A 40,576-nucleotide genomic window follows, 5' to 3' on the forward strand; every position below is an offset into this window, starting at 1 on the left:
TCTCATCTTTGCTAAAGCTGATACCTTAACAAAAATGGGAAACTGAATTTAGATTAATATTTTATATTAATTATTATACTATTTTTCTAAAGGATATGGAAGCGCAATCATTTTTAAAGGTTCGTAAAGATAAAAGCTTGTTCTTCATTGTCATGTACATTATCGTATACCTGAGAAAGATTACCAATGTATCAATTCTTACCTGCTATTGAGTAATTTTTCCCAAATTCTAATTCACGATACTCTACCAAAGCTGCTTCAACATTCTGCTTATCATTGTACTCTGCATTATTAGCCATGTTAATCCTCTCTTAATAGCTCACTCAATTCTTGTGGAATACCATATGATACAACTTCATATTCTCCAGTATCTTCTTCTTGAACAGTCATATCAATATTCAAAACTTCATTCCCATTAATAATTATATAAACATTTAGTCCACCCATTGGGTTATAATCTAACTTATCCTTTTGAATTTCATAGGATTTAATCTTTCCTTCTGGTGTCAAAGCTTTAGAATCTAAACCTTTGAGAAAATTTCCCAAGGCTTTCTTCATCTTTTTACTCTCCGCAATCTGAATCATTTCTTCTTTTTCTGACCTACTGTTTAGCATACTGCAACCTCCTAAAAACATAGCTGAACTGAGCGTGATGATACTCAAAAAGATTACAAAAATTTTCTTCATGGTGGCTCCTTTCGCTTCTCATCTTTGGTAAAGTTGGTTGGACTAGTCAAAATTAGAATTTTGAAATATCTAACTTATTACTTTATTATACAGGATTTTCAAATATTCTTAAATTCAAAGTATAGGTAAAAACTCTCTTCTTCATCAATAGGAAGTGGAATAACATTTAAGAATCTGCTCTCCTCCTCGCATAAAATACCGGTGGATAGATAATTTGAAGCTGCCTATTGTTTTCAGCCTGATAATAGCGATTAAAGTGCTGGTAATAGGGCGTCAAATCTCTTGTTATTTGGCAAAAGGAGCTGGCTTGAACAGGCCGAACCTGCGGATAAAAATCCTCTACTGACTTGGTCAGAAGATTGTCTCCTTTTTGATAAAGCTGGGCTTGGAGCTTCATCCATCGAGGCTGCTGGTAATAAAGCTGCTGACGAACATAGCGACAAATCTCTGGATCCTGCCGAGCCAGATAACTCTCTAACTCCTGCTTCTGAAAGGGTCTGCGGAGGACAGATAAAAGGCAGTCTTGACCAAAAGGAAAGGATTTGACCTTGTACTGAGCTCGCCCATGCAAGTCTTCGTGAATGAGATATTTAAGCCGAAGCTCCTGCTTTTTCTCATCCAATTCCCAAAGATGAAAGCCCATATTTTGACTAAAATAAAGAAAGTCCTTTTGCAGTTTCGTCAGCGACTGTTTTAACCATAATTTCTTGCCCAAAAGCCAGAGGACCGGATAGCCATGCTGGCGATAGGACAGCGTCCTTTCTTCTAGTCGTTCCTGACTGAGAGGACTACATTGGATTTCCAACGCTATGCGGTCGTCTATCAAAAGGTCAGCAATCTGCCTTATCTCAGGCAAAAAGGCCTCCACCTGAACCTCTTGGCTTTGCTTCCCCCAGCTATAAAGTCCAGCTTTCAAGTTCAAATGCTCCGCACTTTCATTTTCCGCATAAAACAAACAATTTTCAAGAGAAATATGCGCAAAATGTGGCCGCATGACCCTTCCATTTTTAAAACGGACCGCCCCGGAACAGGCCGGACAAAAGGTTTGTTCGCCTAGGGACGGCTGGTTTTCCATCGCATTCAGCAAAATCCCCTCTTCATTTTTCGCAAGCAACATGAGCATTTCCCTTTCAAAACAATGTCTTATATATCTTTATTCGTAATTGAAACGCCAAAGTGAGAACTTGTGAAATAGAACAAAGAAACCACTTCCTACTTTCTTGCTAATTTCCCCAAAGAAAAACGAGCTGAAAAATTTCCAGACTCGTTTTTTCTTATCCAAATAAATTCTGATTCTTCTTTTCAGGAACTTTCAAGAAGAGGGAAAACAAGAGCACTAGGCCGATAATGGCTGTCAGCATAAGATTCATACTGTTATAACCAAAGTAATCCAAGATGGAGCCTGACATATTCTGGATGAAAATCGTGCCTAAATTTCGCCCTGTCTGGAGCAGCGCAAAGGCTGTCACCAAATATTTTTCATCCACCAAATTTGCAACAATGCGCAAACTAAGCATAGTCAGTAGCATGCCAGAAGCATGCTTGGAAATCAGAGTGACTACAATTTTCGAGCCTAAGCCAAAGTTCAAAGCATAAACTGCGTACTGAAGGAGCATCATACCCAAACAAATATAGAGCAACTTTTTGACAGATATCTTATCCATGAAAAGGTAGGAATAAAAGATTAAAGGCGCCTCGCATAGTACAGAGACAGCTACGACCGTAGTTGCCCAGTCAACACTCAAACCACTAGATTCTAGCATGGACGGAATATAAGTGTGACCTGTATTGCCCACACCTGAGTAAAGGGCGACAAGAATGAGATAAAAAAGATAGGTTCTGTTTTTAAGAATGGCTGAAAAGAGCGAATTTCCTCTTTTTTCAGTCTTTTTAGTCAACCTATCCCGCTTAGGATTCATACCAAGAACCCCTATAATACTCAGCAACATAGTTCCAATAAAAACCAGATAAATGGCTTGGGGAGAAATATTTTTATAAATCAAACCTGCCAGCTGCGAACCAAAGGCATATCCGATTGTCCCCCAAATCCGAATTTTCCCGTATTTATAAGGGCTCTGGGTCGCCAATACATCCATCACTGTGCTGACTCCGTTAATGAGCATCAAGACAAAACTGTACCAGATGGTCAAAAGCCAGAGATTATCAGCCTGCATGAAAAAGATGGCTCCTAAAATAATCAACCCAAAGCTGACAAGCGAAACCCTCTTGATTCCAAGTGTATCATTCAACATTCCCATGATTGGCTGAGCCAGCATGGAAGAAAAGAAGGAAGCTGATACGACAATGGATACTTGACCAGCTGTATAACCCTTATCCAGCATATAAACCGATAGCAAGGTCGAAAACAACGAAAATGAAAGAAAATAAAAATTGTACATTAAAAAATAGACAAAATAGCTATTCTGAAATTTTTTTAAAGTGGTCAAGGGAGACTCCTAAAATATATAAAGAAAACTCAGTGATTTGATATACTCTCCATTTAGTTTCTAGTAAATTTTTAGTTTTTTACTATCCACTATAAAGGGAGTCTACCAATTTATTTCAACTGAGTTTTATTTGATTTCTTTATAGATGAAAATTATTTATCTGTATCTATCTCGCCTAGTTTTAGCCTGCGCTCTTCTTTTTTTGCGTTTAGAGTTTTCGGCAAACAAGATAAGGACGAGTATCCCGACAGGCAACAGGATAAGCAAGCGATTATTAATCAGAAGATTATACCATGCTTTTTTGGTATTTTTCCCTGTAGCCACTTCTTTCACAGATTGTGCGATAGATCGTTCTACTCGCTCCACTTTCATACCATCTGAGATTAGCGTAGAGAGCGTTGTCAAGTCATTTTCAGCTTTTAAGACACCATTTTCAACTTTTACTTTTGGTTCAGTGCCTTTTTTGACCGTCACATAAAAATCTTCTGGTAGATTGTATGTCTCCCCATCAATTTCCTGCTCTCCTTTAGAAAATACCTTCTTGTATTCATAGTCAGCGTAGGCTTTTTCGATTAAGGCATTGCCAAATGGATGACGATAATATTCGCCGTCTTGGTCAGACCAGTCGCCAACCCCCATAATGACACCAATCACCCGCTGGTCTCCACGTTTGACCGTCGCAATATAATTGAAGGCACCATTCGGACTTGAGCCTGTCTTTAAGCCATCTACTCCCTCTAGAGCGTAGCGAGCACCCGGTAAAGAGTAATTATAGGTATCGAACGTTTCTTCATATGGCGTGCCAGCTTTTACCGTCACTTTAGCCTGATTGGTATAGTTTAAAATATCAGGATAATTTTTTACAAAATTGTAAACCAGAATCCCCAAATCACGCGCAGTCGTCTGATTGCTAGCATAATTGTCATAATTCTGAGGAGTATAGTAGCCCTTGAAAGAAATCGCCGCTGCTCCGCTGGCATTGAACCATTTGGTGTTGGTCATGCCCAATTCCTGAGCCTTGGCATTCATTTTGTCCAGAAAAACATCTGGATCGTTATTTGATAAATAATTCGCCAACATGACAGTCGTTGCATTAGATGATGGCACAACCGTCATGGTAATCAGCTCCGAAACAGTGTAGTCCACACCTGCAACAATTTTATTATTGGAAATTTCATAAATACCGGCGATGGCTTGGTCTTGCGGTGTCGCTTTGATTACCGTGTCCAAACTGAGTTTTCCTTCTTTTATCGCCTCAAAGACCAAGTACAAGGTCATGATCTTACTCATGCTGGCTGGATCGCGAACCTCATCAATGTTATCCTGCCACAGTATATCGCCCGTATTTCCGTCAATCATCAAAGATGATTTAGGACGATTGATAGCTTGCACATGATCATTAGGATACATTTTTTGTGCCATATCCACCAATTCATCTGCTACAGCAGAAAACGGTGACAGAAAGGCAGATAAAATCAGTCCAAACACCAAAAACTTCTTCTTCACATTTATCCTCCAAAAAAATCATTCCTTATTAGTATAACATATTTTCTACAAAGTTTTTAGCAAATATAAAAAATCCTATCTAAAAATTAGATAGGAAATAGAAAATCAGGCATCTAACAAACTCAGAGCTTCTTTATCTGCGATAATGACCACATCTTCATGTCGTTGAAGGGCACTAGCTGGCAAAGATTCCGTCACCTCACCTTGTACCGTTCCCGCAATTGCTTGAGCCTTAGAAGCACCGTAAGCAAAAAGGATGATGGATTTAGCATCCAGAATATTACGAATCCCCATTGAGAAAGCCTGAGTAGGTACATCCTCGATCTTATCAAAGAAGCGAGCATTAGCTTCGATGGTTGACTGCTCCAAATCAACGATATGGACGGTGCTGTCAAAACTCGTTCCAGGCTCATTAAATCCAATATGACCGTTGATTCCAATTCCTAAAATCTGCAGATCTACTGGATGATTAGCTAAAACTTGGTTGTAGCGCTCTACTTCTACTTCCGCATCTTCTGCCACACCATTCGGCAGAAAGCTTTCTTTGAAAGGTTTTTTATGAAACAGCTGCTCATTCATAAAGTAACGGTAAGACTGAGGATTATCTTCTGAAAGTCCCACGTACTCATCCAAGTTTACACTGGTCAGCTCTGAAAAATCCAAGTCGCTGGCAACGATTTGCTTGTAAAACTCGATTGGACTGCTTCCTGTTGCCAATCCCAGAGTTTTGGCTCCCTGAGCTAACTTCTCTTTCAAAAGTGCCAAAGCTACTTTTGCGCCTTCCACTTGATTTTCAACACGAATAACTTTCATCCTATCTCTCCTGTTTATTTTATTTTATTTGATTTCTTTTCTTTATTATATGGTATAGACCAATTTTTGTCAAGTATAATCTGCTTAATTTTTCAAATTTTCCTTGAAGGATTTATTAACAAATCGTGGTATAATAAAAGAATGCTGTTACCAATGATTATTATATTTTTGCTAGGAATTATACTTTTTATCATCGGTCTTTTCTTAAAAAAACATCGAAGCTGGCAGATAGTGTTTTTATGCTTGGGAAGTTTCTTAATTAGTATTCCCTTTTTACTAGCCGCTTACTACATTTGGATGATGATAACTGTTTAAGGAGATAGAATGAATACTGCTGATTTTGATTTTCACTTGCCGGAAGAATTAATTGCTCAAACCCCTTTGGAGAAGCGAGACTCCTCTCGCTTGCTCATCGTAGATCGGAAAACTGGCCAGTTTAGTGACCAACATTTTGACAACATTATTGACCAACTTGAGCCAGGCGATGCCTTGGTTATGAATAACACCCGTGTCCTGCCAGCCCGCCTTTATGGAACCAAGCCTGAAACTGGTGGTCATGTCGAGCTCCTGCTCTTGAAAAATACCCAAGGAGACTTCTGGGAAGTCCTAGCCAAGCCAGCCAAACGTCTAAGAATCGGAGCGCGTGTTTCTTTCGGTGATGGTCGTTTGACTGCCACCGTTACAGAAGAGCTGGAACACGGTGGACGGATTGTTCGCTTTGACTATCAGGGAATTTTCCTAGAAGTACTAGAAAGTTTAGGTGAAATGCCCCTGCCGCCTTATATCCATGAGAAGCTAGAGGACCGTGAACGCTACCAGACAGTCTATGCCAAAGAAAACGGCTCCGCTGCCGCTCCAACCGCTGGCCTCCATTTCACAGAGGAATTGCTGGATAAAATTGGTGCAAAAGGCATTAAACTCGTCTACTTGACCCTGCATGTCGGACTTGGAACCTTTCGTCCCGTATCAGTTGATAACTTGGACGAGCATGAAATGCATTCCGAATTTTATACCCTATCTGAAGAAGCAGCCGAGACCCTGCGTCAAGTCAAGGCAAGCGGCCACCGTGTCGTTGCCGTAGGTACCACTTCTATCCGCACTTTAGAAACAATTGGCAGTAAATTCGATGGCCAAATCCAAGCTGACTCCGGCTGGACCAATATCTTTATCAAACCAGGCTATCAGTGGAAGATTGTCGATGCTTTTTCGACTAACTTTCACTTGCCAAAATCAACTCTCGTCATGCTGGTATCGGCTTTTGCTGGACGCCAACTGACACTGCAAGCCTATGAGCATGCTATCGCTGAGTACTACCGCTTCTTCAGCTTTGGCGACGCTATGTTTATCAAATAAATACAGGTGAATCTATGAATAAAATCGAAAGTAGACATCGTCTCATCCGCTCCCTCATCATGGAAAAAAGAGTCCATACCCAGCAGGAACTCCAAGAACTACTAGAAGCAAATGGAGTGTTTGTCACCCAGTCTACCCTTTCTCGTGACATGAAAACTCTCAATCTAGTCAAGGTGACTGAAAACGACAGATCTTACTATGTCATTAACAGCATCGCCCCTTCTCGTTGGGAGAAAAGGCTGCGCTTCTATATGGAAGATGCCCTAGTTATGTTGCGCCCCGTTCAGCATCAAGTCGTCATGAAAACCTTGCCCGGACTAGCCCAATCTTTTGGTGCCATTTTAGATGCTCTGGAGTTACCCCAGATTGTTGCTACAGTCTGTGGAGACGATGTGTGCTTGATTATCTGTGAAGATAACCAATCCGCTATCGAATGCTTTGATAAACTCAAAGAATTTGCGCCCCCATTTTTCTTTAGTAAATGATATATTGTAAAACATAGTGCAACAAAAAAGAGTTGGAAAATCCAACTCTCTTTTGTTTCTATCAATATCTTTTAAGGATTATTTTAAAAACTTCAATAGCTTCACCTTAGAAAAAATAGCAACAACGAATATATCCCAGCAATTTTACTCTCCGGCCAAGCGGTAAATGGTCTCAGCATAGATATCCATTGCACGATAGAGATCATCCAAAGAAGCTCGTTCATTGGCTTGATGCTCCGTCTGCTCAGCCCCTGGGAATAGAGCGCCGAAGGCCACACAGTTTGGCATGGTCCGAGCAAAGGTAGCCCCACCAGAGGACATAGCTGGACTGGTATCGCCAGTCTTTTCTTGATAGATGGCCATCAAGGTACTGACCAGTTCGCTGTCTTTAGGTACGTAAAGCGGAGCCAAATAGTCAAATTCTTCATAGTCAAGCTGGTAGCGCCCAGCAATCTCAGCTAGTTTTGCCACTAACTGATCTTTATCCGCCAAAACAGGAATCCGAATATCGATACGGATTTCAGATTTTTCTGAGTTCAGAGTCAGACCTGCAATATTAAAGGAGAGTCTGCCAGACGGTTCATCCGAAACGTCGCCAAATAAACGGCTGCCAGTTGCATCTTCTCCCACCGCTTCTGCAATAAAGGCCAGGGCAGGATGAGCTTGTAAGGGCTGCAAAACTGTCGCCAGCCGAACAATAGCATTGACACCTTCAGCTGCATCCTTGGCATGCTTAGGCAGGCCAAGGACAGTGACTTGATGATCTGTTTGCTCATAGTCAAAAGAAGCTACTTGCAAACCTGCCACGACCTGTTCCAAAAGCTCTCCTTGGTAGCTAGCCTTGCCAGGCACAACATTAAAGGCTGCTCCTGCTTCTAGGTCTAGCTTATCTGAGCCAGGACCATGCAGCTTGACTTGCAAGAGGCCTTTTTCAGCATAGGTCAAAGGGAAAGAAGAATCCGGTGCAAAACCCATGGCAGCTTGCTCCTCTAACTCATTGTACCGACCCATACAGCGCCAAAGTGTCTCCTCATCTGTACCAAAGATAAAACGAACCCGCTTTTTAAATTCAACTCCGCTATCTAGCAGAGCCTTGACTGCATAAAGAGCAGCCATTGATGGTCCCTTATCATCTTGGACACCACGTCCGAAGATCCAGCCGTCTTTGATAGTTGCCTCAAATGGCGGTGTCTGCCAATCTGCCTCATCACCTGATGGAACAACATCCAAATGACAGAGAACGGCCAGAAGCTCTGCTCCCTGACCGATTTCTGCATATCCGTAATAACCTTTAGGGTCAAGATAGGTAGTGAAACCTAAGCCTCGACAAATCTCTAAAGTTTTTTCTAGGACATCTTGGATAGCTTGTCCAAAAGGTGTTCCATTTTCTCCTTCATTGAGTACTGAAGGATAGGAAATCAAGGTTTTTATTGATGTAAGAAATTCATCTTTCACTTGATTTGTTATATATGTTTTCATGGAATCACCTCACTCACTATTTTATAGGAATGGAAGGAAAGTTCCAAGGAGAAGAAGGGCGATGGTCACTACAATGATAGCGACAACGAGTTTGCCCATGAATTTCCACCAAGTACCAATGTTGATACGTCCAAGTGCAAGAGCTCCCATAACAATACCAGATGTTGGTGCAATCAAGTTCAAGACACCTGAAGCAGATTGGTAAGCAGTGATAATCAAGCTAGGACGTACATTTACAAATTCTCCGAGCGGAGCCATGATACCCATAGTTGCGCTGGCAAGACCAGATGAAGATGGAATCAAGAATGACATAGGTAGATAGAAGATATAAGTCAAAACGATAAAGACTTGTGAAGATAGCCCGCTCAGACCTTCTTTACCCCAGTTGAGGATAGTGTCAGTAATCATACCATCGTTCATGATAACTTGGATACCGCGGGCAATCGCTACGATCAAGGCAACACTGAGCAAGTCAGCAGCACCATTCATGAAGGCAGAAATAATTTTGTCTTCTTTAAGACCATAAACAATACCGATAAGGATACCCATGAAAGCAAAGAGCATTGCTCCTTCTGGGAAGTACCAAGTACCCAAAGCAGCTGTAGATGAACCAACGATTTGGCCAAGAACTGGCAGACCAGTCAGCCAAGCATTAAAGTCATCAAAGATAGTGATACCAAGATCTGTCCATGGAATGAAACTCAATACCATCAGAACAAATGTTAAAACAAATAAGAAGAGAACTGATTTTTGTTTGCTGCTAAGTGTTGATGCTACTGATGAAGAATCTTCTACATTAAAGTGTTTCAAATCTTCTTCGCGAGTGCTGTAAACCAGCGACTTAGTCGGATCTTTTTGAATCTTGTCCGCGTAGCTATAAACAAACCAAGTGCTCAGAGCAGTCAAGACAACCCAGAAGATCAAGCGAAGAGCGATACCATCTCCCGTACCAACTCCAGCAGTTGCTGAAGCAATACCTGTTGCAAATGGGTTCAAAGTAGAAGCCAAACATCCAATTTGGGAACCGAGCAAGATAATCGCTACACCAGTCAGACTATCAAAACCAACAGCCATCATAACTGGAACCAAAAGCGGATAGAAGGCCATGGTTTCTTCACCCATACCATAAGTTGTACCACCTAGGGCAAACAAAGGCATGAGAACCAAAATCAACATTTTTTCGCGGCCCTTGTACTTCTTCACGATAGAGGCAATCCCTACGTCAAGAGCACCAGTTTCGTTGACAATGCCAAGGAAACCACCAACCATAAGGATGAAGAAGGCTACATCAATCGCTGCGCTGGTTTCTTTAATCAGCGAGCCTTCCTCTGGATGAGTACCTAGCATAGCCCGAATCGGTGCCATGAGGACATCCCAAATCCCTTGTGGATTTTGAGGCTGAGCTTTGTAAACACCATCTACAAAAGCACCCGCAGGGATAATCCATGTCATCACTGCCATAATAGCAATGATTATCAACAAGACGGTATAAGATGAAGGCATCTTAAAACCTTTTTTTGTTTTTTCACTCATTGTTTTTTCCTCCTAATATTATAACAAAGTGTAAAAAACTGACTACTTTCTTGAATTTTCATTCAAGAAAACGCTTTCTATTTAAATTTATTTTACCATATTAACATTTAAAAAGCTAGTATTTTTGTGAAAAGCTATTAAATATTTTCAGGAAAAGCTTTCTTAAATTTGAATAAAAGGAAGACAATGAAACCGCCAAATATGCTTTTCCTGAAAACTTTATTAAAAGAAAACAGAAAATAAATATGAATGATTTTCTAAAGTATGTATAAATTAATTATGACTAACCTTTTTCAATAATTGTTCCGCTTTCAGACTCAATCAAAGCACCAAGATTTTCAAGGGAAGTGATAACTGCTTTTCCTTCTGGACGGTCATTGACAAAGGCAATCGCTGCTTCCACTTTTGGAAGCATGCTACCTGGTGCAAATTGTTCTTGCTTGATATACTCTTCCAGTTGAGCAACTGTTACATGTTCCAATTTTTCTTGATTTGGTTTATTGTAATTGACAAAGACATAATCCACACCAGTCAAGACGATGAAGAGGTCTGCTTCGACCAATTCAGCCAAGCGCTGAGAAGCGAAATCCTTATCAATAACAGCTTCAACACCAGCCAGATGACCATTATCTTCTTTGATAACTGGAATACCGCCGCCACCAGCTGCTACCACAACTTGACCAGCGTTCAAGAGAGTACGGATAGTTTCAATTTCTTTGATGTCAACAGGTTTGGGTGAAGCAACAACTTTGCGCCAGCCACGGCCAGCATCTTCTTTGAAAGTCGCTCCGCTCTTTTCAGCTTCTGCTTTTGCTTCTTCCTCAGAATAGAAAGGACCGATTGGTTTGCTAAGATTTGTAAAAGCTGGGTCATTCTTATCTACAACAACTTGTGTCACAACTGAAGCAACATCTTTTTCGATTCCTTCATCCAAGAGAGCATTTTGCAACGCATTTTGCAACCAGAAACCAATGCTTCCTTCTGTCATCGCAACAAGAGAGTCCAATGGGAAAGCTGGGTTCTTTTCAGAGTTCGCTGCCAAATGTTGGAGCAAGAGATTTCCGACTTGAGGTCCATTCCCGTGAGTGATGATCAAATCATCCCCATTTTTGATTAGTTTTACAAGATGCTTGGCTGTTTCAACCAAAGCTTCTTGTTGAGCTTTTGCTGATGGATCAGATGAAAGGATGGCATTTCCTCCCAAGGCTACAACGATTTTACGATTTGCCATTTAATTCTCCTTTATTGCGCTCGAACGAATGCGCTTCTATTTTTTATATTTTTCAAATTCTCAACAAGGAAATAAACATTCCTTATCATATAAAAGAGGGCAGGACTAAAGCTATTAGTCGCAGCCCTCATAGCTGTTGGTAGACGGTTTCTTATGTAAAATTATACTTTTGGAATGTAGAGGTTTCCAAGAGTTGCAGCCATAACCGCTTTGATCGTGTGCATACGGTTTTCTGCTTGGTCGAAATGACGAGCATATTTGCTGCGGAAGACTTCGTCTGTTACTTCCATTTCTTCTACGCCAAATTTTTCAGCGACATCTTTACCGTAAACAGTATTTGTATCGTGGAATGCTGGCAAGCAGTGCAAGAAGATTAAGTCTTCATTTTCAGCTTTTTTCACCAAGTCCATGTTAACTTGGTAAGGTTTCAAAAGTGCAACGCGTTCTGCGAATTTGTCTTCTTCACCCATAGATACCCAAACGTCTGTGTAAAGAACATCTGCACCTTTAACAGCTTCGTCTGCATCTTCAGTGATGAGGATGTGTGCGCCACTTTCTTTAGCAAATCCTTCTGCCAATTCAACGATTTCTTTTTCTGGGAAGAGTTCTTGTGGTGAGAAGATGTGAACATTAACACCAAGGATAGCACCTGTTACCAGCAAGCTGTTAGCAACGTTGTTGCGTCCATCTCCACAATATACCAATGTCAAGCCTTCCAAACGGCCAAAGTTTTCTTGAACTGTCAAGTAGTCAGCAAGCATTTGAGTTGGGTGCCATTCGTCAGTCAAACCATTCCATACTGGAACACCTGAGAATTCTGCCAATTCTTCTACCATGCGTTGGCTGAAGCCACGGAATTCAATCCCGTCAAACATACGTCCTAATACTTTAGCAGTATCTTCAGTAGATTCTTTTTTACCTAACTGAATATCGTTTGCTCCAAGGTATTCTGGATGCGCACCAAGGTCGATAGCTGCTGTCGTAAAGGCTGCACGAGTACGAGTAGAAGTTTTTTCAAACAAGAGAGCAATATTTTTACCAGCAAGGTAACGGTGCTCAATGTTGCGTTTTTTCAAATCTTTCAAGTGAGCTGAAAGACCAATCAGGTATTCTAACTCTGCACGAGTAAAGTCTTTTTCTGCCAAGAAGCTGCGTCCTTGGAATACTGAATTTGTCATTCTATTATTTCCTCTTTCTAGTTATTAGATTTTCTATTGACGACTGCCTAGCACGGATTAAACTTCTTCACGTTCAAATGGCATAGACATACAACGAGGTCCACCACGGCCCCGAACCAATTCACTTCCGCGAATCTTAATCAAGCGAAGCCCGTATTCTTCCAAAATCTTGTTGGTTACGGTATTGCGGTCATAAACCACTACCACACCAGGAGCGATAGTCAAGGTGTTAGATCCGTCATTCCATTGTTCACGCGCAGCTGCTACGATATTGCCACCACCGCAACGAATCAAATGAACTTTTTCTACGCCAAGGTTTTGAGCAAGAAGTTCAGCCAAGTCACCTTTTTCTTCAACGATCTTGAGTTTTTCGTTTTCATAAGTAACTGAGTAAACGCGAAGGTCGCCTTCGATTTCTGGGTGAATCGTGAACTTGTCATAGTCTACCATAGTGAAGACAGTATCCAAGTGCATGAATTTACGGTTATTAGCAAATTCGAAAGCCAAAACTTTCTTGAAGCCAACATTCTTCTTGAAGATGTTCACCAAAAGTTTTTCGATAGAAGCTGCGTCTGTACGTTGAGAAATACCAACTGCCAGTACATCTTTAGAAAGAACTAACTCATCTCCACCTTCGATACGAGTATCTTCTTCACGGTTGTAAACCAACTCAACCTTACCACCGTATTCTGGATGGTGCTTGAAGATGTATTTACCGTAGAGAGTTTCACGGTTACGAGTATCTGCAAACATGTGGTTAAGAGATACTGCATTACCCATTGTTGCAAATGGGTCACGAGTGAAGTACAAGTTTGGCATTGGATCAATCGCAAATGGATAATCTGATTCCACCAAGTCAGTCAGACCTTTAGCTTCTTCAGGAATTTCTGGCAATTCAACTTTTTGAACCCCAGCCATTGTTTTTTCAACCAATTCTTGGTTGTCCTTGATACTATGCAGCAATTCACGAATAGCTTTCTTCGTTTCGCGTCCACGAATATTTGCTTCTTCCAAATATTCTTCGATGAACTGTTCACGAATTTCTGGAGAAGTCAGTGACTCAGCAGCCAACTTTTCAAGATAAAGAACTTCCACTCCTTCATCACGAAGTGCTTGAGCAAAAGCGTCGTGTTCTTTTTGAGCATCTTCCAAGAAAGGAATATCATCAAAAAGAAGACGTTCTAGATAGTCCGGCAGCAAGTTTTCCAACTCTTTGCCTGGACGGTGCAACATAACTTTTTTCAGTTTCCCAATTTCTGAGAAAACATGAATTGGATGTGTAGACATCAACTGTCCTCCTTCTTCATTGAGGTTTGGTTTCCCAATCCCTTTTATGTCTCTTATTCTACCACTGTTTGAAAAGGCTTACATTAAAAATCTTACATTGTAAATGCCAAATCCTTTGTGTTTTTTATAAAACATTTTCATATTTATCTTTTTTTAAGCGTTTTCTTTGCATATTGTAGCTATTATATTATTTTTAAGAATATATATTTTTTTACAAAAAAATAATGTGCGCTTAATATGAGGATATCATCAGAAAAATGGCTAAAATGTAGCAAAATGTTTGAAAAAAGCTAATCAAATGACTGATTAGCTTCCTTCAAAATATTTCATAAAATATTCTTTCTTTTTAAAAGTGAGTTTCTTATGCTCATAATCAATCTGGCCTTCTTCCCTCAATTTTTTTAGAACCTGATTGACTGTTTCGCGTGTTGTAGCTCCCAGCTTGGCTAATTCTTTCATGCTGATTGGAAAAGGCAGACTGTCTCCCTCCCTGCATAAATCCATGCATAAAATGGAGAGAGATTGGATAACACGATCGGTGGCACTGGCTGATACAACATTTCTCAAGCGGAGCTCCTGAAATTCTAAAATCTGCGATAACCGCTTGGTGATAAATAGCAACTGTTCTACACTCCTCTTTGAATAATTCTCAAATAAGTCCATGGGAATGCTGAAATACTCCACATTAGTGACCGCACTGGCAGTATAATGATACCGCTCATCAAAAAACATGCCCCCATAAGGAAAAATACTGTCCTTTTTAATATAGTCCATGTAGGAAAATGTATCCGTTGAATCATATTGCTCGATACGAACATAGCCCTGATGCAAAAGGAAAAGCCGCTCCCGACGATCCCCTGAAAAAAAGATAATCTGCCCTTTGGGAATCTTACGAAATTGAATCTCAACAGCTATTTTGTCAAAAAGTTCCACAGGTAAATTAGCAAAAGCTGGATGTTGTTTAATAATTTGATAATGTTCCTTGTTGATCATAATAAACCTTTTTGTTTGATACTATTACGATTATAGCATAAATCCGCTTACAAGAAGAAAATCCCTACTATAAAAAGAAGAAATCCTAATAGAACAAAGAAGTGTCCCCACTTTCTATTCATAGGCTTTCTACCACCCTGTACTTTTTTCGGTAAGTAATTGCCTACAATCATAAAAACCAAAGCCACTAGCATAGTTGCTATTTTACGCATATCAAAACCCGCATGTAAACCCCGATAAATGGTAGCTAGATATAGCGAAACAAAGGTAAAAGGAAATATCCATCGAATAAGGTGCTTAAAGGTTCTATTCAAGATATCTTTGGCAATGGTTGTCCAATAAATCATAACTTCTAGCAGCATCATGACAATTGGAAAAGCAGATACTATTAGAAACTTAGGTAAGAAGGAATCGCCTTTTCCAGATAAGTCAAAGTGAATAGCTAGGTTTTCTGGTAATTTTTGATAGACCCAGATGGCATATAAAACTGGCAAGAGCATGACGCCAAGTGCCCATCCTAATTCTTGTAAACTATTTTTTTTCATTTTCGTTTCCTCCTCCAAGAGATTGAAACCAGACAAGAATTTCTTCAAAAACAGTGACATCTAAGCTGTAATATATAAAGTTCTTCTGCTTTTCTTCTATGAGCAGACCGGCTTTCTTTAGCTGAGAGAGGTGGTAGGATACCGTCGCAGGAGTCAGCTCAAAAGCTTGAGCAATTTCCCCTGCTGACTTCGGACCATGCTTGAGCATTTCCAGAATCCCCCTCCGAACTGGGTCAGCTAGGGCTTTAAGCGTTTGACTGATCCCCATGATTGAACCTTTCTTTCAGGTAAACTTTCAAAATTTTCTTGGTCAGAAAGACTAGTGCCACTACTTCTACTAAGAGAAGAGCCTCAACAGCCAGTGGCGGAAGAAAGCCTACCTGAGCCAGAGCAGGCGCTAAGTCAATCAGGGCGTGAAGTCCCAGAGCGGCTATAAAATACACTGGCGCCTTCTCCTTAACCGCCTTCCAAACCCAGAAGGTCAGAAGGATTTGAATGAGAATAGCCAAGATCCGTTCAAAAGCCAAAAGATAGATGCTGCCAGGGCTCATGGAACGGACATAATCAATCGTTGCTTGGGGAATTTGAGCCAGCGTCTGGGCATTCCCTTGAGTCACTACTTGGGCCATAACCCAAAAGTTTAAGAGGCTGACAATACCAATAAACAGAGCCTCAATACCACCATGACCCAAGCCATAGGCCATACCATCCCTAAAGGTCAGTGGGCGCTTCTTCTGCAGCCAGTAAAAGATGACCCAGCGAGCTGTTTCTTCAAAGATAGCTGCCGCAGCAATACCATAAAGGACATATAGCCAAGGATTTTCCGTCCGCAAAGCGATCGTTCCATCAGCCTGAGGCTGTAAAACAATACGGTGCAAAATATTTTCCAGAACCTGACTAGACAGATAAAAGCCGACTCCCCCTAAAAGAACAACCAATAGAGAAATGTGCTTGGTCTTTTTAAAATAAACCAAAGGAACAAGGACTGCCCCTAAAATCAGCAGCATAGCAATCAAGATATGAAAGGAAATCATCGTTTTTTCTCCTGAACTGTTTAGATTTTTTTCTAAATAGATTATACACCTTCTACCCATTTCTGTCAAATCTATTTTGATTTTTTTCTAAATAGATCTCAATCTAAAAATCATCAAGCTCTACTGCAATAAAAACCAAAAATACGCCCAGATTTTCATCTAAAGCGTATTGATTTGTGATTTCTATTAGATTAGTTCATATTTACACGATGCCACTCATTGATGATATAAGCAATCTGACCAACCTGATCAATTCCGACACCGCTAATCTCGTCACTAGCCTCCGTACTGCCACCCAAATAGGCCGTATAGAGGGCCACAATATAAGGTTTCTCCTCCATGACAATCGCGTTGACATTGAGTGCCTCACGGACATAGCCAGGCTTTTGATAAATGGTAATGCCGCGAACATAGCGCTTGTAATATTCATTTGGGAAAGAAACCCCGATGAAATCGAGAAGATCCTTATATTTTTCTTGATTATTCCATAGATACTCTAGGACTTGAATATAATAATCCGTTGTTGTTTTATTTTCTTTACTGATGGTCTTGATTTCCGCTTTTGATTGGCCGTATTTTTTAAACAGATCATAGGCCTTATCCATCCCACCCAACCGCTCTGCCAAAGCATAAGCTGGTGTATTTTCAGAGTAAATCAGCGAATATTCCTGCATATCTGGAATAGACATAGCACCATTGAAGGCTGCTACATAGTTATCGTGCTCTCCTTTGTATTCGTAACTAGTGCTCGTAATATCAAAACGCTCTTCCAACGATAATTTTCCCGCAACCACCTCATCAACGACTAACATATTGAGGGGCAGTTTATAAGTGGAGCCCGCTGTCATGGGCTGGGTATCGTTCATAGCATAGGTTTGCCCGCTTGTCAGATCCTTGTATGAAAAAGCAATCTGAGAATGGTCAATCCCTACTTCATCCATGTAAGCTTGGATGACTTGTGGCAAGGTCATATTCGCATAATCGTAAGATAAGCCCAAGGCTTCCATAGTTGGGAGGTCCGCATCCATCACTCGCTGCTTCTCTTCCGGCGTCTTAGCAGCAATAGGAGCCGGCTCTGTGCTTGTTTTTGTTTCTTCTCCAGAGGACGAAGAGGTGATTGCTGGACTAGATTTCGGCACGGCCTTTTTAACTTGTTGGTTTTGTTGGTAAAATAGAGTCAATCCACAAATAAGCAAGAAGGATGCCAAAAACATCCCAGCAAATTTCATTATATCGTTTTTATTCAAAATATTTCTCCTGATTTTTTAGTATTATAAAAAAATATCCCAAAAATAACAAGTATAAAGGGCAATTTTGAGGTAAAATTGTGCACTTAATTTGACAATTCAAGAGAGAAAAAAACGAATCATTGAGATTCGCTTTGTATTTCTATTATTTAGCTGCTGCATAGAGCTCGTTGACCTTGTTCCAGTTAATCACTGAGAAGAAAGCTTTGATGTAGTCAGGACGAACATTGCGGTATTTCACGTAGTAAGCATGTTCCCAGACATCCAAGCCGAGGATTGGTGTTTTACCATCAGAAATTGGTGTGTCTTGGTTGGGTGTTGAGACAACTTCCAGACCACCTTCTTGGTTGACTACCAACCAAGCCCAGCCAGAACCGAAACGAGTCGTTGCTGCTGTTGTAAAGGCTGTCTTAAAATCTTCAAATGAACCAAAAGTCGCATCAATAGCTGCTGCTAACTCTGCAGATGGTTCTGTCTTTTCTGCTGTCATCAATTCCCAGAAAAGTGCGTGATTCAGATGGCCACCGCCGTTGTTAATCACTGCCTGACGAATATCAGCTGGAATAGACTCAACATCTGCCAAAAGTTTTTCCAAATCTTCACCGATTTCAGGGTGTTTTTCAAGCGCAGCATTTACATTATTCACGTAAGTTTGATGGTGCTTGTCATGGTGTAGGTGCATTGTTTCCTCATCGATGTAAGGTTCTAAAGCGTCGTATGCATAAGGTAGATCTGGTAAAATAATTGCCATTTACTTGTCCTCATTTTCTTTATTATTATAAGCATGATAACGCAAACACCTGCTTTTTTCAACTATTTTGCTTATCAATTTTGCTGGACTTTCAGAAGTTTTCTGTTGCAATTTTCAGTAAAGCAAGGTCAAAAAGATAGTCCTTATCATAGAGACCAGACTTAATCTGATAATCGGTTTCAATCAAGCAGGCCAAGGTCTTTTTCAGAAAGATGAGACTAAGCTCGCGCGAATCTCTAAGCGCAAACTTGACTTGGAAGGGATTAATCTTGCGACCGAGATAGTCTGATAAATCCGATACGATCTGGCTCTCTGCTCTGCCAGTTTCCGCCAAAATCTTAACCTGAGTAAACATCCGAAATTGGCCTAGCATGATGGCAATCAGCTTGATCTCATCCTCGCCCTGCAGAGTCAAGTCTCGAACCAGACTCCTCGCTGCATCAATTTGTTTCTGTAAAATCAACTGGGTCAAATCAAAAATGTTGTCCTGCAAGGTTTTGGGAATAGCCTCAGCGATGTCCTCTAAGCTGACTTGCCCCGACTCCTTATAAGACTTCAGAAAAGCCAAGTTTTTGCTAATTTCACTGAAGTTAAAGCCTGATTTGAGCAGCAATTGATCAAAAGCCGTCGGAGCAAACTCCAACCCCTCCTGCTGCGCCTGTTTGGCAAAATACTGGCGTAAATCTGCTTCCTTGATCTCAGCTGCTTCAAAGATCTGTCCGTCTCGCTTGAGCATCTTAACTAACCGGCGCTTGCTGTCCAATTTCCCTTCTGCAAAAATCACCAATCTAGTTGTGCTGCTTGGATTTTCCAAATACTGCTCAAAAGATTTGAGCTCATCATCTGATAAATAGCGCTTTTTTGCTGTTGTCAGATCCGCAAAATGATCTAGAATAACAATCTTTTCATCTGCAAAAAAAGGCAGGCTGACTAAATCTAGCTCTACATCTTGATAAGCTGCCTCCTTCATATCGAACAGGATGACATTCAAATCTGCTGGATCGTATTGAATTTGCTTCAGAAACTCATCTTTTAACAGCTCAAATTGCCCCAAGTCATCTCCTGTCAAAATCGTTAAGGATGGAAGATTTTCGGGAGTGATTTTCTTAATTTTTTCAATTGCTAACACAGTGGCACTCCCTTTTCATTTTTACTTGATTCTTTCTCATGTTTAAATTGTAACAAAAAACAGCAGGAAAGTCTGCTGGTTTTCACGATTCGACAAATAAAACTAGAGTTTGCTGCAGGAAAGTTCACGAACAACATTTATTCTTTCTCCAAAAGCAATCCCTTTAATCTAAAAATTGTCAGAGTAATGCTGTTGATACATTTTTACGGATATTTCATCTCCAAGCTAAAGTAGTCCAGTGGACTGTTCTAGCATTCCGCCTCCACATCAAGAGTTTTTTCTATAACAAATCAAGGCTAGGATAATCATATCCCAGCCTCCTTTGATTTTTTTATTAGTTTTCTGATGTTTCCTCAGTTCTATTTTCATTTAAAACAGGCTCTTGCTGTTCTTGGAATGGGGATACAAATGATTGGTCCGGTGCAGGTTCAACCGCTGGCTGAACTTCCTGTTCAACTGGCTGGCCAAATGGTTGATTTTGAATTGGCTGTTGTGGTTGATCAAACTGTTGATTTTCAACTGGTGCTTGCGGCTGACCAAATGGTTGACTTTGGAATCCCGGCTGACCAAACTGCTGGTTTTGAACCGGTTGTTGTGGTTGACCAAACTGTTGATTCTGAACTGGCGCTTGTGGCTGACCAAATTGCTGGCCTTGGAATCCTGACTGACCAAACTGCTGGTTTTGAACCGGTTGTTGCGGTTGACCAAACTGTTGATTCTGAACTGGTGCTTGTGGCTGACCAAATTGCTGACCTTGGAATCCTGACTGACCAAACTGCTGGTTTTGCGGTTGACCAAATTGCTGGCCTTGGAATCCTGGCTGATCAACCTGTTGTCCGTAAGGATTTCCAGTCACTTGTTGAACTGGTTTGCTAGCTTGGCAAAGCAGAACAATCAAGGCAATACCACATGGTAAGCTGACTAAAGCAGCTAGGATATTCAACACTGGAATGAAGGAAGCTATTGATGGTCCTACAGTGAGAAAAATAAATGCCCAATGGAAACCAGCATCACGAAGACGACGAACAGTGATAGCAAGATGAGGAACGATAGTTGCAAATCCATAGATAGCAAGCAAGAACATTATGAACGCAGCAAAACCAGCGCCAGCCATAGCTCCAGAAAAATCTGGTTCATAATCGTATAGCCCTGCATAATAAACTTCACTAAAAAGCGGAATGAGAAAACCAAAAAGGGCAATCAACGAAAATGGTAGGGTAATTAAAAAATTACATAGGACAACCCACCAGAAATCAGAACGGCTTGAACGACCGCTAAAATCAGCATATTGAACCCAGAACTTTTTATATGCAGCAAACATAACATTCTCCTTTATAATTTTTATAACTTATATAATAGCACAGTTACATAAATAAATCAATACAACGGTCAATTTTGTTGGCCAAATGAATGAGAGACTGTTCACGTCAATCTGGATAAAAGCTTCATTGAAACCATGTTTATCAACTTATTTATTCTGCAAATTAGAATTTTTCACATCTCTTCAGCAGCGGCTATACGATGCAAAATTATTCTCGCTAATTCTTTTACTCTACTAAAATTTTCTTTACTAAGGATAATCAATACATAGCTGTCACTGCCCATATCCATTGCTGCTAAAATATGATCTTCCCATAAAGAATTAGTCACTTTGCTCCATCTCGGAATATCTTCATTCCCGTCGAGTATATCTTCATTTATTTCAAGCTTCAAACCTAAATTCAATGTTTTTACTGCGTGAACAAAAATATCTTTTCTACCTTTCCAGTCTAATTCAACCGCCTTTCCCAGTCTTAACAGTTCTTCATAAAGTTCTTCCCATGCAATTTCGATATCTTCCATATTGTCTGGCTTTACTCTCTTAAGAAAGCTCTGAGCATACTTAGAATCTCCTATCAGCAGTTCTGATAGTTCAGTGAAAGAAGCCTTAATCTTCTCATTGTCATTTCCCAAAACTTCTGTATATGTTTTTTCGTCCGGAAGAGCTGATCTTTTCACGAAAGTTCTCATGATCTGCACTGCATCGCCATAGCTTAAGTCAAAAATAGCATATTTTTTACCATTGATTTCCATATATAAATTCAGAACTTCTTCGCTTTTTCCGACGACTGCCTTCATGGATGTACAGCCATTTATAGCATGTGGGGGATATATCTCGGTATACATAATATATCCATCCTGCATAGCCTTTAGCGAATTATCAATTCCTACAATGTGAAAACCGTTGCTATCATATATAGGGTTTTTCATATGCCATTCTTCGTAAGTGTTAAAAATTATTTTCTGAATCCAATTATAAATATTCACAATACTGTCTCTAAATTCTAATTTTATTCTCCAAACTTATTTGATATTATACCATATTTTAGCTTCTATCACTAAAATTCAGATACAGCTCAATATTTTTAATCTTCAAATTTTACATCAAAAATGACTCAAACCTAACCCTATACAGTTACAACCTTTCCATTTTTAAATGTAAAGCTAACTAGCTTCTCGTTATTGACGACTCTTTTCTCGTTTATTGTATCTCATAAGAAACCGGTAACACTCACAGTTGCACAGCTTACCGAAATAAGAGAAAATAATTGATAACACTTTGATAAGTTAGTATTCTTATTTTCTAACGCACCGTCTCAATCTGCCAAGAATCCCAGCCACTAAAGCGAATGGCTCCTTGCTCATCTGTTCGGAAAATCTGTGTCTGAATATTCTCAAATCTGTCCAAAGTTTCCTGATGGGGATGCTTGTAACGGTTATTCTTACCCGCAGAAATGAGGGCAATTTTGGGCTGAAGCTGATGTAAAAATTCTGGGCTAGAGGAGCCTTTGGAACCGTGGTGTCCTGCTTTTAAGACATCCACCTTGAGTTGCGGAAAACGTCGCATCAAGGTAGCTTCGCCATTCTCCTCCAAGTCTCCTGTAAACAAAAAACTAGTGCCAAAAAACTTCCCGTATAAGACGACAGAGTCATCATTGCTACCGTCGCCTGTATCCTCAGGATAGAGAACCTGCAAAGCTCCATCAAAAATTGGAAGGCTATCTCCCACTTCTACCGCATGGACTCTCGTCTGCATCCGACCTAGTTTCTCCACGAAATCTGGCTGGGTCAAACTCCCCTTAGACACGTAAACTTCCTTTATAGAAAAATGCTTGCCCACTTCCAGCATATCGCCCATGTGATCCGTATCGGTGTGGGTCAAAACCAAAACATCCAAGTGACTAAGTCCCCGACTTTTCAGATAGGGAATCAAGGTCTTTTCTGCATTTGTCGAAGAAATCCGCTTCTGCCAAGCTTCTTTCTTGCCAATCTCCACTCGCCCACCTACATCAATCAGAATAGATTTCCCCTGCCAATCGCGCAAGAAAATGCTATCTCCCTGACCAATATCGATGACAGTGATCTCATTTTGCAAGGGATGCTTTGTGACGAAAAATAGCAGAGCAAGAGCCAAACTGAGAAGGATCAAAACTTTCTTCTGTCTGCGAAAATCATAGAGCAAGCCAAGAGTGATCAGCAGACCCAGCATCATCCAGATAGATGGCTGACCAAAAACCACTGGCCGTGAAGAAATAGACGCCGTCCAGCGAATCAGCCCTTCCAGCAGTTCAAACAAGGCATTGACCTGGGTAATTTTCAAAAGAGGCGATAGCGCAAAAATAAAAGTCAGGGCTGGAAGCATAAAAAGATCAAAAACGACTGAGAATAGAAAAGTCAGCAGAATAGACCAAGGCTGAAATTCGGAAAAATAGAAAATCAGAATCGGCAAAATCCCCAGTGAAATAGTCAGACTTTCTGCCAGCACCTTTCTCATGGAAGGTAAATGCTCAAAGTCCATGACAGAGATGACAAAAGCATAGGCACAGGAAAGAACGCCACCCGTCGTCAATAGAAAATTTGGCATGAAAATAGCTAAGAGCATAATCGTCAAAGCAAAGTTGTCCAGCTTGGTCACACCGAACTGCGAGAGCAGCTTTTGCACTAAACTCCTCACAACCGATACTGAAAAACCAGTCAAACCTGCATAGATAAAGGAAAAGGGCAACTGAATCCAATCGACGGTTTCCCTTTTTAAACCAGATTTTAGGAGAATCCGGCGAAAACCATCCATGAAATAGCCGACCTGCATGCCAGATAGGGCAAAGAGATGGATAATCCCCAGACTGGAATAAAGTTCATTCATCTCAGCAAAATCTGTGTCCAAATCACCAAACAAGAGTCCAGTCATATAATGACTCATGGGACTAGGGAAGTTTTCTTTGATATAAACCAAGGCTTTTCTCCGCCAGACCGACAGCCAATCCCAAGGATTAAGACTGTTAAAATGCTGACTGGACTTGATTTGATTGATCTTCAAAATCCTGTAAATCCCCTGCGTTTTCAGATAAGCCCGATAGTCAAAACCTGAAAAATTACGCTGGTCTTCTGCTAAGCTGAGCTCTCCATCAATCTCCAAAAGCAGTTGATCGCTCAGCTTTTGAAAAGCTTGTTTTTCCTGTTCTGACTGGATTTTATAAAAAGCCTGATAGGTTCGACCATTAGAATGACCGCGAAAAGAAAGCGAGTCGCCATTGACTTTGATTGTATCTGGCTTCATCACAATGGCAGAGATGGTTTTCGGTTCATCTTGAAAGGCTTGATTAGCCATTTCTCTCCGAAATAGGAAAAATCCTGCGAAAAGACTCAAAAGCATCAAAACAAGCAGACTATTTCTAGTCGAATAAAGCCAGAAGAGCCGAACAAGGAGGACTGCTAAACCTAGATAAGCTGGTAAACTACCTGTATAAACTGCAAAATAGGTCAACACCAACAAAAGACAGAAATAGATAGGTTTGATGGGAAATTTATTCATCCACTGTGACATAGTCTTTTAACTTTTCTAAGGTTTTAGCACCGATTCCTGAGACATTTTTCAGTTCATCTACTGACTTAAATTTGCCGTTAGTTTCCCGATAGGCGATGATGTCTTGCGCTTTCTTTTGACCGATGCCTGACACCGTCTGAAGTTCAGCTTCGGTCGCCGTATTGAGATTGACCAGGGCAGACTTCCCTTTTTCTGTTCCCCCATTTCCAGCGGGCGTCTGACTAGCTTGCGTCACATCTGCCCCTTCCTCACCGACTTTAGCTACATAAACAACCGCCTCATCTGTTAATTTTTGAGCTTGGTTGATAGATTTGGACTCGGCATCTGGCAGTAGACCACCTGCTTTTTGTAAGGCATCGTGTACACGCGCTCCTGCCTGCAACTGATAAACTCCTGGATTTTTGACAGCTCCTTTAACATCAACGGTTACTTCCTTCTCAGATTCCTCTGAATCCATATCTCTTTCTGAGTTAATTTTTTCCTGATTTGTACTTCTTTTTTCTGTATCGGTTTCAGATGAAGCTGATGTGACCACTTCCTGAGCCAGTGCACTGACCTGATTCTGTGGCTGAGCGTTGCCCTTCAGCAAGAAAAAGCCAGCAAAGATAACCCCCAATAAGGAAAGTCCAACAAAAATCTTGTATTCCTTCAATTTTTCAACTATTTCTTCAAACATATTTTTCTCCTTTATCTTTTTATTCGTAAAAAAATCAAAAAAATATGACAAGCCGAGAGAATTTTCAGCTTGTCATATTTTAAAATCTTTATTTTGCAAGTAGTCGTATAGATAGAGAGCCCTCTGACGAAAATTGGAGCTGCAATATCAGTCTGCTTTACTTATCCTGTATATCCAAGCTTCTAACTTTTGAGCTCTGCTATGTAAAAAAGCCAAGTTTGCCAAAAGGAAAACCATTATAAACGCACTTAAAATCAGCAGCAGCGGCCAAGAAACTGACTGCTGACTTAGATAACGGACCAAGACTAAGATCAATATGGGAAATGTCGTCAAAGCCGTGAAGCCGCCCGGTACCAGGCGACGAAAGCGAAGTATTTGCATGATATGGCCCAGCAGATGAAGAGTATGACAGAAGCCAATAGCCAGAGCTAGCTCGGGAATGCGAAATAGAATCGCAAGCAACAAAAGGATAAATGCCAGCAGAAATTCCTCTGCAATCATCAGAGCAATACTTTCAGCAGAAAGATAACTTCCTCTTCTGGCAATGAACATCTCCTTTTGATAGCCTTGATGGTCTTGATTCTGAGAAATCCAAGGCCGAACCAAGATAATCTCATCAAACTCGTGCAGCATAAACAGTGATAAGGTTACAAAAGATAAAAAAGCAAGAGACATAGTATCCTCCTTATAAAACATACCAACATTATATCCCACTCGCATAAAAAAATCAGCTCCCAAGCAAGATTGCTCAGCAAGCTGATTAGTATCTTATTTTCTATGCTTATCTGGATCCCAGACAAAGCTTGCAAGGAAACTAAAAATGAAGGTTAGAATACCAATCAAAGCGGCTGGAATAAAGGCCAGTGCTCGCAAAATTCGCCAGAAGATATTTGGTTTTTTGCCTGTCTGGTAAGGCGCCACTTCTGCATCCAAGCGGTCAAACTCCGCCTGAATCCGACGAGCCACTTCTTCCACTCCTTCATCGTTCATCTTTTTGATATCAGAAATATCAATTGGATTGCCGAAATTCATATCCACGCGCTCCCCAGCTGCCAAGCCTTTGAGGCTCATGGGACCAGCGTAGACTACTGGCATGATACGGACTTTAGCCATCTTAGCAATCACTGCCACTCCTCCCTTGACATCCGTAGAATGGCGGCTGCCGCTTGGGAACATAATCAGAGAGCGATTGCTCTTTTTCAGCATATTGACTGGATATTTGATAGCTGACGGACCAGGATTTTCCCGGTCGATAGGAAAGGCACCACACATGCGAATCCACCAGCCGAATACGCGATTTTCAAAGAGCTGTTTCTTGGCCATGAAAATGAACTGCTTGGGCTTGGTCGCAAAAGCCATGTAAACTGGATCCCACCAGGTTCGGTGAGGGGCCACCAAGATATAATTTTCATCTTGCGAAGGAATCTTCTCTTTATTATGGTAATGGGCATTGCCATTTAAAGCCCAGAGGATAAAAATCACCAAGCCTCGCAAATAAGTATAAAACATAAACTCTCCTTCTTACAAACTGTGATGGTACTTGAAATCAATTAGGTTCTCTTTCCCATTATACCTTATCGCTCCAGAGTCTGCAATATTTTTCCAAACTTTGCTTGTAGCAGCTGATTCTGATAGCTATTTCTATAAAAAAATGGTATCATTAATCTCATGAACAAGAAAGAATTAATTGGTTTAAACCAAACCCAAGTAGATGAAAAGATTTCGCAGGGCTTGACCAACGATTTTACAAGTGACACCAGTACTAGTAACTGGCAAATCGTTAAGCGGAATGTTTTCACCCTTTTTAATGCCCTTAACTTTGTGATCGCTCTGGCCTTGGTTTCTGTCCAAGCTTGGAGCAATCTGGTCTTTTTCGCCGTCATCAGCTTTAACGCCGTCACTGGTATTATCACGGAGCTGCGTGCCAAACACATGATTGACAAGCTCAATCTAGTCAGCCGAGAGCTGGTCACAGTCATCCGCGATGGTCAGGAAGCCAAGATTCAACCAGAAGAAATTGTGCTGGGCGACCTGATCAAGCTGTCAGCTGGTGAGCAAATTCCCAGTGATGCCCGTGTGGTAGAGGGTGTTGCCGAGGCCAATGAAGCCATGCTGACAGGGGAGAGTGACTTGGTTCTCAAGGAAGAAGGCGCTGAGCTGCTGTCTGGTAGCTTTCTAGCCAGTGGGCAGATTTATGCTGAGGTGCACCATGTCGGTGCTGACAACTATGCCAACAAGCTCATGACCGAGGCTAAAACTCTCAAGCCTATCAACTCGCGCATTCTTTACAATCTTGGGAAAATTTCCCGCTTTACCGGAAAAATCATCATTCCTTTCGGATTGGCTCTCTTCTTTGAAGCCCTGATGATAAAGGGACTGCCTGTCAAAAACTCTGTCATTACCAGCTCAACAGCTCTTTTGGGTATGCTGCCTAAGGGAATCGCCCTGCTGACAGTCACGTCACTTCTGACAGCTGTCATCAAGCTAGGTATGCGTAAGGTTCTTGTTCAGGAAATGTATTCTGTCGAAACTCTGGCTCGGGTGGATACTCTCTGTCTAGACAAGACTGGGACAATTACCCAAGGTAAGATGACTGTTGAAGCTTTGCATAGTCTGTCAGATAAGTTTTCTGATGAGACAGTCGGTCAAATCTTAGCAGCCTACATCCAAACCAGCGAGGATAATAACCCAACAGCTCAAGCAATCCGCAAGGGCTACAGCCACCTGGAGCACACCTACACTAGCAGCAATGTCATCCCATTTTCTAGTGACCGAAAATGGGGCGCTATGCATTTATCAAGTGTCGGAACCATCTTTCTGGGAGCGCCCGAAATGCTGCTGGACAGCAATCCTGCAGCGGTTGGAGAGGCTCAAAAACGCGGATCACGGGTTTTGGTACTGGCTCACAGCGACCAAGTGCTAGACAAACATAGCATCCAACTGCCTGAAGACATGACTGCTCTGGCTGTTCTGGAAATCACTGACCCTATTCGTGAGGGAGCGGCTGAGACCTTAGACTACCTGCGCTCTCAAGATGTTGACTTGAAAATCATCTCTGGTGACAATCCAGTGACCGTTTCCCATATCGCTAGTCAGGCTGGATTTGCCAACTACGCCAGCTACATCGACTGCTCTAAAATCAGCGATCAAGAACTGGTTGAGCAAGCAGAAGAAACTGCCATCTTCGGCCGTGTTTCTCCTCATCAGAAGAAACTGCTCATCCAGACTCTTAAGGCTGCCGGCCGGACAACAGCTATGACCGGAGATGGGGTTAATGATATTTTGGCCTTGCGCGAAGCAGACTGTTCCATCGTCATGGCTGAGGGCGACCCAGCAACCCGGCAGATTGCCAACCTGGTCCTTCTTAACTCCGACTTTAACGATGTTCCTGAGATTCTTTTTGAAGGCCGCCGGGTCGTTAACAATATCGGCCGAATTGCTCCGATTTTCTTCATCAAGACCATTTATTCCTTCATCCTAGCTATCATCTGTATCGCCAGTATCCTGCTAGGCAAGGCGGAATATCTCTTGATTTTCCCATTCATCCCGATTCAAATTACCTTGATTGACCAGTTTGTCGAAGGCTTCCCACCCTTTGTCCTCACCTTTGAGCGCAATATCAAGCCGGTTGAAAAACACTTCCTCAAACGCTCCCTGCAGCTAGCTCTGCCAAGCTCCCTCATGATTATCTTCAGTGTACTATTTGTCCGTATCTGGGGCAGCAGCCATGGCTGGAGCGACATAGAAATGGCAACACTGACCTACTACTTGCTAGGTAGCATCAGCTTCCTGTCAGTCATCCGGGCCTGCTTGCCACTCAACCTCTGGCGCAGCCTACTCATTATCTTCTCTGTCTTTGGCTTTTATCTATCAGCCTTTGTTCTGCAACACCTTTTGGAAATTGCAACGCTGACAGCTGCAACTTTGCCAGTCTATCTGATTCTCATGGTCGTTTTCGGACTTGTCTTTGTTGCCTGCACCATCAAGCAGAAATACAGATTTGATTAATAGCTAGTTACAAAAGAACTATTCGTTAAGCTCATCTAAACATGCGAGAACCATCGCGTGTTTTTTATTTTGATTGTTCAAAAACTTCCCATATTCCTTTGGAATCCTTGCTAAATCATGCTATAATGTTGGTATGACAGAAGCAAAATTAAAAGACGGAGAACGAGTTAATCAGCTCTTTTCCACTGATATTAAAATCATTCAAAATAGTGAGGTCTTCAGCTACTCGGTTGACAGCGTTCTGCTTTCTCGCTTTCCCAAACTTCCCAATCGGGGATTAATCGTCGATCTCTGTGCTGGAAATGGGGCAGTCGGCCTTTTTGCCAGTACTCGCACTAAGGCTCAAATTATAGCTGTAGAGATTCAGGAACGTTTGGCAGATATGGCTCAGCGCTCTATTGAACTGAATAACCTGAGTCAGCAGATGCAGGTTATCCATGATGATTTGAAAAACTTAGGCAGTTATATTACCGGTAGCTTGGTCGATATCATCCTCTGTAATCCGCCTTATTTTAAGGTAGATGAGCGTTCTAATCTCAATGGCAGTGAGCATTATCTTCTAGCTCGTCACGAAGTCGCTACCAACTTAGAAGAGATCTGTGCTATGGCCCAGCGGGTGCTCAAGTCTAACGGCCGTCTAGCTATGGTTCATCGGCCAGATCGCTTTTTAGATATTTTAGCAACCATGACAGCTCACAATTTAGCGCCAAAGCGCATTCAGTTTGTCTATCCAAAGCAGGGCAGGGAAGCCAATATGCTCTTAATTGAGGCTATCAAGGACGGATCGCAGGACGGATTGAAAGTCCTACCTCCCCTCTTTATTCATGAGCAGGATGGCAGCTATACACCAGAAATTCACGAGATTTACTATGGAAAATAAAGCCTATATGTATGTCCTAGAGTGCGGAGACGGATCCCTCTACACAGGATATACCACCGATGTAGACGCACGGCTCAAAAAACATCAGTCCGGCAAGGGAGCCAAGTACACCCGCTCCCGATTGCCTGTTACTCTACTTTATCAGGAAGAACATCCCGACAAATCAGCAGCCATGTCAGCTGAAGCCCTCTTCAAAAAGAAAACTCGACAAAAAAAATTAGCCTATATTATTAACAAACAAGGAGACCATAAATAATTATTTAGAATGCTATCTCTGTCTACAACAATTACAATATGTAGTATTTTAAACAACATTTTTGTAACTTGCTAACTACACTTTAGAATAGTATAAACAAGTGTATAACGACATAGATATTTATATAAACTTCCGCTATTATAGATAAACACCCCCTTCCTTTACAGGCAGGGGTTTTCGCTTCTCAAAACTTAGGAAATACTATAGAAGAATAGTCTTAACAAAACCGAATCCATGTTCGAAATAAACAAACTAAAACATAAATACTCTTTTTTATTAAAAAACTTTCATATTATTTTGTTTATATTTTAAAAGTATAGTATAATAAAATAAAGATTAACAGAAAACATGAGAAGGAAAGGAGCAGGTCTATGAAGGAAAGTCGACATAGAATTATTCTGCAAGAACTTGATCAAACAGGAGTTGTTTCTGTCAAGAATCTTAAAGAATTGCTGAATGTCACAGATATGACGATTCGACGCGATCTGATTGATTTGGAGAAACAAGGGTTACTGACTCGGGTCCATGGAGGTGCTCATAAAAAAGTTAAAGACGGGTTCAATGAAGTTCCCCACACGGATAAAATCATGCTGAACATTGAGGAAAAGCAGATAATTGCCCAGAAGTGTGCCGATTTAATCGCCGATGGAGATACGGTTTTTATTGGCTCCGGAACGACAACGGCTCTTATCGGGGACTATCTTGATGGGAAAAATGTTAATATCGTTACGAATTCTCTACCAATTTTTGATAAATTAAAAGATAATCCACATTTTGATATTATTTTAATTGGCGGGCGTTATCGTATGAAGACTCAAACTTTCGTCGGCCAATTTGCAGTTGAACTTTTAAAAGAAATTAAGGTTTCCAAAGCTTTTGTTGGGGTCAATGGCATTGACGGACATAACATTACTACTGCTAATGAGGAAGAAGGAAGCGCAGATGCGATTATTTTAAACAATGCGATTGAACGATACATTGTAGCCGACAATAGTAAATTTGATAGTTATTCTTTTTATACATTTTATCGTTTAGACCATATCAATGCGATTGTCACAGATGATAAAATTTCCCCGAAAGTTAAGAATAAATATCAGATCTACACAGAAATTTTGTAATCAAAGTCATTAATCTAAAGCTGAGACGATTTTCAAAATAGAAAGTCGTCTTTTTCTATTGCCCCAAATACAGTTAATGATTGACTTAACTATCAGATCAGCTATTTACGATATTTTCACTGTACTATGGGCTCAAACAATCTCTCGGCTTATTTTGATGTCTCCCTACTTATGAAAGTTTTATTTTTAAACCTAGAATAATCCTAGCTAACGTCCAGCATCAGCCTAGAAACTGCATTTGAAAAAATGATTTCCTTTGGGTTTTAAAGCAATACGAGCTAGATAGACAGAACTTTGAAAAAAGAAAAAAGCCCATCAATTAAATGATGGACTTGATTAATCGCTAAGATTATTTTACAGCATCCTTAAGCGCTTTACCTGCTTTGAAAGCTGGAACTTTAGAAGCTGGGATGATGATTTCTTCTTTGGTTTGTGGGTTGCGACCTTTGCGTTCTGCACGTTCGCGAACTTCAAAGTTACCAAAGCCAATCAATTGAACTTTTTCACCAGCTGCAAGGAATTCAGTAACTGCTGCAAATACAGCGTCAACTGCTGCTGCTGAATCTTTCTTTGTCAATTCTGTAGCTTCTGCTACTTTTGCAATCAAATCTTGTTTGTTAGCCATTTAACAAATCCTCCAAATTTTTTATGGGCTTATCACCCTAACAAGTATTATCATATCTAAAAAATGCCCTTAGGTCAAGTCTTAAACAGTTTTTTTCCAAATTAATGTTGATTTATTCGTAGCGAACCAATATTGCCCAAGCATTTTCCCCCGTATGCGTCTGAATGATCGAGCCTGTTTCCAAAACAGAAATCGTTTTCTTCACATAAGGCTGTAAACTTGCTTTCATTTCATTGGCTAATTCAGGGCTCCCTGAGTAAGAAATACCAATTTCAGCTACCTCCTTAGTCCTCAAAACATCAATTAAATCATCCAGCCATTTTTTAAAAGTTTTAGCTCCTCGTCCCTTTACCATTGGTTGCAAGCCATGATTTTTCATCTGCATTACGACACGAATATTAAGGAGAGAACTAATTAAACCTGTAACGCGGCCAATTCGTCCTCCCTTGACAAGGTTTTCTAAGGTAGAAACACCTATGTAGAGTTCCGTTTTGTCCTTAATTTCTGCTATTTTTTGTAAAATTTCCTCTAAGCTTGCACCAGCTTGAGCCATTTTAGCAGCTGCAACGACCTGGAACTTCATAGCTTGGTCAGTAAAAGAACTATCAATAACAGTGACATCAGCATTGGCCAATGTCGCACCTTGCCGTGCAGCTTCAACCGTTCCTGAAAGGGCATGGGACATGTGGATAGAAATAATCCGAGCATCTTCTTCAGCAAGAGCCTCAAAAACTTCTGCAAAAACTCCAACGGGAGGTTGGCTGGTCTTTGGTAGATTTTTACTGGTTTGCATGAGACGCAGAAACTCCCCTTCTTTCAGGTTTGTATCTGAATAAACCACGCCATCGACCATCACGGTCAACGGAACAACTGTAATATCCAATTCTTTCACAAGCTCTGGTTCAATCGTAATCGATGAATCAGTTACAATTTTGATTTTTGCCATAATTCCTACTCTATCTTTACTTTATCTTACTATTTATAAAACATTATACCAAATTTTTTAGCTTTGCGGGGAAATTATCATGGAAAAGATAGTGAAAACCGCTATTATAGCTACATTCTTGAAGAGTGCAATCAAAACTAATAGTCTCGATTCTATCGTCCAGCTGTCACTCTCCTGCTTCATATCACGATAAGAGGTCTTTTTAAACTGTATAGTCTCTACCTTTATCGCAGCGACAGGGAGTTCTGAAAACCTTCCTTTTTTGCTTCATTATTATACTGAGCATCTTAGAATAAACTTCATGACCTTTTTAAAACATTTTATGGTACAATAAAAAGAGTTTATTTTTGAAAGAATTAATAGAGGAAAACTATGACTGAAATCTACGATATCACCATTGTTGGCGGCGGGCCAGTCGGCCTCTTTGCCGCCTTTTATGCTCACATGCGAAAAGCCAGCGTCAAAATCATTGATTCCCTGCCTCAGCTGGGCGGACAACCCGCTATTCTATATCCAGAAAAGAAGATTCTGGATGTTCCGGGCTTTACCAATCTGACTGGTGAAGAGCTGGCCCAGCGTCTGATTGAGCAACTGGAGACTTTCCAGACTGATATTTACCTCAATGAAACGGTGCTGGATATTATAAAAAAGGATTCTGGCTTTACAATTGAAACTTGCAAGGGTCAGCATGAAACTAGAACCGTTATTATCGCCATGGGCGGAGGAGCCTTTAAGCCACGGCCACTAGAGTTAGACGATGCCGAAGCTTACAGCAATCTCCACTATCATGTCTCAAACATCAGCCAGTATGCCGGCCAAAAGGTTGTTGTTCTGGGGGGCGGCGACTCGGCTGTTGACTGGGCTCTGGCATTTGAAAAAATCGCTGAAACTAGCTTGGTGCATCGCAGGGACAACTTCCGAGCTTTAGAGCATAGTGTGGAAGAGCTCAAAGCTTCCAGTGTTGAGATTAGAACCCCGTTTGTTCCTAGTCGATTGGTCGGTGAAAATGGCAAGATTACCCACTTGGAAATCAGTCAAGTCAAGGGAGACGAAAGTCAGCTCCTACCACTGGATCATCTCTTTGTTAACTACGGTTTTAAATCTTCTGTCGGCAATCTAAAAAATTGGGGCTTGGAGCTCAATCGTCACAAGATTTTGGTCAACAGCAAGCAGGAAACTTCTATACCAGGTATCTATGCAGCTGGTGATTGCTGTTCCTATGAAGGAAAGATTGATTTAATTGCAACGGGTCTGGGCGAAGCTCCTACCGCTGTCAACAATGCCATTAATCATATCTATCCCGACCAAAAGGTCCAACCCAAACATTCTACAAGCCTATAAAAAACAGCTGCCGAGCTCAAGCTCAGCAGCTGTTACAATTCTTCCGCAAGTCTATTTATTTTTCTTAATCGATGATTGACACCGCTCTTGGTTAGAGGCCGGCTAAGGCTGTCAGCCAGCTGTTGAATGGAGTAATCCGGATGCTGGATACGCAGCTGGGCTACTTCCTGCAGGTCCACTGGCAACTGTTCAATACCTATGCTATCAATAATTTTGATAATATTATTAATCGTCTTCATACTGGCCGTCACTGTGCGGGCAATATTGGCCGTCTCCGCATTATTGGCTCGATTGAGATCATTGCGTGCTTCACGCAGGAGCTTGATAGACTCAAACTCAGCCATGGCTTCCATAGCTCCAATGATAATGAGAAAATCCATGATGTCCTCAGCCCGTTGCAGATAGGTCACAGCTCCTTTCTTACGCTCAATCGTCTTGGCATCCAGAAGAAAACGGCGCATCAAAGCAGCCAGATCCTCAGCATGATCCAGATAAACGGACAGAATTTCCAGTTGGTACTTGCCTGAGTCTGGTTCCCGCATACTACCACTAGCCAGAAATGCTCCCCTCAGATAGGAGCGACTAGCTTCGTCATCTGACAGAATAGCCTGGTCAATCCCTACCTCGATACCAAAAAAGGAGTCAGCCAAGTGTAGGTCAGATAGGATTTCTTCCACTTTCTGATCCAGAAATACTGTATAAACACGATTCTTGCGCAGATTGGTCTTCTGATGGTGGCGGATTTCTGACTTGACCTGATAAATGTCTATCAGCAGCTCGTAGATATGTCGGGCAATTTTGGCATTTTCTGTTGAAATGGATAAGGTAAGGCCAGACGAAGAAATTCCCAGACTACCAGCCATCTTGATGATAGCAGCCAACTCGTTTTTGTCTTTTACAGCTAAACTTAAAAGCTCTTCTTTGACTTTAACTGTAAAACTCATTTGCGCACCTGTATAATCTGCATCAACTCATCAACGACTAACTCGCCATCGTGAAAAGCTCCGCCATTTTCCAAACGAAGAAAATTCGAAGAAATAACGCGCGGAACTTGCTCCTGCAACCCTCGAAAATCGTGGTCAACCTGCACCAGATATTCATCAAATTTATTGCTATTCATATACTCACGAGGTACCGGCTCGATATTGACCAAGACAGTATCAATGAACTTTTTTCCAAGATGACGATGTAAAACTTCGACATGGTCGCTATCTGAAAAGTGCTCGGTTTCGCCGCGTTGAGTCATAATGTTGCAGACATAGGCTACTTCTGCCTTAGTCTCTAAGAGGGCTTGACCAATTTCCTCAATCACGAGATTTGGCAAGATGGAGGTGAAAAGGGAACCCGGCCCCAGTACCACCATGTCGCTATCCAAAATACTCTGGACCACCTTTCTACTAGCAACAGGCTTTTCATCATCATAGGTATTGGTCACATAGACCCTCTCAATCATACCAGCCTTACTAGCTAGATTGCTCTCACCGACAACTTCCGTTCCATCTGTAAAAACAGCATGCAGAGTCAGCGGAGTGTCGCTCGAAGGGTAGATTTTACCTGTTGTATGGAAAAACTTGGTCAGAAGCTGCATAGCATTATAGGTAGAGCCCTGCATTTCGGAAATGCCTGCAATAATCAGATTCCCCAGAGGATGACCTGCCAGAACTCCGTCTCCTTCAGCAAAGCGATACTGAAAGACCTTCTCATAAAACTTTGGCATGTCGGACATGGCCACCAAAACATTTCGCAAGTCACCCGGCGGCGTCAGCTGCTGAATGTTTTTCCGCAGCTCACCAGAACTCCCGCCATCATCTGCTACTGTGACAATGGCTGTGATCTCTACATCCTTTTTCCGCAAGCTATTTAAAATAACTGAAATTCCTGTACCGCCGCCGATGACTGTAATTCTCGGTTTTCTCATGAGCGGTTCACCGTTTCCTTCCGACGATTTTTGTCGCGATGACTGGCATTGACTGGCCAATTTTTTGCCAAATCATCCGCCAAACGTTGCGCAAAGGCTACGCTACGGTGCTGTCCCCCCGTGCAGCCGACTGCGATGGTCAGCACAGATTTCCCTTCCTTCCGATAACCCGGCAAAATCGGCTCAATCAACCCCAGTAGATGCTGGTAAAATTCTTCTGACTCCGCATGGTTCATGACATAGTCAAAGACATCCTTGTCCAATCCTGTTTGATTGCGCAGTTCAGGTTTATAGTAGGGATTTGGCAGGAAACGTACATCAAAGACCAAATCTGCATCCAAAGGCAGACCGTATTTGAAACCAAAACTCATGACCTCAATCCGGAAACTGTGCATCTCGTTCTGATTTGAAAACTGCTCAGAGATAGTCTTTCTGAGCTCCCGCGGCGTCAGGTCTGTCGTATCTACGACATTTTGACTGAGATTCTTCAGAGGGGCTAAAAGCTCGCGCTCCAGCTTAATCCCATCTAAAATCCGACCGTCTGCTGCCAGCGGATGGCTACGGCGGGTTTCCTTATAACGGGCCACCAATTCCTTGTCAGCCGCATCCAAAAATAAAATTTTAAAATCAATTTCTGTGCTTCCTTCCAGCTCATCCAGAATATCCTGAATCTCCAAAAAGAAGGACCGGCTCCGCATATCAACAACCAGAGCCAACTTGTCATTATCTGTGGTTCCTTCGACCAACTGCAAAAACTTTGGCACTAGAGTCGGCGGCATATTATCAATCGTAAAATAGCCCAAATCCTCAAAAGACTGGATAGCAACGGTCTTTCCAGCACCGCTCATTCCTGTCACAATCACTAATTGAATCTTGTGTTCAGTCATTCTTTCTCCTTTCTCTAACCTATCATGTCTAAAAAGGGACAGGAAACTTTTCCCAGCCCCAATCATTTATTCCACAATTTCAGCAATGACTTCGATTTCGATTTTAACATCACGAGGCAAGCGAGCAACCTCTACTGCCGAACGAGCTGGAAAGTCGCTCTTAAAGGCTGTCTTGTAGACTTCATTAAATGGCACAAAATCATTGATATCACTCAGGAAACAGGTCGCCTTGACCACATGGTCAAAATCTGTTCCGGCTGCTGCTAAAATGGCTGCTACATTTTTCAGAACCTGCTGGGTCTGCTCCTCAATCGTTGTCCCTACAACTTCTCCTGTCTCTGGTGACAAAGGAATCTGACCGCTGGCAAATAAAAGGTTACCGACGATTTTTCCTTGGACATAAGGCCCGATTGCCGCTGGTGCTTTATCTGTTTGTACTATTTTTGCCATCATAATCTCCTCATTTCTTTCATCTTATTATATCATAAAGTCAAAAGACTGACTATTCTTGTCCTCCTTCCCATTGACTTTTAGGCAATTTTTCATTATGATAGTAAATGCATAATTCAAAACACTTGTTTTGGACTGGTTCGCAAACTTCCCAGTATAAAAAACTAAGTACCCTTATATTCTAAAGTAATGTAATTGCGCATAGTTTTTTCTGGTGTCCTGCCGCTTTGGCAGAACTAACTGAGAGGTTGAGACGGAGGTTTCAGCCTTATTTTATTTCTCAAAAGGAGGACCTATGAAAAGAAAAGTCATTATTGACTGCGATCCTGGCATAGACGACAGCCTAGCTTTGCTCTATGCCCTGCAACACCCTGACTTAGAGGTCGTGGCTTTGACCATAGTCGCTGGAAATGTCCCAGTTGAACTGGGCCTAGAAAATGCTTTCAAAATATTGGAGAAACTGAATCGACTAGATATTCCAGTTTATGCAGGAGCCGACAAGCCCTTGGTTCGTAAATTCGTCTCCGCTCAGGATACCCACGGCATGGATGGGTTGGGGGAATGCGGGATAACAAGAAGCAGTTCCACCCCAGCCCAGCCACAAGCAGCCTATGACTTTCTGGCAGACTACTTCCAGACCAATATGAATACTTCTATCATCGCGCTGGGGCCTTTGACCAATATTGCCTTGGCTCTTAGAAAAAATCCTAAACTTGGTCAGCAACTAGACCGGTTTGTCAGCATGGGAGGCAGCTACAAATCGCACGGCAACTGTTCACCTGTGGCCGAATACAACTACTGGTGCGATCCGCATGCAGTTCAAGAAACCTACGAAAAACTTGGAAAAAAGATTGAAATGGTCGGTCTAGATGTCACTCGAAAGATTGTCTTAACACCCAATCTATTGGAATATATGCGTTTTATTAATCTTGAAGTCGCTGACTTCATCGGGAAAATCACTCGTTTCTATTGGGATTTTCATTGGGAGTATGAACATATCATCGGTTGTGTCATCAACGATCCGTTGGCTGTTGCCCATTTCCTGCATGAAGACCTTTGCCATGGTTTTGATTCCTATGTAGATGTTGCGACGGAAGGTATTGCCATGGGACAAACGCTGGTTGATGCTTATCATTTTTATAGTAGGGAAGCCAATGCTAAGGTGCTGACCCAAGTAGACATCCAACTCTTCTTTCAGGATTTTCTCTCCGTGATACTCAACACGTCAAAGGAAATCATCTACCAAGATCTAGAAACTTTAAACTTAGGATAAGATTATGAAAAAAACATCACCCTTTATCATCACATTTACAGCTATCTGCATCGCTCTAAACTATGTCGGTGCCAACATCGCCCTTTTTCTAAAACTTCCTGTTTATTTGGATACTTTTGGAACGATATTAGCCAGCCTTGTTTTAGGACCTATTTTCGGAGTGGGAACTGCGATTGCCAGCGCTCTGATTAGTGCTTTTACAACGGACATTTCTGCTATATATTTCTCTCCAGTAGCCATTCTTTTGGCTCTGCTCGTCTCAGTCTTTTTCACTTCTGATTCAAAACCCAGACTAAACCTCTTCTGGAAATCTTTTATGGTTTCCCTGCCAGCCACTGCCTTAGCCTCTCTGATTACCGTCATTGTCTTCAAAGGGATTACTCCAAGCGGTTCCAGCCTCATCGTTCAGGGCTTGCATGGCTTAGGCTTAGATTTGGTCACCAGTACCATCATCGTCCAAGCACTGACTGACTATGCAGACCGACTTCTCGTTATCGGAGTCAGTCTGGTCTTCATTCCACAACTCAAAAAAGTCAGCCCAAGAATCTTTGCAAGATCTAGTAATATTTAAAAATGCATTTGAATTACCAAAAACAACAGCACTAATTTTGTACTGTTGTTTTTGGTATTCTCTTCTAAATTTCCCCCTTTAAAATTCCTCTGATGAGTTGTTTACTTGCGCTACGGTTTAGTCCGTCTTCTCTCAAGATTGAAATTAAAGAGTTTAGAAAAAGTTTGCAGTGCTCAAATGAGATGCTTATTACAATTGAAATTTATCGGCACTTGCTTCCTGTGTGCAAAGAATTTCTTTCTTTATTTATATAGAGGACTAGCAAATCCGCGGATATTCCCGTGACCAATACGATAGGTTTTGCGTTGCACCTGATTATTGGTACTGTTTCCTTCGATAGTATGAATAATGCCATTCTCCACTTTCTCTACAATACCAATATGATCCGCCCAGCCGTCATTTTGCTGGCTGTTTTGATCCCAATTAAAAGTGATGATATCGCCTGCTTTAGGTGTTGAATTCCCATCTTCATTCCAAATACCCAAGCGTTTGAAAATTTGAATATGACGTTCTACTCCGCACTCGCGACCGATAAGTTCACTCAAACCCTGTCTTTGGAAAACCACAGTGACAAAAATATCACACCAGTCATCCGTTTCCTTGACAGCATATCCCACTGGCAATGGACGGATGCGATTATAATCCTCCACTAACAGACGGTGCTGCTCGCTGCCCCCCTGAACACCAACAAGTGCTGCTGCTGACTGTACGACTCGATCTCTCTGCCCCTTTATCTGAGGATCTAATTCATGATTTCCTACATTGAAACCATCTGTAGTTCCGTCAGTGTAGTCAATATAAGCATGAGTAATATAATCTCCTTTAAGAAAATAATGGTTAGCCGAATTAACGACAACTTCTGTACTATCACCAGTCGGAGCTGTCTTATACCAATGAAGATTACCTTGATTTTTTTCAGACCAAGCAGCAACCCGTATATTTTTAATCTCTTTAGCACCATGAGGACGATTTACAACAACTCGGTAAACTCCCTCTGTCTGTCTTACATCTTTTATTTCAACTTTTACACTTGGAATAGAATCCGTGCGAGTAACGGTTACTTTC

39 protein-coding genes and 1 riboswitch are annotated in these 40,576 nt (G+C 41.4%); of the genes, 9 read left to right on the top strand and 30 right to left on the bottom strand.

Going from position 1 to position 40,576, the window contains the following annotated elements; translation table 11 throughout:
• Positions 1-300: 300 nt before the first annotated feature.
• The 5 genes from STRDD04_RS01560 to STRDD04_RS01580 all read right to left on the bottom strand — a co-directional run bounded on the left by STRDD04_RS01560 (position 301) and on the right by STRDD04_RS01580 (position 5,453).
• Positions 301-687: a DUF1310 family protein gene (locus STRDD04_RS01560; protein WP_062198743.1), complete on the bottom strand. Its 387-nt coding sequence runs from the start codon at positions 685-687 to the stop codon at positions 301-303.
• Positions 688-853: 166 nt separating this feature from the next.
• Positions 854-1,804 carry a competence protein CoiA gene (locus STRDD04_RS01565; protein WP_062198745.1) on the bottom strand — a complete coding sequence of 317 codons (951 nt, stop codon included), beginning with the start codon at positions 1,802-1,804 and terminating at the stop codon, positions 854-856.
• 157 nt (positions 1,805-1,961) lie between these two features.
• On the bottom strand, positions 1,962-3,086 hold the full coding sequence (locus STRDD04_RS01570; protein ID WP_062199189.1) for an MFS transporter: 1,125 nt from the start codon (positions 3,084-3,086) through the stop codon (positions 1,962-1,964).
• Between the two features lie 204 nt (positions 3,087-3,290).
• Positions 3,291-4,640, bottom strand: a complete 1,350-nt coding sequence (locus STRDD04_RS01575; protein WP_062198746.1) for a D-alanyl-D-alanine carboxypeptidase — start codon at positions 4,638-4,640, stop codon at positions 3,291-3,293.
• Between the two features lie 105 nt (positions 4,641-4,745).
• Entirely contained in the window at positions 4,746-5,453 is a 708-nt protein-coding gene (locus tag STRDD04_RS01580; protein ID WP_062198748.1) for a glucosamine-6-phosphate deaminase, read from the bottom strand.
• Between the two features lie 324 nt (positions 5,454-5,777).
• Between STRDD04_RS01580 and queA the strand changes: the two genes are divergently transcribed.
• Positions 5,778-6,806, top strand: coding sequence for a tRNA preQ1(34) S-adenosylmethionine ribosyltransferase-isomerase QueA (gene queA / locus STRDD04_RS01585; RefSeq protein WP_062198750.1), 1,029 nt, complete (start codon positions 5,778-5,780; stop codon positions 6,804-6,806).
• 14 nt (positions 6,807-6,820) lie between these two features.
• On the top strand, positions 6,821-7,291 hold the full coding sequence (locus tag STRDD04_RS01590; protein ID WP_062198752.1) for an arginine repressor: 471 nt from the start codon (positions 6,821-6,823) through the stop codon (positions 7,289-7,291).
• Positions 7,292-7,435: 144 nt separating this feature from the next.
• Here STRDD04_RS01590 and STRDD04_RS01595 read toward each other — a convergent pair whose 3' ends face one another.
• The 18 genes from STRDD04_RS01595 to STRDD04_RS01680 form a co-directional block, all read right to left on the bottom strand.
• Complete coding sequence (locus STRDD04_RS01595; RefSeq protein ID WP_062198754.1) at positions 7,436-8,770, bottom strand: dipeptidase; 1,335 nt, start codon at positions 8,768-8,770, stop codon at positions 7,436-7,438.
• 21 nt (positions 8,771-8,791) lie between these two features.
• Positions 8,792-10,303, bottom strand: a complete 1,512-nt coding sequence (locus tag STRDD04_RS01600; RefSeq protein ID WP_062198756.1) for a YfcC family protein — start codon at positions 10,301-10,303, stop codon at positions 8,792-8,794.
• Positions 10,304-10,586: 283 nt separating this feature from the next.
• Positions 10,587-11,534, bottom strand: coding sequence for a carbamate kinase (gene arcC / locus STRDD04_RS01605; RefSeq protein WP_062198758.1), 948 nt, complete (start codon positions 11,532-11,534; stop codon positions 10,587-10,589).
• A 161-nt stretch (positions 11,535-11,695) separates the two neighbouring features.
• On the bottom strand, positions 11,696-12,712 hold the full coding sequence (gene argF, locus STRDD04_RS01610) for an ornithine carbamoyltransferase (protein ID WP_062198760.1): 1,017 nt from the start codon (positions 12,710-12,712) through the stop codon (positions 11,696-11,698).
• 57 nt (positions 12,713-12,769) lie between these two features.
• Positions 12,770-13,999 carry an arginine deiminase gene (gene arcA / locus STRDD04_RS01615; RefSeq protein WP_062198763.1) on the bottom strand — a complete coding sequence of 410 codons (1,230 nt, stop codon included), beginning with the start codon at positions 13,997-13,999 and terminating at the stop codon, positions 12,770-12,772.
• A gap of 306 nt (positions 14,000-14,305) precedes the next feature.
• On the bottom strand, positions 14,306-14,992 hold the full coding sequence (locus tag STRDD04_RS01620; RefSeq protein ID WP_062198765.1) for a Crp/Fnr family transcriptional regulator: 687 nt from the start codon (positions 14,990-14,992) through the stop codon (positions 14,306-14,308).
• A 47-nt stretch (positions 14,993-15,039) separates the two neighbouring features.
• Positions 15,040-15,537 carry a DUF1648 domain-containing protein gene (locus tag STRDD04_RS01625; RefSeq protein WP_062198767.1) on the bottom strand — a complete coding sequence of 166 codons (498 nt, stop codon included), beginning with the start codon at positions 15,535-15,537 and terminating at the stop codon, positions 15,040-15,042.
• A complete protein-coding gene (locus STRDD04_RS01630; RefSeq protein WP_002896078.1) occupies positions 15,524-15,805 on the bottom strand; it encodes an autorepressor SdpR family transcription factor in 282 nt (93 codons plus the stop codon). Before STRDD04_RS01630 ends, STRDD04_RS01625 begins: the two co-directional genes overlap by 14 nt.
• Complete coding sequence (locus tag STRDD04_RS01635; RefSeq protein WP_062198769.1) at positions 15,783-16,571, bottom strand: YhfC family intramembrane metalloprotease; 789 nt, start codon at positions 16,569-16,571, stop codon at positions 15,783-15,785. Before STRDD04_RS01635 ends, STRDD04_RS01630 begins: the two co-directional genes overlap by 23 nt.
• A gap of 191 nt (positions 16,572-16,762) precedes the next feature.
• Positions 16,763-17,818 carry a serine hydrolase gene (locus STRDD04_RS01640; RefSeq protein WP_062198771.1) on the bottom strand — a complete coding sequence of 352 codons (1,056 nt, stop codon included), beginning with the start codon at positions 17,816-17,818 and terminating at the stop codon, positions 16,763-16,765.
• 145 nt (positions 17,819-17,963) lie between these two features.
• On the bottom strand, positions 17,964-18,569 hold the full coding sequence (locus STRDD04_RS01645; RefSeq protein ID WP_062198773.1) for a superoxide dismutase: 606 nt from the start codon (positions 18,567-18,569) through the stop codon (positions 17,964-17,966).
• A 91-nt stretch (positions 18,570-18,660) separates the two neighbouring features.
• Complete coding sequence (gene holA / locus STRDD04_RS01650; protein WP_062198780.1) at positions 18,661-19,698, bottom strand: DNA polymerase III subunit delta; 1,038 nt, start codon at positions 19,696-19,698, stop codon at positions 18,661-18,663.
• A gap of 334 nt (positions 19,699-20,032) precedes the next feature.
• Positions 20,033-21,019 carry a DUF805 domain-containing protein gene (locus STRDD04_RS01655; protein WP_062198783.1) on the bottom strand — a complete coding sequence of 329 codons (987 nt, stop codon included), beginning with the start codon at positions 21,017-21,019 and terminating at the stop codon, positions 20,033-20,035.
• Between the two features lie 173 nt (positions 21,020-21,192).
• Positions 21,193-22,005, bottom strand: a complete 813-nt coding sequence (locus STRDD04_RS11305) for a DUF6630 family protein (protein ID WP_062198785.1) — start codon at positions 22,003-22,005, stop codon at positions 21,193-21,195.
• A gap of 316 nt (positions 22,006-22,321) precedes the next feature.
• A complete protein-coding gene (locus tag STRDD04_RS01665; RefSeq protein WP_062198787.1) occupies positions 22,322-24,562 on the bottom strand; it encodes a DNA internalization-related competence protein ComEC/Rec2 in 2,241 nt (746 codons plus the stop codon).
• Positions 24,543-25,238 (bottom strand): helix-hairpin-helix domain-containing protein, encoded by a 696-nt coding sequence (locus STRDD04_RS01670; protein WP_062198789.1) that lies wholly within the window; start codon positions 25,236-25,238, stop codon positions 24,543-24,545. The genes STRDD04_RS01665 and STRDD04_RS01670 overlap by 20 nt, the downstream gene beginning before the upstream one ends.
• Positions 25,239-25,385: 147 nt before the next feature.
• Positions 25,386-25,934 carry an HXXEE domain-containing protein gene (locus STRDD04_RS01675; protein ID WP_197460062.1) on the bottom strand — a complete coding sequence of 183 codons (549 nt, stop codon included), beginning with the start codon at positions 25,932-25,934 and terminating at the stop codon, positions 25,386-25,388.
• 72 nt (positions 25,935-26,006) lie between these two features.
• Positions 26,007-26,747 (bottom strand): lysophospholipid acyltransferase family protein, encoded by a 741-nt coding sequence (locus STRDD04_RS01680; RefSeq protein WP_015605402.1) that lies wholly within the window; start codon positions 26,745-26,747, stop codon positions 26,007-26,009.
• Between the two features lie 159 nt (positions 26,748-26,906).
• Here STRDD04_RS01680 and STRDD04_RS01685 point away from each other — a divergent pair, with 159 nt between their 5' ends.
• The 4 genes from STRDD04_RS01685 to STRDD04_RS01700 all read left to right on the top strand — a co-directional run bounded on the left by STRDD04_RS01685 (position 26,907) and on the right by STRDD04_RS01700 (position 31,500).
• Complete coding sequence (locus STRDD04_RS01685; protein WP_062198794.1) at positions 26,907-29,246, top strand: cation-translocating P-type ATPase; 2,340 nt, start codon at positions 26,907-26,909, stop codon at positions 29,244-29,246.
• A 133-nt stretch (positions 29,247-29,379) separates the two neighbouring features.
• Positions 29,380-30,126: a tRNA1(Val) (adenine(37)-N6)-methyltransferase gene (locus tag STRDD04_RS01690; protein WP_037614460.1), complete on the top strand. Its 747-nt coding sequence runs from the start codon at positions 29,380-29,382 to the stop codon at positions 30,124-30,126.
• Complete coding sequence (locus STRDD04_RS01695) at positions 30,116-30,382, top strand: GIY-YIG nuclease family protein (RefSeq protein WP_062198796.1); 267 nt, start codon at positions 30,116-30,118, stop codon at positions 30,380-30,382. The genes STRDD04_RS01690 and STRDD04_RS01695 overlap by 11 nt, the downstream gene beginning before the upstream one ends.
• A 371-nt stretch (positions 30,383-30,753) precedes the next feature.
• On the top strand, positions 30,754-31,500 hold the full coding sequence (locus STRDD04_RS01700) for a DeoR/GlpR family DNA-binding transcription regulator (protein ID WP_062198798.1): 747 nt from the start codon (positions 30,754-30,756) through the stop codon (positions 31,498-31,500).
• 349 nt (positions 31,501-31,849) lie between these two features.
• On the opposite strand, the gene STRDD04_RS01705 is transcribed toward STRDD04_RS01700, so the two are convergent.
• Both STRDD04_RS01705 and STRDD04_RS01710 read right to left on the bottom strand, forming a co-directional pair.
• Positions 31,850-32,125, bottom strand: coding sequence for an HU family DNA-binding protein (locus STRDD04_RS01705; protein ID WP_037614456.1), 276 nt, complete (start codon positions 32,123-32,125; stop codon positions 31,850-31,852).
• 112 nt (positions 32,126-32,237) lie between these two features.
• Positions 32,238-33,071: a DegV family protein gene (locus STRDD04_RS01710; protein WP_062198800.1), complete on the bottom strand. Its 834-nt coding sequence runs from the start codon at positions 33,069-33,071 to the stop codon at positions 32,238-32,240.
• 372 nt (positions 33,072-33,443) lie between these two features.
• On the opposite strand from STRDD04_RS01710, the gene STRDD04_RS01715 reads away from it, so the two are divergent.
• A complete protein-coding gene (locus tag STRDD04_RS01715; protein WP_062198802.1) occupies positions 33,444-34,412 on the top strand; it encodes an NAD(P)/FAD-dependent oxidoreductase in 969 nt (322 codons plus the stop codon).
• Between the two features lie 32 nt (positions 34,413-34,444).
• Here STRDD04_RS01715 and whiA read toward each other — a convergent pair whose 3' ends face one another.
• The 4 genes from whiA to STRDD04_RS01735 all read right to left on the bottom strand — a co-directional run bounded on the left by whiA (position 34,445) and on the right by STRDD04_RS01735 (position 37,667).
• Positions 34,445-35,356, bottom strand: a complete 912-nt coding sequence (whiA, locus tag STRDD04_RS01720; RefSeq protein WP_062198804.1) for a DNA-binding protein WhiA — start codon at positions 35,354-35,356, stop codon at positions 34,445-34,447.
• Positions 35,353-36,330, bottom strand: a complete 978-nt coding sequence (locus tag STRDD04_RS01725; RefSeq protein WP_062198806.1) for a YvcK family protein — start codon at positions 36,328-36,330, stop codon at positions 35,353-35,355. The genes whiA and STRDD04_RS01725 overlap by 4 nt, the downstream gene beginning before the upstream one ends.
• Positions 36,327-37,217 carry an RNase adapter RapZ gene (gene rapZ, locus STRDD04_RS01730; protein ID WP_062198808.1) on the bottom strand — a complete coding sequence of 297 codons (891 nt, stop codon included), beginning with the start codon at positions 37,215-37,217 and terminating at the stop codon, positions 36,327-36,329. Before rapZ ends, STRDD04_RS01725 begins: the two co-directional genes overlap by 4 nt.
• 66 nt (positions 37,218-37,283) lie before the next feature.
• Complete coding sequence (locus STRDD04_RS01735) at positions 37,284-37,667, bottom strand: RidA family protein (RefSeq protein WP_062198811.1); 384 nt, start codon at positions 37,665-37,667, stop codon at positions 37,284-37,286.
• 129 nt (positions 37,668-37,796) lie between these two features.
• Positions 37,797-37,841: riboswitch (PreQ1 riboswitch) on the top strand.
• Between the two features lie 121 nt (positions 37,842-37,962).
• Here STRDD04_RS01735 and STRDD04_RS01740 point away from each other — a divergent pair.
• Both STRDD04_RS01740 and STRDD04_RS01745 read left to right on the top strand, forming a co-directional pair.
• Positions 37,963-38,940, top strand: coding sequence for a nucleoside hydrolase (locus STRDD04_RS01740; protein ID WP_062198813.1), 978 nt, complete (start codon positions 37,963-37,965; stop codon positions 38,938-38,940).
• A 4-nt stretch (positions 38,941-38,944) separates the two neighbouring features.
• The gene (locus STRDD04_RS01745; RefSeq protein ID WP_062198815.1) at positions 38,945-39,511 is read left to right on the top strand and encodes a LytS/YhcK type 5TM receptor domain-containing protein; all 567 of its coding nucleotides are present in this window, start codon (positions 38,945-38,947) and stop codon (positions 39,509-39,511) included.
• 242 nt (positions 39,512-39,753) lie between these two features.
• Here the strand turns inward: STRDD04_RS01745 and STRDD04_RS01750 are convergent.
• Positions 39,754-40,576 (bottom strand): GBS Bsp-like repeat-containing protein (locus tag STRDD04_RS01750; RefSeq protein WP_156469034.1); only part of this gene is annotated, 823 nt, incomplete at its 5' end.

The sequence above is a fragment of the Streptococcus sp. DD04 genome, from assembly GCF_001578725.1.
GTDB classification, from domain to species: domain Bacteria; phylum Bacillota; class Bacilli; order Lactobacillales; family Streptococcaceae; genus Streptococcus; species Streptococcus sinensis.

Coding starts and splice junctions, on each gene's coding strand:
- STRDD04_RS01635 (WP_062198769.1), bottom strand. CDS start 16,571: ATGATTTCCTTTCATATCTTGATTGCTATGCTGCTGATTTTAGGGGCA.
- STRDD04_RS01625 (WP_062198767.1), bottom strand. CDS start 15,537: ATGAAAAAAAATAGTTTACAAGAATTAGGATGGGCACTTGGCGTCATG.
- STRDD04_RS01695 (WP_062198796.1), top strand. CDS start 30,116: ATGGAAAATAAAGCCTATATGTATGTCCTAGAGTGCGGAGACGGATCC.
- STRDD04_RS01675 (WP_197460062.1), bottom strand. CDS start 25,934: ATGTTTTATAAGGAGGATACTATGTCTCTTGCTTTTTTATCTTTTGTA.
- STRDD04_RS01565 (WP_062198745.1), bottom strand. CDS start 1,804: ATGTTGCTTGCGAAAAATGAAGAGGGGATTTTGCTGAATGCGATGGAA.
- STRDD04_RS01725 (WP_062198806.1), bottom strand. CDS start 36,330: ATGAGAAAACCGAGAATTACAGTCATCGGCGGCGGTACAGGAATTTCA.
- STRDD04_RS01710 (WP_062198800.1), bottom strand. CDS start 33,071: ATGGCAAAAATCAAAATTGTAACTGATTCATCGATTACGATTGAACCA.
- STRDD04_RS01620 (WP_062198765.1), bottom strand. CDS start 14,992: ATGATCAACAAGGAACATTATCAAATTATTAAACAACATCCAGCTTTT.
- whiA (WP_062198804.1), bottom strand. CDS start 35,356: ATGAGTTTTACAGTTAAAGTCAAAGAAGAGCTTTTAAGTTTAGCTGTA.
- STRDD04_RS01595 (WP_062198754.1), bottom strand. CDS start 8,770: ATGAAAACATATATAACAAATCAAGTGAAAGATGAATTTCTTACATCA.
- STRDD04_RS01715 (WP_062198802.1), top strand. CDS start 33,444: ATGACTGAAATCTACGATATCACCATTGTTGGCGGCGGGCCAGTCGGC.
- STRDD04_RS01735 (WP_062198811.1), bottom strand. CDS start 37,667: ATGGCAAAAATAGTACAAACAGATAAAGCACCAGCGGCAATCGGGCCT.
- arcC (WP_062198758.1), bottom strand. CDS start 11,534: ATGGCAAATCGTAAAATCGTTGTAGCCTTGGGAGGAAATGCCATCCTT.
- STRDD04_RS01590 (WP_062198752.1), top strand. CDS start 6,821: ATGAATAAAATCGAAAGTAGACATCGTCTCATCCGCTCCCTCATCATG.
- STRDD04_RS01630 (WP_002896078.1), bottom strand. CDS start 15,805: ATGGGGATCAGTCAAACGCTTAAAGCCCTAGCTGACCCAGTTCGGAGG.
- STRDD04_RS01740 (WP_062198813.1), top strand. CDS start 37,963: ATGAAAAGAAAAGTCATTATTGACTGCGATCCTGGCATAGACGACAGC.
- STRDD04_RS01580 (WP_062198748.1), bottom strand. CDS start 5,453: ATGAAAGTTATTCGTGTTGAAAATCAAGTGGAAGGCGCAAAAGTAGCT.
- STRDD04_RS01705 (WP_037614456.1), bottom strand. CDS start 32,125: ATGGCTAACAAACAAGATTTGATTGCAAAAGTAGCAGAAGCTACAGAA.
- STRDD04_RS01685 (WP_062198794.1), top strand. CDS start 26,907: ATGAACAAGAAAGAATTAATTGGTTTAAACCAAACCCAAGTAGATGAA.
- arcA (WP_062198763.1), bottom strand. CDS start 13,999: ATGTCTACACATCCAATTCATGTTTTCTCAGAAATTGGGAAACTGAAA.
- STRDD04_RS01665 (WP_062198787.1), bottom strand. CDS start 24,562: ATGTCACAGTGGATGAATAAATTTCCCATCAAACCTATCTATTTCTGT.
- STRDD04_RS01745 (WP_062198815.1), top strand. CDS start 38,945: ATGAAAAAAACATCACCCTTTATCATCACATTTACAGCTATCTGCATC.
- STRDD04_RS01655 (WP_062198783.1), bottom strand. CDS start 21,019: ATGTTTGCTGCATATAAAAAGTTCTGGGTTCAATATGCTGATTTTAGC.
- STRDD04_RS01700 (WP_062198798.1), top strand. CDS start 30,754: ATGAAGGAAAGTCGACATAGAATTATTCTGCAAGAACTTGATCAAACA.
- STRDD04_RS01600 (WP_062198756.1), bottom strand. CDS start 10,303: ATGAGTGAAAAAACAAAAAAAGGTTTTAAGATGCCTTCATCTTATACC.
- STRDD04_RS01670 (WP_062198789.1), bottom strand. CDS start 25,238: ATGTTTGAAGAAATAGTTGAAAAATTGAAGGAATACAAGATTTTTGTT.
- rapZ (WP_062198808.1), bottom strand. CDS start 37,217: ATGACTGAACACAAGATTCAATTAGTGATTGTGACAGGAATGAGCGGT.
- argF (WP_062198760.1), bottom strand. CDS start 12,712: ATGACAAATTCAGTATTCCAAGGACGCAGCTTCTTGGCAGAAAAAGAC.
- STRDD04_RS01645 (WP_062198773.1), bottom strand. CDS start 18,569: ATGGCAATTATTTTACCAGATCTACCTTATGCATACGACGCTTTAGAA.
- STRDD04_RS01680 (WP_015605402.1), bottom strand. CDS start 26,747: ATGTTTTATACTTATTTGCGAGGCTTGGTGATTTTTATCCTCTGGGCT.
- queA (WP_062198750.1), top strand. CDS start 5,778: ATGAATACTGCTGATTTTGATTTTCACTTGCCGGAAGAATTAATTGCT.
- STRDD04_RS01560 (WP_062198743.1), bottom strand. CDS start 687: ATGAAGAAAATTTTTGTAATCTTTTTGAGTATCATCACGCTCAGTTCA.
- STRDD04_RS01690 (WP_037614460.1), top strand. CDS start 29,380: ATGACAGAAGCAAAATTAAAAGACGGAGAACGAGTTAATCAGCTCTTT.
- STRDD04_RS01570 (WP_062199189.1), bottom strand. CDS start 3,086: ATGTACAATTTTTATTTTCTTTCATTTTCGTTGTTTTCGACCTTGCTA.